Source organism: Clostridium aciditolerans (assembly GCF_016316925.1).
In the GTDB taxonomy this organism is placed as follows: domain Bacteria; phylum Bacillota; class Clostridia; order Clostridiales; family Clostridiaceae; genus Clostridium_AM; species Clostridium_AM aciditolerans.
The window spans coordinates 1-57,671 of record NZ_JAEEGB010000016.1 but is presented as its reverse complement, the minus strand read 5'-3'; the positions used below and the strand labels follow the sequence as shown (position 1 = coordinate 57,671).

Genomic DNA, 57,671 nt, shown 5'->3' with positions numbered 1-57,671 from the left:
TTCTTGCTATGCATAATCTCTGTTGTTGCCCACCGGAAAGACCTAATGCACTCCTATTTAGTCTATCTTTTACTTCATCCCAAAGAGCAGCACCTTTTAAGCTGCTTTCTACTAATTCATCTAACTTACTTTTATTCTTTACTCCATGAATTCTAGGTCCATATGCTATGTTGTCATATATTGACATTGGAAATGGATTAGGCTTTTGAAACACCATTCCAACTCTTTTTCTTAATTCTATAACATCAGTATCTTTGTATATGTCCTTAGCTTCAAATAAAACTTCTCCTTCTATTTTTACAGATTCAATTAAATCGTTCATTCTATTTAATGTTCTTAAGAATGTAGATTTTCCACATCCAGATGGTCCTATTAAAGCTGTAACAGCATTTTTTTCTATATCTAAATTAATCTTTTTTAAAGCTTGAGTATTCCCATAATACAAGTCAAGATTATTAGTTTGCATTATACCCATATAATTTCCTCCTTATTTCTTACCTGCATAAGATTGATATATTTTCTTACCAATTATTCTAGCAGATACGTTAAACAATAATACCATTATAATTAGAACTGCCGAAGCTCTATTTGCTATTTGAGCAGCATCTGGCACCATACCTTCTGAGTTCAATTTCCATATATAAACCGCTAAAGTTTCCGCTGGTCTCATAAGACTAAATGGAGATGTTTTTTCAATTAAACTAAAATTATTAAAATGAAGTATTGGTGCACTCATTCCCGCTGTATAAAGCAATGCTGCTGCTTCACCAAATATTCTTCCAGCTGCAAGTATTATTCCTGTTAAAATCTGTGGAATAGCTGAAGGAAGAATAACTCTTACTATAGTCTGCCACTGTGTTGCACCAAGTCCCAAACTTGCTTCTTTAACGGGCTTTCCTGCTTCTCTTATTGCATTTTCGCTAACTCTTGTTAGTGCTGGTAGATTTAATACTGTTATAGCAAGTGCACCTGAAAGCAATGTAAATCCCCAGTGAGTCATATTAACAAACACCAAGAGACCAAATAATCCAACTACTATAGAAGGAAGAGATGCCATAGTTTCAATACACAATCTTACAAAGTTAAGTACGAACCCCTCTTTAGCATACTCCGCTAAGTATATTCCTGCTCCAACACCAAAAGGTACTGTTATAATTAAAGATACAATCAACATATAAAAGGAGTTGAAGAGTTGAGGACCAATACCTCCGCCAGCTTCTCCTATCTTTGGATTCCCAAATAGAAAGGATGGCTTAAGACAATCTCCCCCTTTAAATAATATATATCCAATTAAGGCTACTAAAAGCACTACAACAAATATTGATATGCCATATAAAATTGTTGTCCATATCCTATCTTTTAATTTTGCATCCATTATCTGCTTTCACCTCTTTTTCCAATAGCTCTTATTACCAATATAAATACAAAAGATATAATTAGAAGTAAAAATGCAAGTGACCATAGTGCATCATTCCATGCAGTTCCTCCTACCGTATTTCCCATATCCATAGTAAGAATACTTGTTAAAGTAGCTGTAGGACTTAGTAAGTTCTTTGCAAATTTTACAGAATTACCTATAACCATTTGCACAGCCAAAGCCTCTCCAAATGCTCTTGCCAGTCCTAAAACTACACCTGTTAAGATTCCGTTTTTAGCTGCTGGTACTATTACCTTACTTATTGTTTGCCATCTCGTAGCTCCTAGTCCATAAGAAGCTTCTAGATAACTTTTAGGTATAGTTTTTACTGCATCAGAAGATATGCTAGCTATAGTTGGAAGAATCATAATACTTAGAACTAAAATACCTGCTATTAAGCTGAAACCTATTCCGCCAAAGTTATTTTTTATAAAAGGTAACAATACACTAAATCCAATCCAACCATATACAACTGATGGAATTCCAACGAATAATTCAAGTGCAGGCTGCAGTACCTTTTCTCCTACTCTTGGAGATATATAATTCATAAATACAGCTAATGCAATACCTATCGGAGCACTTATAATTACAGCACCTATAGAAACAAAAGTAGATCCTGTAATAAATATAAGAGCACCAAGTTTAGGAATATCACTTTCCGGACTCCACTCCGAGCTAAACAAAAAGTTTGTTAATGAATATCCATGCTTAGTAAAAGTGCTTAACCCTTTTGATGCCACAAAAATTATTATACTAATAGTTAAAGCTACTATTAGTAGGCCACAAAACAAAGCAAACCCTCTTCCTATATATTCACTTTTTAATTTTTGCCATAATGTCCTTTCCTTCATATTACCAACCTCTACTATTAATATTTTTTAAAATAACAGCTTAATAGATTTATCTATATTAAAATCTTTCAGCTTTTATGCAAAGCTAAGCCATTTAAATATTTAGGCTAGCTTAACTCTTAACTTTGCATAAAAGTTGAATTTATATATACTTTTTATATTTTTGCTTTAGGTTACAGTTTAAAAAGCTGGCCGCTTTAGCAGCCAGCTACTAAACTACTTTGTTTTAATATCACTTGCTGGAATGTATCCTAATTTTTCGATTAAAGGTTTATTTTCTTCACTTGTCATATATTCAATAAATGCTTTTGATAAATCTTTAGCTTCGCCTTTAGTATACATATGTTCATATGACCAAAATGGATATTTTCCTGATGTTATATTGTCTTTGTTTGCTTCTACTCCGTCTATTTTAACTATCTTTACGTTTTTCTTAACTTCATCCGTTAAATATGATAGTGCTAAATAGCTTATAGATCCTTTTGTTGATTCAATTGACTTTTCAACACTACCATTTGAGTCTTGAGTTATTCCTAAACTGTCTTTTTCATTTTTTCCACCCATTACTGTATCCTTAAATGTTGCTCTAGTCCCTGATGAGCTAGGTCTGTGTATTAAGTTTATTACCTCATCATCTCCACCAACTTCTTTCCAGTTAGTAATTTCACCAGTAAATATTTTCTGTATTTGATCCTTTGTTAAGCTATCTACCTTAACATCTTTGTTAATTACCATTGCAAATCCTATTGCACATACTTTATGATCAACTAGTTCTTTTGCCTTATCTGCACCTAGTTTTGTTTCTGCTGCTATATCAGAGTTTCCTATATCCGCTGTTCCCTCTGAAACTAATTTTAATCCAGTACCACTTCCGCCACCTTGAACATTAATTGTTGCACCTGAGTTCTTCTCTATGAATTTTTTTCCGGCTTGCTCAGCTAATGGTTGAAGTGCTGTTGAACCTGCAAGAGTTATAGAACCTGATGCTGTTTTACTACTTTCTGGCTTAGCTGCTTCCTGTTTGGATCCACATCCAACAAAAGCTCCTGCCACAACTGTTATCGCCATAGCAGCTATAATAACTTTTAAACTTCTTTTTTTCATTATAGTAAACCCTCCTCGAAATTTTGTGCACTGTTTTGTACATGTACTATAATATACCCTTAAAGTTAACCTATTATTATGCACAGGTTAAGTAAAATTAACAATTCATAATTTATATTTGTGTACATCTTAATATAAAAAGACCTTTGAAAACACTATTTCCAAAGGTCTTTTTACAAATATTCAATCAACGCTTATATTGTTAAACTTAACATTAACTTAACATATTAAGTTTGCTTATGAGCTTTACAAGGAATTTTAACAACAAACTTACTTCCTTTATTAACTTCACTTTCTACTTCGATTATACCATTAAAGGCCATTACTATATGTTTGACTATAGCTAACCCTAAACCAGTTCCCCCTTGTACCCTGGATCTGGCTTTATCCACTCTATAGAACCTCTCAAACAATCTTCCAATATGCTCTTTGGGTATTCCTACTCCTGTATCCTCAACCCATATAATACATTCCTTATTCTCATATTTTGTTCCAACTTTTACTGTACCATTATGATCTGTGTACTTTATAGCGTTATCTACCAAATTAATAATCATCTGCTTAAATCTATCACTATTACCCAATAAATTAGGAACATCTTCTACTGCAATAAACAACCTAATATTCTTCTTATCTGCAGTATTCTTCATTAAATAGTATACATCTTTAACAATATCATTTACTTTAATCTCTTCTACTTTTTCATCTATTTCATTTTCTATATTAGATAAAGTTAAAATATCATTAATTAGTCTTGTTAATCTATCTGCCTCATCATTTATTATATCTAAAAACTTTTCTCTATTTACTGGATCATCCACATATTTTAATGTTTCAGCAAAACCTTTTATGGAAGTAAGCGGAGTTTTAAGCTCATGTGAAACATTTGCAACAAATTGAGAGCGCATATTTTCAAGCCTCTTAATATCAGTAATATCATTAACTACTGCCACTGTACCTATTTTTTCTTTACCTCTTATAATATCTGCTGTTCTGACCCTCAGCTCTCTTTCTTTTGGCCATAATATCTTTAATTCTCTATACTCATCGTTGATATTATTAAATATATCTTCAAATTCAAAATCTCTTATATTATCCATAAGCTTTTCGCCTATAATGTCTTTATTTATAGCAAATATTCTTTTAGCATAAGGATTAATCATAATAACTTTGCTATTTTTATCTATTGCAATAACTCCACTATCCATGCTTCGTAGTATAGCTTCGAGCTTATTTTGCTTATCTAGAGAATCTTTTATTGTCTCTTGCAGCTTATCCGCCATATTATTAAAGGTTTTTCCTAACTGCCCAATTTCATTATTAGAATATATATTTACCCTTCTATACAACTCTCCCTGAGCTATCCTAGAAGTTGTAAACTCCAGATTTCTTATAGGTCTCACAATAGAATGAGATAATTTAGAAGCAAATATTATTGAAAGAATAATAGAAATAATAATAATCGCCAAATAATACTTTGAATATTTGCCTTCAATTCCTCTAATTGCCTGTATAGTTACAGAACTTCTTACTACATAACCATCTCCAAATACAGTTGCAAAATATACTGTATCCTGTCCTAATGTGAAGCTATGTCTTACACTATACCCATCTCCGTATTTCCTTGCATCTTGAACCTCTTTTCTGCTATTGTGATTATCCATATCTTCCGGATTTGCAATTGAATCACTTAATACCTTACCGTTTTTATCTATAAAAGTCTCCCTAACAGCTTCATTCTTAAAGTTTTCCTTAAAAAATGCTTGTTTATTTGATATATTTTCATTTTTTAAAACGTTTATTATTATATCATTGTTGGCTTTTAAGATTTCCTTAATGTTTTCCTTGTATTGGTAGTTCTCAATAAATATAAACAATGTAGTAATAATAAGCATACCAAAAATCAAAGTAGCCAGCATAGATAACATTAATTTCTTTTTCATTTATACCACCAATCAATCTCCTGAATTAAACCTATAACCAATTCCTCGAATAGTCTCAATATATTTAGGACTTTTATCATCTGCCTCTATTTTCTGTCTCAAATGTCTTATGTGCACATCCACGGTTCTAGTTTCTCCAATATACTCATATCCCCAAATTTTATCTAACAGGAAATCTCTCGTCATGACTCTTCCCTTATTTTTTATTAATATTTCAAGAAGCTCAAATTCCTTTAAAGTTAAATCTATTTTTTCTCCATCTTTTGTAACTTCATGCTTTTCAAAATCTATATTTACTTTTCCAAAATTATAGGAATTATCTATAGGTTTTATATTTGTTCTCCTTAAAATGGCCTTTACTCTTGCTAAAAGTTCTCTTATAGAAAAGGGTTTTGTCATATAGTCATCAGCTCCAAGCTCTAAGCCTAAAACCTTATCAAATTCCTCACCCTTAGCAGTTATCATTATTATTGGTGTAGTGGAAATATTAGTATCTCTTCTTATCTCCTTACAAACATCGTATCCATCCATACCTGGAAGCATTAAATCAAGAAGAATCAACTGTAAGTTTTCCTCCTTGGCTATTCTTAGTCCCTCTAAACCATTATCAGCACAAATAGTTTTATATCCATTATTCTCCAAGTTGAACTTAATCAACTCTCTTATATGTTCTTCATCATCAACAATAAGTATTTTTTCTTCTGCCATAACTTAACCTCCTAGACTCATATGATAGGGCTATTAACGTTTACTTTAATAGCACAAAAGAAAACATTCTTCCACCATTTTTATTTTTTCTATAAGAGTGCATTACAGGATCTTTACTACAAAAAGTACAGATATTTATATCATGAATATTACTATCTGCTACACCTTTTAATTTTAGTTGATGTTTTATACAATCTACCATACTTAAGTTTCTTCCGCTAAACAAATTTATATTTTTATATGCTTCACAGTTCTTAAATTTAGAAACAATTTCTTCTCCAACTTCATAGCAACATTGACGATTATGCGGTCCAATGGCTGCTATAATATCCTTGCCTTTAGTTCCAAACTTTTTTTCCATTTTCTCTATAGTTTTCAGTAGAATACATTCGAAAGTTCCCTTCCATCCACTATGAACTGCAGCTATTGCTTTATTTTTTCTGTCATATAATAAAATTGGAACACAATCTGCTGTAAAAACTCCTATTGCTATATGCTTTAAATCTGTTACCAGCGCATCCGCCTCATAAGTATTTTCATCATAAACTACAATAGAATCTCCATGTACTTGATCTGCAAATCCAATCTTATCTACATTAAACCAACTTTTAATATTTTCTAAATTTTTTCTTCCTTTTTCACTGCCTTTATTAAAATCTAGATCATTTTCAGCTGTTGAAAATATCATTTCAACTTCTTCTAAAGATATTTTTATAAATTTATAGTTTTCAATCAAAATTTCCTCCATTATAACCCTCCCTAAAACCTCTTTAACAATTTTTAATTATATTTTAACACTCTTTATTATTATTGCCACAAAAACTATTAACTTTTAACTATATTAACTTATATTTAACAGAATAATTAAGCAAAATTTTTAAGCCAAATTTGCTTTTAAGGGTTCTTCCAAGGTACTATGGCGCAAAATAAACTATAAAACTTGCTAATTATTTTTTTGAAGATACCTTAAATAAATAAATGATATGCAATTATTGCATATCATTTATTTTGAATTAAGTTCTTTATCTCTTCCATAAAAGTATTTATATCCTTGAACTGCCTATATACTGAAGCGAATCTTACATAGGCTACTTCATCTAGCTTTTTTAGATTTTCCATTATTAGTTCACCAATATACTCCGAACCTACCTCGGTAAACATTTTATTATTAATCTTCTTCTCTATTTCATCTGCTATGTTCTCTATTTGTTGCCTTGATACTGGTCTTTTCTGACAAGCCTTTATAAGCCCATTAATTATCTTAGTCCTATCAAAATATTCTCTATTCATATTTTTCTTTATTACTAATATTGGAATGTTATCAACCTTTTCATAAGTTGTATATCTCTTGCTGCAACTTAAACATTCTCTACGTCTTCTTGTAGACATATCATCTTCAGTGGACCTAGAATCAACAACTTTACTTTCTCCATAGCCACAGTAAGGGCACCTCAATTTTCTTCACGTCCTTCTAGTTTATTATAGTTATTACTATGCTTATGTAATGTTTATATATAATCATTATACACTTTTTTATATAAAATTCTACTATGTTTTTCTATTCTCTTAGTATATACTCTCCTCCATCAACTAGTACAACATCCACTCCTATTTTTTTTACATTCTGCCATGGAATTTCGATATCATCATTTTTCCCAAACCAAGATGCTCTATGGGATGGTAATATAATAGATATTATCTTGCTCTCATCACAATCTATTTTTAAATCTTTTATAAAGCCTAACTTTGCACCAGTATTAATATCTATGATTTCCATGGATCTTAAGTTTCCTAGAGAATGTAGTGACTTTTCATCCTGCATATTTATATCCTCCATTATTCTTTTATTATTAAATATATGAACATTACCTATTATTCAGTACCAAAACAAAAAAATAAAGCCAAGAATATGACTAAACCATATTCTCAGCTCATAATCAATAATTATAAATAAGTAAAATAATTGCTTAATTTATACATATTTTCTCATATGTCTTAGTGCAGTTTTTTCTAGTCTAGAAACCTGCGCTTGTGATATTCCTATTTCATCAGCTACTTCCATTTGAGTTCTTCCATCGAAAAATCTTAGATTAAGTATAAGTTTTTCTCTATCATTTAATTTTTTCATTGCTTCCTTAATAGCTATGTTTTCTAACCAGCTATCATCTAAGTTTTTATTGTCACTTATTTGATCCATTACATAAATTGCATCTCCTCCATCATGATATATTGGTTCAAAAAGTGACACTGGATCTTGAATAGCATCTAGGGCAAAGACTACCTCCTCTCTTGGTACTTTCAACTCCCTAGCTATTTGTGATATGGTAGGCTCCTTATTATTTTCTCCTATTAATTTATCTCTTATTTGTAAAGCTCTATAAGCAATATCTCTCAAGGATCTGCTTACCCTTATTGAATTATTGTCTCTCAAATATCTTCTTATTTCACCAATAATCATAGGAACAGCATAAGTGGAAAATTTAACATTTTGATTTAAATCAAAATTGTCTATTGCCTTAATTAGACCAATACATCCTACTTGAAATAAATCATCAACATTTTCTCCTCTGTTATTAAATCTTTGAATTACACTTAATACTAGTCTTAGGTTCCCTTTAATAAACTTTTCTCTTGATTCGTTATCTCCGTCCTTCATTCTGTATAGTAGTTTTCTCATCTCATCTTCTTTCAAAACTGGTAGTTTTGCTGTGTTTACACCGCAAATTTCAACTTTATTAATTATCATAAAGTTATCAGCCCCTTTAGAATATTCGCATTTTAATTATTTACTAAGAAGCTGAATTTTATACTAAAGACAACCTTATAACATTTTATTTATTTCTTTCTTTAGTCTTTTTATTATTCTTTTTTCTAATCTAGAAATATAAGATTGGGAAATACCAAGCATATCTGCTACTTCCTTTTGAGTCTTCTCACCTTGTCCATTTAATCCAAATCTTAAATTTACTATTTCTTTTTCTCTATCGCTTAATTTTTTCATCGCTACCATCAAAAGTTGTTTATCTACCTCATCTTCTATTAAGTTATATACAACATCATTATCAGTCCCTAAAATATCAGATAAAAGCAACTCATTTCCATCCCAGTCAATATTTAAAGGTTCATAGAAAGAAATTTCTGCCTTAACCTTACTATTTCTTCTTAAATACATAAGTATTTCATTTTCAATACATCTTGATGCATATGTAGCTAGTTTTATTTTTTTATCTGGATCAAAAGTATTAACAGCTTTTATAAGTCCTATTGTTCCTACTGATACTAAATCTTCAACATTCACCCCGGTATTTTCAAACTTTCTTGCAATATAGACTACTAACCTTAAATTTCTCTCTATAAGTATAGAACGTACACTTTCATCCCCATTTACAAGTCTTGCAACTAAATCATCTTCTTCTTTCTTGCTGAGAGGTGGAGGAAGGACATCATTCCCCCCTATATAGTAAACATTTTTTACAAACAGCTTAAATTTTGCAAGTATTCTATTTAATAATATTTTTAATTTTATCATAAATACCCTCCAAACTAATTAATTAACCTTACATAATAACCCCTCTAGATAAAAGTGCTTGATAATCATTAATATCACTTAGGTGCCCTTCACAAAAAGCAACTATAACTTCTTTATCTATGGAATTTTTCCCCTCACTTATCTTTACACATTCTGGCTTAAAACCTTGAAGACTTCCACCTTGTCCATTTACAACTTTATAAGGAATATAAAATCTATCGTAAGAACTTAAATTTACATCATAAAATATTGATTTTTCAACTATAATTACAGGCAGGTTAGTAGCTGGTTCTCTTAACTCATTACCAGTATCTAAAAAAGCTTTAACATTTTTCTTTGAATCCTTTAATATAATATCAACACTATAAATTAATGTACTTAGATTTTTTCTATCTTTAATGTAAACTATTATCCTTTCAATTAGCATATATATTATCATTAGAGAAACCATAAGTTTTTTATAGGAAAAATTTATAATAGCTGAATACCAGATATTATATCCTTGATTAAATTGGATAAAAACACATATGCCCGCAAGAAGCATAGAGTATAAAATAAAAATAGCTAATGCTTTTAAGTTAAATAAAACATTTATTTTTCTAAAAGTAACAAGTATTATTATCATTGCAACGACAATTTTAAATGGAACCGTGGAGAATACCCTTAATTTAGGATAAAGCAAAGTCATTACATACATACTACCAATTGTTGCTGCAAATAGCATGTATCTAAATTTTACTTTTATTCTTAATGTGCGAGCTGTTACATGAAGTAAAAATAAATTTACTATTAAATTTTCAAAAAGCAAGACATCTAAATATACAACCAAAAACCCCTTTCACCTCCACCATTCCTTTGTAATTATTTATTTTTATTATATAACTATTTATTTCAAAATTTTGTCATTTTATAATAAAAAAACTTTTTTTTATTTTCCATAATGTGTCAACTTATTTTCGTTTATGTCTTTATGAATCTTATAATTTATAAATTTTTTTAATCAGTAAGCAGACATCCAAAACCTTAATAAGTAAAAAATAAAAAACCACTTATAACATCATAGCTATAAGCGGTTTTATTGCATTTTTTAATATTATTTTCTTTGTCTTCTCAAAAATGCTGGTATTTCTAAATTATTTTCATCATAACTTTTATATTCTACTGTTGCAGCTGCTTCATCTTTATTATGTCCATATGTAACTTGTTGAGGTTGAGATTGAGGTTGTGGTTGAGCTACATGAGGCTTTACAACCGGTTCATTTTGATGCTGAATTCTTTCAGTTTCAAAACCAGTAGCAATTACAGTAATTCTTATTTCATCTTTAATATTTTCATCTATAACTGCACCAAATATGATATTTGCATCCGGGTCTGCAGCTTCTTGTACTATCTCAGCAGCTTCATTTATCTCTAAAAGTCCTAAATCTGATCCACCAGTTATATTTAAGAGAACCCCTGTTGCTCCTACTATTGAAGTTTCTAATAATGGACTGGATATAGCCTGTTTAGCAGCTTCCTGAGCTCTGTTATCTCCTGTACCTCTTCCTACACCCATATGTGCAAGACCTTTATCAATCATTATAGTTCTAACATCGGCAAAGTCAAGATTAACAAGACCTGGTATTGTTATTAAGTCTGATATACCTTGAACACCCTGCCTTAAAACATCGTCAGCATATTTAAATGATTCCATTAATGTTGTTTTCTTGTCAACTATGCTTAATAATCTTTCATTTGGAATAGTTACTAATGTATCCACTCTATCTTTTAAGTTCTTAATTCCCATTTCCGCATGCAACATTCTTTTTCTGCCTTCAAAAGGAAAAGGTTTAGTTACTACACCAACTGTTAATATGCCCATTGACTTAGCTATTTCGGCTATTACAGGAGCTGCGCCAGTACCAGTTCCTCCTCCCATTCCTGCAGTAATAAATACCATGTCTGCACCTTTTATTGCCTGAGAAATTTCATCTTTGCTTTCATCAGCAGCTTTTTGTCCAATTTCAGGATTAGCTCCTGCACCTAGCCCCTTAGTAAGCTTATCACCGATCTGTATTTTTTGTGATGCTTGCGAAAGCATTAAAGCTTGCTTATCTGTATTTACAGATATGAATTCCACATTCTTTAACCCTTCTTTTATCATTCTGTTAACAGCGTTATTACCGCCACCACCGCAGCCTATAACCTTTATATTAGCAAATTGTTGAACATCAACATCAAAATCTAGCACAATACTACCTCCTTATTTAGAAAAAATCTGTAAAAAACTCTTTTATTTTTGATACAAATCCATTATTATTATCTTTTTTATCTCGTTCTTCAGTCCACTCCCTATTACTGTCTTCGCTTTCTTTTTTCACCTCAGTCATAAACCCTTTATCTTTTATAGAATCTGCAACGTCTTTAACTATTCCCACTGCAGATGCATATAATGGGCTTGCTGCTCCAATATATTCAGGTGCTCCTACCCTAATCGGTTTTTCTAATATATGCTTACTAAACCCTTCTATACCCTTGATTAAGGCTAGTCCACCTCCAACTAATACTATACCAGAAATTTTTTCATAGAGCTCGCTGCATTTAATCTTCTGATCTATAAGGTAAAGTATTTCCTCTATTCTAGCTTCTATTATTTGCTTTAGCATAAAATAATCTACATGTACTTTGCCATTATAATCAACATTAACCTCTATCGGTGAGTCATAGCTAACTGATTCTTCTCCAACGCTTCCATATCTTATTTTTAATTTTTCAGCTTCTGAAAATGGTAGTTTTAAGCATAAAGCAATATCATTAGTTATTGTGTTTCCACCTAATGGTATTGTATCTATACTAACTAAATTACTACCTTCATAGATATAAATATCAGTAGATTGTGCACCTACATCAACAAGTGCAATTCCTCTTTGAATTTCTTCTTCTTTTAGCGCAACTTGAGATATTGCTAAAGGTTGAAGCACTATGCCTAAAACCTTAATCTCAGCTTTACTTATACTTTTCAAAAGATTGTTAACCACAGTACTTTGGGCTAAAATAATTTGAGCATCTACCTCCAACCTTAACCCGCTCATTCCAACTGGATCCTTTATCTTATCATACCCATCTATTATATACTGCTCTGGTATTACACCTACGATTTCTTTATCGGACGGAATTGTAATTATTTTAGATGCTTTTAAAACTCTTTTTATATCGTTCTCTTTTATTTCTCTATCTTCTGAAGCTACAGCTACCACACCTTTATTCCATACTAATTCACAGATTCCTCCTGGAAGGCATATATAAGCTTCTGTAATCTTAGTGTCAACCATTCTTTCCAGTGAGTCAATACACTGTTTTATTGATTCAGAAGTTTTATCTATATCAACAACAATTCCTTTTTTTACTCCATTACAATTTGCCGATGTTATTCCCATTATTTGCATTCTTCCATACTTATCTACTTTTCCGGCAGCGGCACATATTTTTGATGATCCGACGTCTATTCCAATTATATATTCATTCATTAAGCCTCTTTCCCCCCTTGTTAGAGAACCATCAAAGTATATATTCAACAGAAAATTTATTTTTCCTCTTATATTTTATCATATTTTAATAAAATCTCAAATATAGTTAAATATTTGCCCTTTTTGTTCCTTAAAATCAAAAAAGGAAGGATTTATTATCCTTCCTAACTAATTTGCCTTTTCTAAATCATTTATCGGTATACTTCTAGTATGTACCGTATGGCTCCATTCCTTATTATTCTTATCTATAATTCCCTGTACTGAAATTGGGAACCAAGTAATAGCATATATAGGATATATCAAATAATATAAAAACACTTTAAAATTAAGCTTTTTCTCTAGTATTAATATAAACGGGGTATATATAAATTGAAATACTATAAATAATATAGCAACTATTTTAGCCAAATTAAAATCAATATTATATATTCCTAAATTAAAACTAGATATTATATTAAGGGCTTTCATACTAGATTTAACAACTCCAGTTACAGCTGATATGCCAAGTAGAATTGTTATTATAGGTTGTATGCTATATAGCGCACAATCTAATGCAACAAAGCTACCTGTAGATATTGACCTTTTAATAAGCTTGAAAAAGTATCTACTTGATACATCTGCAAAACCCTGCATCCATCTTTTTCTCTGCCACCATGACTGTGCTAATGTCAAAGGTTTTTCGTCATATATTATTGCATTGTGTGCCCATCCTACCTTATGTCCATGCAGAACTAGCTTACAGGTAAACTCTAAATCTTCTGTTAAACAGGTAGCCCCCCAGCCTAGTTCCTTAAGTATATCCGTATCAATACAGAACCCTGTGCCACCTAATTGACTAGACAATCCCATATTGCTTCTTGACAATTGAAACATTCTATTGCAGGTCCAAAAGGCTATGGAATAACTTCCGGTAATCCATGTATCCTCTGGATTCTTACTATCAAGGTAACCTTGAACTACTTTATACCCTTCGCAGAGCTTTTTGTTCATCTCTTTCAGAAAATCTCTATGAGCTAAATTATCAGCATCAAATATTGCTACAGCATCATATTTTTTCTCCATATTGAATATTTTATCGAACATCCACTCTAACGCATAGCCCTTGCCTCTTTTTTCCTTATTTGTTCTTTCGTACACAATAGCGCCTTTTTCTCTAGCTTTTTGTGCAGTCTTATCTTTACAGTTGTCAGCAATTACAAATATATCATATAGTTCACTCGGATACTCAAGCCTTTTTAAACTTTCAACTATATCTCCAATAACAATTTCCTCATTGTGTGCAGCCACAATCAGTGCAAAGCTCTTCTTAGGTTCTACCTCTTCATGTTCATCTTTTTTATATATACCAAAGAAAGATACTAATAAGTAGTATATTGTTACAGCGTATACTATATGTGTTAGGATCCAAGAGGTATCATTGATTATTTCTTTAAATATGCTCACTATCAATCCCCCCTAATTCAAAGTTATTTTAGCATAAATACATATTAATTACTATAGAATTTATAATAAATTTATTAAATTTATTTATTCATTAACTGCAAATTTAAAATTTAGGCATCTGAAAGAAAATAGACTAGTATACTTACTAGTAATTTTTTTGAAGATGCCTTATATCCTTATTTAATAGTTTTCTAATATATAATTAAAAATATAATTAATTATGAGCTAAATATAGAAAAACATATTATAAATCAAGTTAATTTTTATTATTACAATTTTTTTCAATTTTAATTTACTTTAAGGCCCTATGGCTTGTTTGTGATTAGGCAACCTATGTGGTATCATATAATTAATATAACTATAAATTATTATAGTACAGTACTAGAAAAGGGGGTAGAGCCTTATGAGGCGCTACGAACTGATCTTTTATATTGATTTGAGAAGGCTTCATAAAAAAGATGAGTCATTTGGATAGATCCTCTAATATTAAATTTTAGTGATTTAATTTTGAGGAGGATTTATTATGAACACTACTATTGAAAAAGTTGAAAATGTTAATATGCCAAATACTGAAATAGAAGTTTCAAAGGAAGTTGATAAGGATAACCATAAAAAAGATCAATATTGCTTAAAAATGCTTGATTATTTCATATTTTAATAAAAACAGGACCTTAAAGGTCCTATTTTTATTTTATACCATAATTTTAACACTATTGAAAAACAAATTATTATTCACTAGAGTGAAATAATTCTGGAGAGCATATCTCTATCTGATGCATAACTCAGTGCAGATTCATATGATACTAGTCCCTTTTTATAGAGTTCGGATAAAGACATATCCATAGTCTTCATTCCATATTTTCCTCCAGTTTGTATTGATGATTGAAGCTGATGAGTTTTTCCTTCTCTAATCATATTCTGTATTGCAGCATTCGCAACCATTATTTCTACCGCTGCAACTCTTCCATCTCCATCAGCTTTAGGTAAAAGCTGCTGAGATATTATACCTTGAATAACTGCCGCTAGCTGTATCTTAATCTGTTGCTGCTGATATGGAGGAAACACATCTATTATTCTATCAATAGTTTTAGCTGCACCTATTGTATGCAGTGTTGATAACACTAGATGTCCTGTTTCTGCAGCAGTTAAGGCAATAGATATAGTCTCCAAGTCTCTCATTTCTCCTACAAGAATAACGTCAGGATCTTCTCTTAAGACAGATTTAAGGGCATTAGCATAGCTTAAGCTATCCTTTCCTATTTCTCTTTGATTTATTATAGATTTATTATGTTTATGCAAATACTCAATTGGATCCTCAAGAGTAATTATATGAGCTGCTCTACTAGAATTAATTTCATTTATCATTGCAGCCAAAGTCGTACTTTTACCAGAACCTGTTGGTCCAGTTACTAATACAAGTCCTCTTTGGTTAGATATAAGTTCCTTTATAACAGATGGAAATTGAAGTTCATTTAACGTAGGAATTTTTAATCCAACGACTCTTATTGCAATTGCCGAACTTCCTCTTTGCTTGAATAAGTTAACTCTAAACCTTCCAATTCCTGACACGGAAAAAGATGTGTCTAATTCTCCTACTTTTATGTAATGATCGTAGCACTCTCCTGAAATTTCTTTAGCATAAACCTCTGTATCCGCAGGTTGTAGTTTTTCAGTTCCTATATGCTTTAATTGTCCATTTACTCTTATAACCGGAGGTACCCCCACAGTTAAATGCAAATCTGAAGCATTCTGTTTTATTGTTATTGCTAATAATTCTTTTAGTGTTATCACTTTTAGTTCCCCTTTCACAGTCTTTGCTGTATATAAAAATTGTATGATATCTATAACAATATGACTATCCTCTTTAGTAACTTGCTGAAATCTAACCATTAAAGTACTATTATATTTAATTATCGTTTAATGTTGTTAAATTTAAATATGTTACTAATTAAACTTTAATAACATATAATTTATGTTATTCTACAATTTTTATCAAATTCCTCTTATTTATGTGTAAAATTTTAATAAATTACCTTTTTATTCATTGTCTTAACTAATAACAATAAATTTAGTTAACAAATTATAAACAGGATTCTTGGCTTCAGGTGGAGGTTAAATGTCTAAATGGCATTTAAACCTCCACCTGAAGCTTATTAACAGGCTTCTTAGTGTCTTTAGCACTTAGAAGGCGTTATCCTTTAGGGGAAGCTGTTATCCAGGGTCGTAGCGCCAATTATCCCAAACTTTAAGAAAAGCAGAGAGCTCAAATTTTGATTTGGTGCGAATCGCTTTTCTTAAAGTTAGGGTGTTAGTGGCGGTAGGCATCGGATAAATATTAAAAACTGAGAATCAGTAATAAAGAATTGATTCAATCCTTTCTACTAACTCTCAGTTATTTAAGTTACTTTTTCCCATAATTTAACTCTTTATATAGTTTTTTAAGCGCTCTCTTTTCTATTCTAGATACATAAGACCTGGATATCCCAAGAATTTTAGCTATCTCTCTTTGAGTTTTTGGCTGCCCCTCTAATAATCCATATCTCATTTCTACTACTTTTCTTTCTCTTTCTGATAAACATGAATTTATTTTCGAGTATAGTTTTTTAATTTGCATCTTATTTTCTACAATTTCGATTATAGAGTCTTCTTCACTGCTAAGTACATCCATTAGAGATATTTCATTTCCTTCCTTATCGATACCAATTGGATCCTGTAAATATACTTCACTTTTAGTTTTTTTATTATTTCTAATAAGCATAAGTATTTCATTTTCAATGCACTTTGCTGCATAGGTCGCAAGTCTCGTGCCTTTGGATGCATCAAAAGAATCGATGGCTTTTATTAAACCAACTGTTCCAATAGATATTAAATCATCTACTTCTTTTCCTGGATAGGAATATTTTTTCACTATATGAGCCACTAGCCTTAAATTTCTTTCTACAAGAATACTTTTGGCTAAAGTGTCTCCATCCTTAAGTTTTTTTAAATAATACTCCTCTTCCTTATCGTTTAGAGGTTGAGGAAAGGAACTTGTATTTGTTACGTAGGCAGTTAAGAAAAACATGCTGCCCATAATATCTAATAAGCAATTTGCTAAATACACGGGATGCTCCTCCTGATAGTGCTTATTAATATATTATGAAGCAAAACTAAAAAAAGTGCATGAACTATATAAATTTATTTTTCCAAGTACTGTGATACTCCATTTACAATATCTTTGAAAATCGGTGCTGCAGTACTTCCTCCGCTCTCTTTATCCTTATCAATATCCTGAACAAAAACAGTCATTGAATAATACTTACCTTTTATTTTGAAAAATCCCACAAACCATCCGTCTGAATGAGTTTCCGGTTGACCAGATTGTTTTGATAGTTCCACCCTTGTAGTACTTCCTGTCTTTCCTCCTATTTCTACATTGTCAACATATGCAGCCTGCGCAGTACCTTTTTTTACTACTTTTATCATTTGATTCTTCATAACATTTGCTGTAGACTTATCGATAACAGGGCGCTGCTGTGTTGATAAACTTTCAAGTTCTGTATTATTATCGTCAACATAGGCATCTATAATGTATGGTTTTACATAGGTACCATTATTCGCAACAGTATTAGCAATACTTATTGCTTCTATAGGCGTTATTCTAAGGTTCTGTCCTATAGAAGCGAGACCTAAACTGCCATCACTAATCTTCGGTTCTTTAACTTCAAAAGCCCCTTGCTTTTCACTGTCAAACCCTAACACCTTTTCGAATAACCCCTGTGACTTTGCATTATCATAAAAATTATTAAAGCCAACTTTTGCTCCAATTTGCGCAAATATATCATTGCATGAAACCACAAGCGCTTCCTCTGGAGTTAAGGTGCCATGCTTACTATGGCTTTCTAATTCAATTAACCCTCTGCAAGTAAAGTTATCCGTTGTACTTATGCTTTTCCTATCTAATCCAGCCTCTTCGACGATAATTTTAAATATAGATCCTGGGAAAAATCCATGATTGGTTGCAACGCCTAAATTAACATTGGGTTTAGTATCATCCTTCTGTACTAAAGCCTTTATTTTTCCAGTGTCAGCCTCCATTAAAGCTACTCCTATTTGTTGAAAGCCCTTATTTTTATCATTATTTAGAATTTCCTTTATCTTATCTTCTATGTTTTTATCGAAGGTTAATCTTACGTTTACATTATTTTTAGGTAATTCAGTTTTTTCTTCCACTATAGATCCATTTACATCTCTATCAAAAATAATTTGAGGTTTTTTATTTGATTTGATTTTATTATTAATCTGCATTTCTAAGGAATCCTGCGATTTTTGTTCGTTATTATCTGTTCTTTTAGTATTAATTAAAAGATTTTCTATTTTCCAAGCCTCACCTTTTTCTAATGCAGAGTAAGTATAAGCATAAAAACCTTTTATTCCCTTAATATCTTTTAACTTATTATAAGTGCTCTCATCTATTTCATAATAAATTTTTTTACTGCTGCTTAAAACCCCGGCTTTTGACAAATCATAGTCATTATTGTAATTTCGTAGTATATACATAAGCGTTAAAATTTTGTCCTGATCTGTGTCCATATTATTTTTCGAAAATATTTCTGGTGATATCACAGCATAATATTTTTTATTATAATTAAGCAATTGTTTTCCATTACAATCGAATAATTGATAATTTGCATCTGTTATATCTTCCTTATAAGAATACTGTGAGTCAGCCATTACGCTCAATTTATCCGATTTAAAGTACTGAAATTTAACTATTCTAAAATATAAGATACTAAGCAAAGTTATAAAGATTCCAAAAACTACATATTGCCTTTTTCTTATTATCAATCTACTGACTTTTATCATCATAATAAAAACACCTCATCTCAGACAAGATTTTGTCCAAAATAAGGTTTTTTATTCACCACTTTATTCTTCTTTTTGCAATATATGCTTTATATTTGCTACCATTATGTCTATAGCTACTTTATTATGACCGCCTTCTGGTATTATTATATCAGCATATCTTTTAGTAGGTTCAATAAATTGCATGTGCATTGGTCTTACAACATTTAAGTATTGATTTATAACAGAATCCACTGTTCTTCCTCTTTCGTTGATATCTCTTACTAGTCTTCTTATTATTCTAACATCTGCATCAGTATCTACGTATATTTTTATATCTAGAAGATCTCTTAACTCTTTTTCCTGAAGAACTAATATTCCTTCAACAATTATTATTTCTCTAGATTCTACCCTTATAGTCTCCTGATTTCTATTATGAATCTCAAAATCATATATTGGTTTATCAATAGCTTTACCATCTAACAATGATTTTAAATGTTCTACAAGCAATGGCGTATCAAATGCATTAGGATGATCATAATTTGTTTTTGTTCTATCTTCCATTGAAAGATGACTTTGATCTTTATAGTAAGAATCCTGTTGAATCATAGCAATGCATTCTTCATTAAATTTTGTATATATCTCTTTAGCAATTGTACTCTTACCTGAACCAGTTCCTCCAGTAATTCCTATAAGAATTGGACGTTTCATTAGTTATCCCCCTCTTAGTATATTTCTACCTGTTAATCTTACTTTTTATTAGCATATCATCTTTTTCTAGTTCTATATCTGTCTTAATTGTAAATATCATCTGAGCTGAAGGAGCTGATTCTATTTTTTCACCTTTACCATTTCTCATATCATCTAGCTTTATCTCAAAGTTGTCTCCTACTGGTCTTAAAATCTCTACTGTATCTCCTTCAAGCACCTTGTTTCTTTGTTCTATTGTAGCTAATCCTGTACTCTTATCGTACTCTCTTACCACACCTACTATATCATAATCTCTTATATATGATGATGTTTCATATGTTTGCTTATTTGAATCTCCAAAATAAAATCCAGTAAAATATGCTCTATGGCTTGCCTTTTCAAGATTATCTAACCATTTTTTCTGAAATACATATTCTTCTGGATTATCAAAATATGCATCTATAGCCTGTCTATAGGATTTTACTATACTTGCCACATAATATGCACTTTTCATTCTTCCTTCTATTTTTAGGGAATCTATACCTGACTGAATTAATTCTGGTATATGCTCAATCATACATAAATCCTTAGAGTTTAGTATATACGCACCTTTCTCGTCTTCAACAACAGGAAAATACTCACCAGGCCTTTTTTCCTCTACAAGATAGTATTTATATCTGCATGGTTGAGCACACTGCCCTCTATTTGAATCTCTTCCTGTCATATAGTTTGATATTACACACCTTCCTGAGTATGCCATACACATAGATCCATGAATAAAGGCTTCTAACTCACAGGATTCTGGAATATTTCTTTTAATACCCTTTATTTCTTCTAATGACAATTCTCTTGCAAGAACTATTCTTTTAACTCCTTGTTTATGCCAAAATATTGCTGATTTCCAGTTAACATTATTAGCCTGTGTGCTTAAATGTATTTCTAAGTCCGGAACCACTTCCCTTGCGGTCATTATTATTCCAGGGTCTGATACAATTATGGCATCTACATTTAAATTATATAAATCTTTTAAATACTCTTCTAATCCGATTAAATCTTCGTTATGTGGAAATACATTTATGGTAATAAATACCTTTTTACCTCTTGAATGAGCATACTCCACACCTTCTCTTAGTTCCTCATCTGTAAAATTATCTGCAAAAGCTCTTAAATTAAGTTTGCTTCCTCCAAGATATACAGCATCTGCACCAAAATTTATAGCTGTTTTTAGCTTTTCTAAATTGCCTGCTGGCGCCAATAGTTCTGGTTTTTTCATATTATTAATCCCTCCTTAAGGTAACTGCAATACCATCTCCCATAGGAATAATGGAAGTTATGAATTTATCATCTTGAGATACAGTGTCTAGATATTCTCTCATTCTCTTAACTATAGTTACCTTTCTTCTCTCTACTAATTCATCGGAAGCAATCATTCCTCTAAATAAAACATTATCAGCAATTATTACTCCATTTTCACTTAAAAGTCTCATACAATGTGGTAAAAAATGATTATAATGTCCTTTCCCAGCATCCATAAATATTAAATCATATTTATCATCTAACTTTTCTAAAACCTCTAAGCAGTCTCCCTGTATAATATTTATTTTATCCTTTAGTCCTGATTTTTCAATATTATTTTGGGCTAACTCTATCATTTTTAAGTCTCTTTCAACAGTTGTAATGGAACTTTCTCCCTTCGAACTTATACTCATAAGTATTGCTGAATATCCAATAGCAGTGCCTAGTTCTAGAATTTTTAGAGGTCTCTTCATTTTAATCATCACTTCTAAAAATTTAGCTACTTCTTTATGAATTATAGGGACAAAATTGCTATGTGCATAATCTTCTAGTTCTTTTAATATGCCACTGTGGTCCTTTATAAGCCCTCTTATATATTCTTCCATGTAATCATATGTAATTCCGCTCATTTAATCCTCCAACCTTACACTAAGTTAAATTTCTATGAGTTATTTTATATATTAATTCTTTATAATATGAGTAGTTGACAGCTATATTAAAATCAATCTGTCAACTACTCATATATTTTTATTAATTTATATTACTCACCTTGTGTTACCTTCTTTACCTCAAGAAACTTCTTCTCATTATCTGTAAAAAAGTGAGTTCCATCATTTTTTGAAACAAAGAATAAATAATTAGTATTATCAGGATTTATTGCTGCTTTAATACACTCTTTTCCTGGATTAGAAATAGGTCCTATAGGCAGCCCATTTACAATATACGTATTGTAAGGCGAATTTACCTTTAAATCGTTATAATATAACTTATCCTTGTGTACACCTAAGGCATATAAAACCGTTGCACAAGATTGAAGCTTCATGCCTTTTTTTAATCTATTATAGAATACAGATGCCGCCTTACCTCTTTCATCCTGCCTATCAACTTCTTTTTCTATAATTGATGCCATAGTTATTATCTTATCTAAGTCTTGGTTATTAATATTTTTACCAGTTTCTATTTGAATATTATTAATTACTTTAGAAAATCTTTTTAACATAACATCAATTATCTCTTTTCCTTCTGTTCCTTTTAAAAATTCATAGGTATCAGGAAAAAGATAGCCTTCTAAAGCGTACTTCCTTTTGGGGTCATTTTTTATAAAGTCTGGAATACTATACTCCTTACAACTTTTAATAAAATCCACTTTATTTATTATACCTTTTTTCTCTAATAAAGCGGCAATATGCTCTAAATCATATCCTTCTGGTATAACAACTTTTACAGGCTGGTCATCTTTAATTCCTTTGTTTAAATATCGAATAAATTGTTCTAAAGAAATATTTTCTGAAAAAGAATACTGCCCTGGCTTAACATCCTGTTTAATATTATTCTTTTTTATATAAGCCTTAACAAAATAAACATTTCGCATGCTATTTTGCTTCTTTAGGTTCTCTATAACATTATTTAAGTCTTCTCCACTATTTACTGTAAACTGAATCTTACTGTCTTGTGATTTTAAAGGATGTCTCGCTATACTAACCTTTAAATATAATGCTGAACCAGCTAATATAATTAGAATAACAAGGCAGAATAAAAAGATCTTCAGAAAACTTTTTCTCTTCATCGTAATATAGCCCCTTTTTTATTTTTTTCTCATGGCCTTTCTTCTCATGTCAGAATTTAAAATTTTCTTTCTCATTCTTATATTCTTAGGAGTTACTTCCACAAGTTCATCTGATGCTATAAACTCAAGACTTTGCTCTAGGGACATTTGAGTTACAGGTACTAATTTTAAAGCTTCATCTGATCCTGAAGATCTCGTATTTGATAACTGTTTCTTCTTACATACATTAACATCAATGTCTTCCGCTCTTGAACATTCTCCTGCTATCATTCCTTGATAAACATCTACACCTGCTGGTATAAACAATGTTCCTCTTTCTTGTGCATTAAATAATCCATAAGTAATTGATGTACCAGTTTCAAATACTACAAGGGATCCCCTAGTTCTTTCTGGAATTTCACCTCTATATTCTTCATAGTCATGAAGAACATGATTCATTATACCATTTCCCTTAGTATCAGTCATAAATTCGTTTCTAAAGCCTATAAGACCTCTAGCTGGAACTTTAAATTCAAGTCTTGTATATCCATTAACAGCTGATGTCATATTCACCATTTCAGCCTTTCTAGGTCCTAACTTTTCCATAACAGGTCCCATAAACTCTTCTGGCACGTCTATTGTAAGGTACTCTATTGGCTCTAGCTTCTTTCCATTTTCTTCTTTAAATATAACAGAAGGTTTAGAAACCTGGAACTCATATCCTTCTCTTCTCATTGTTTCAATTAAAACTGAAAGATGAAGTTCTCCTCTACCGCTTACCTTAAAGCAATCTGCAGATTCTGTTTCTTCAACTCTTAAAGATACATTTGTTTCTAATTCCTTCATCAATCTATCTCTAAGATGTCTTGATGTAACATAATCTCCATCTTGACCAGCAAAAGGTGAGTCATTAACCATGAAATTCATGCTTAATGTAGGCTCATCTATTTCTACAAAAGGAAGTGCTTCAGGGTTATTTATATCTGCTAATGTTTCTCCTATATTTATATCTGGAATACCAGCAACAGCTACTATATCTCCAAGTTTTGCTTCATCTGTTTCTTCTTTCTTAAGTCCATTGTAAACATATAAGTTTGAGACTTTAACATTATCTATCTTTCCATCTTTTCTTATAAGTGCTACTTGCTGATTCTTTTTAATGCTTCCTCTTTCTATTTTACCAATTCCTATTTTTCCTACATATTCATTGTAATCAATTGTAGTAACTAGCATTTGAAGTGGCATATCTAAATGTCCTTCTGGTGCTGGTACATTTTTTATAATAGCTTCAAATAGAGGATCCATGTTTGTTGACTCATCTTCTAATTCTTTTTTTGCAAATCCAGCTCTTGCAGAACAATATACTACTGGGAAATCTAATTGATCGTCATTTGCTCCAAGTTCTACAAATAAGTCAAATACTTCGTCTAGTACATCTGCTGCTCTTTCATCCGGTCTGTCTATTTTATTTATAACAACTATTGGATTTAAATTTAATTCTAAAGCTTTCTTTAAAACAAACTTAGTCTGAGGCATAGGTCCTTCATAGGCATCTACAACAAGTAAAACACTATCTACCATTTTAAGTACACGCTCAACCTCTCCACCAAAGTCTGCGTGACCTGGAGTGTCTACTATGTTTATTTTAACTCCATTGTGCATTACTGCAGTATTTTTAGAAAGTATAGTTATTCCTCTTTCTTTTTCAAGGTCATTTGAATCCATTACTCTTTCGTCAACTTTCTCATTTTCTCTAAAAACGTGACTTTGTCTTAAAAGAGCATCTACTAATGTAGTCTTACCATGGTCAACGTGGGCAATTATAGCCACATTTCTTATATCGTTTCTTACAAATAAATTCATTATTATTCCTCCAAATTAAATAAATAATTTTTATATATCTGTTGATTTATAAATAAAACATGAGTAAATAGGTTATGATCATACGGTAAATTTTTGCAAGTTTCAGTTCTATTAAACAAACAGAACAGTAAAGTGTTATTTTATTTATAAATCAACAGTAGATAATTCTTTTACCGTTAAACACTCAAAAAAATTGGATACTTTCTAGTACCCAATTTTTGCTCACTCTATCTATTTTATTATTTTAGTCTTAAAAAGTCAACTTATGTAGAATTTTATTTATTCATTCCAAAAGTAAAATCTATTCCTATAGCATCATTTAATATCTTAAGCACATCATCCCACATAATGCTGAATCTTTGTTCTGCTTGAAGATATTCACTAACTGAAGCATTCATTGAAATAACGGTACCTATGTTTCTAAGCTTTTCTTGAATCTCTTCAGATACTGATCCATTTTGCATATGCTGAGTATATGCTTCAATTTGAAGTTTTCTAAAATCATCAAGTATTTTTATGCTGGACTCATCACCTTCAATTTTCTTACTAGCTTCTTTAAGTTTTACAACTTCATCACATTTACCTAATTCTCTTGCAAATTCATGAGCTTTGTCATAGATATTCATAATATATTCTCCTTTAACATAATTGAAAATTGAGAATGATTAAATATATATTCATTCTCAATTTTATACATATTATATTTCCATAATTATAGGCAATATCATTGGTTTTCTCTTTGTCTTTTCATATAGGAACATTCTTAACACTTCTTTTATGTTAGATTTTATACTAGCCCATTCAGTTATACGTTTTTCCTCACACTCTCTTAAGGCATCTCTAACTAACTCTCTAGCCTCACCCATTAGGTCTTCAGATTCTCTAACATATACAAATCCTCTTGAAATGATATCTGGACCTGCAATTACACTACCAGATTCCTTTTCAATGGTAACTACTACAGTAAGTATTCCATCCTGTGAGAGATGTTTTCTATCTCTTAATACTATATTACCAACATCTCCAACTCCAAGCCCATCAACAAATACCTGACCAGATACTACTGTTCCATTCTTTCTTATAGCATCTCTGCTTACCTCTATAACTTCCCCATTGTCACCAATTATAATATTATTTGATGGCATACCGAGTTTAATCGCAAGCTCTGCATGTTGCTTTAGATGTCTATATTCGCCATGAACCGGTATAAAAAACTTAGGTTTTACAAGAGTATGCATAAGTTTTAATTCTTCCTGACAAGCATGGCCAGAAACATGTACATCTGCCAATGACTCATAAATAACTTCTGCACCCTTTTTAAATAATTGATTTATAACTCTTGATATAAGTTTTTCATTTCCTGGTATAGGATTTGCAGATATTACTACCATATCCCCTGGAAGAATACTGATTTTTTTGTGTTCTGAAGCCGCCATTCTCGAAAGCGCTGACATAGGTTCTCCTTGGCTACCAGTAGTTATAATAACAATTTTGCTTTCTGGATATTTATTTATGTTATCAACATTTATAAATATATCTTTATCAGCATCAATGTATCCAAGTTCCATACCTACTTCCATTATATTTTCCATGCTTCTTCCGGAAACAGCAACTTTTCTATCATACTTTATTGCAGCTCTAATGATTTGCTGTATTCTATGAACATGGGAAGCAAATGTAGCTACTATTATTCTTCCTCTTGCACTAGAAAAAATATCTTCAAAAGTCTCTCCTACTATACTTTCAGACATGGTATATCCTGGTCTTTCAACATTAGTACTATCCGCAAGCATCGCGAGTACACCTTTTTTGCCGAGTTCAGCAAATCTTGTTAGATCAGCTACACACCCATCAATTGGAGTATAGTCTATTTTAAAATCTCCTGTATGTAATACAATACCCACCGGGGTATGAATTGCAATTGCTACGGAATCTGCGATGCTATGGCTTGTTCTTATGAACTCCACTGATATACTTTCAAGCCTTACTATATCTCTTGGCTTTACACACTTTAAATCTACAACGCTAAGCAAGTTATGTTCTTTTAATTTAGTTTGAACAATTCCTAACGTTAATTTCGTGCCATATACAGGAACGTTCATCTCTTTCAGTACGTATGGTAACGCTCCTATATGGTCTTCATGACCATGAGTTAGAAATATTCCTTTTACCTTATCTATATTTTTTTGAAGATAGCTTATATCCGGTATTACCACGTCTATACCAAGCATTTCTTCATCAGGAAATTTCAGCCCACAATCTATTACAATTATGTCATTTTTATACTCTATGGCGGTTAAATTTTTTCCTATTTCATTTAATCCACCTAATGGAATAATTTTTACTTTATCTTTTTCTTTGCGCAAAAATCCTCCCCTCCTTCTTCATATATTAATTTAAATTCTTTTATTTATTTTTTAATGCAGTCATCACATATCCCATAAAACTTAACACTGTGGTTAGTAATTTTAAAGTTATACTTTTCAACTATTTCATTTTCTAAAACTTCTAGCAAGTCTCCCTCTACTTCAATTACTTTTCCACAGTTAGTGCATACAAGGTGATGATGCTGATGATTTTCTTCTTCGTGTACTAGCTCATATCTATTACAGCCATCGTTAAGGTCTAACTTACATATTACACCCAATTCCTCCAATAGTTGTACTGTTCTGTAAACTGTAGCGAGACCTATTTCTGGGCATTCTTTTTTTACAAGATCATATAACTCTTCAGTTGTTAAATGACTGCCTTCATTTCTTATTATTATGTCTACTATAGCTCTTCTTTGTGGTGTAAGCTTATATCCTTTTTCCTTTAAATTACTTTTTAATTTTTCTATTTCTTCAGACGAAAGCTTTGCCATTATAATAACCCCGCTTCAAAATTTATTTTTAGTATTAGTTTCAAATTTTAGTTTAATACTAAAATTTTTCATTGTCAATTGAAAATCAATTAATACTAAAATTAAACTCCTCTTACTAACGCCAGAGGAGTAAATAAAGCCTAATTAAGTTCATCCTCACTAAACAATGTTTCATATGCTTCAGAAACAATTGCAAATTCGTCATCATCTTCTACAGTAACTAATATTTCATTTCCCTCTTCATCTTTGTCAATTCTAAGTACAATTGCCTCATCAGTGCTCTCTTCATCACTGTCTTTTGGTACAACTACTACGTACTCTTTATCCTCAATATCCATCTTTGTTATTACTTCAAATTCGATCTCATTTCCGTCTTCATCATTTAGAACTATGCTTGTTACATCATTTTCCATAAAATTTCACCTCTTAAAATTTAATATTTTATTCTCAAATAATAATTCACCCATATAATCCCATGACATAATATGTAATTATAATATCTATTTTATTTTTTTGCAATGCTATCTAAGTATCCCTGAAGTATGTATATAGCTGCCATTTTATCTACAATTTTCTTTCGCTTTGCACGAGATAAATCCGCCTCCAACATAGCTCTATGAGCAGCTACTGTAGTTAGTCTTTCATCCCACATATTAATCGGTAAATTAATATCTTCCTTTATTAGGTCACAAAAACTTATTACCTTTTCACTCTGAGGTCCTAAAGTTCCATTCATATTTTTAGGAAGTCCAGCTACAATAGATTCTACACTATATTCCTCACAAATTTTTTTAATCTCTTCTAGGTCTTTTTCAATGCTTTTTCTCCTAATTGTTGTAATTCCCTGGGCTGTAAGTCCAAGGGGATCACTTACTGCAACACCTATAGTTCTATCTCCTATATCTAATCCTAGTATTCTCATGTTATTCTCCTAATTATTATGTTCAAATTTAAAATAAAAATGCCCATAAGGGCATTTTTATTTTACCCGACACTCAAACTTCATTAATTCACTACTAGCTTATCACTTACACATCAAAACTGTAACCTCTGTATGAGTGACGTTAAATTGCATATAAAGTAAAAGGAAGCCCCTCTTCTTTCAATCAGAGGAGCAATGGACCATCATAAAATCTTACTTTATCCCTAAATACGCTTTTAAAACCTCTTCTAATATTTCGTCTCTTTCAAGCTTTCTTACTAATGATCTTGCACCATTATAATTTGTTATATAGGTTGGATCACCAGATATTAAGTATCCTACAAGTTGATTCACGGGATTATAACCTTTTTTAATTAGTGAATCGTAAATTTCAGTTAATATCTCCTTAGTCAAATCTTTTTTATTTTTAGGAATATCAAACTGAATAGTGTTATCGTTTCCCATTTTCTCACCCCGCTAACAATATCTATTAACTATATTATAGCCCATATTTATAAAAATGTATACTATTTAACCAGTTTTTCCACAATTCCAGCGCAGCTTCCTATAGCTTCATCTAACTTTTCTGGCAGCTTTCCACCTGCCTGCGCCATATCTGGTCTTCCACCACCGCCACCTCCAGCGATAGATGCAACTTCTTTTATAATTTTCCCACAATGAACACCCTTTTCAATTGCAGCTTTAGATGCCATCGCTACAAATTGAGCTTTTCCCTCAGCTACACTTCCAAGAACCACAACACACTCTCCAGCCTTGCTTCTAATTTTATCTGCAAGTTCTCTAAGAGCATTGCCATCAATATCTCTAAGCGTTCCAGTAAGAAGCTTAACTCCACTTATTTCCTTAAAATTATTTAATATTTCATCTTCCGAACCGCTTGCAAGTTTAGCCTTTAACTCTTCAATTTCTCTTTCTTTTTCTTTTAGCTCAGCAAATTGTACATCTAATCTATGCAGAACTTCCTTTTCTCCACACTTTAATCTATTTGCAATTTCTTTCAAAAGATTATTTTTTTCTTCAACAAGTGCAAGAGCTGTAGGACCTGTAACTGCTTCAATTCTTCTTATTCCAGCCGCAACACCAGCTTCTGATACTATTTTAAAGAGACCGATTTCTCCTGAGTTTCCTACGTGAGTTCCTCCACACAATTCCTTACTAAAGTTTCCCACTACAACTACTCTTACTTCATCTTTATATTTTCCATCAAATAATGCAATTGCTCCACTTTCTCTAGCTTCTTCTAAAGTCATAACTTGAGTTTCAACATTTAGGACTTTCATAATATTTTCATTTACTAGATTTTCTATCTTTTTAAGTTCCTCAGCGCTTGCAGCCTCAAAGTGATTAAAATCAAATCTTAGTCTCTCATCATCAACATATGAACCTGATTGATGTACGTGCTCTCCTAAGACTTTTCTTAATGCTTCATTTAGAATATGAGTAGCTGTATGATTTCTTCTTATATTGTTTCTTCTCTCCGCATTTACACTTAGTGTAGTTTCTTCATCTACACTAATATTTCCTGAAACTACTTTAACAAAATGCAATACTTTTCCAGCAACATTCTTTTTACAGTCTAAAACTTCTGCTTTAAAGGATCCTGCAAACATTATTCCCTTATCACCTACTTGACCTCCCATTTCTGCATAAAAAGGAGTTTCTTCAGTGATTATAATTCCCTTTTCACCTTCGCAAAGCTGATTTACAAATTCCTCTCCTTTTATTAAAACTTTTACCTTTGAATTTAATTCTAGAGTATTATAGCCATTAAATTCAGTTTCTATTTCTAAAGGAATTTTGTTTAATATTGTGTCTTTAGCACCCATGTAGTTAGTCTCTTCTCTAGCTGCTCTTGCTCTTTCTCTTTGGTTTTGCATTTCTCTATCAAAACCATCTAAATCTACTGTCATACCTTTTTCTTCAAGTATTTCTTGAGTAAGCTCTATTGGGAAACCATAAGTGTCATATAATTTAAAAGCTCTTTCTCCAGATAGTACAAATGCACTATTGTTTTGAAGATCTTCTATATATTCATTTACTATGTGCATTCCACTATCTATAGTTTCATCAAATCTCTCTTCTTCTAATTTAATGACCTTCTTTATATAGTCTCTTTTTTCTTTAAGTTCTGGATAGTTTCCACTTGAACTATCTATAACTACATCTGTTAGCTTATACAAAAATCCTTCATTTATTCCTAAGGATTTTCCGTGTTTTGCAGCTCTTCTTAAAAGCCTTCTAAGAACATATCCTCTTCCTTCATTAGATGGTAAAATTCCATCACTAGTCATAAAGGTTACACTTCTAATATGGTCAGTTATAACTCTCATGGAAATATCAGTTTTTTCATCTTTACCATATTCCACATCTGCCATTTTACTTATTTTATCAAGTATTACTGTCAAAGTGTCAACTTCAAATAAGTTATTTTTACCCTGCATTATTACAGAAATTCTCTCAAGTCCCATTCCTGTGTCTATATTAGGGTTTGCAAGTCTATTATAATTTCCTGCTTCATCCTTATCAAATTGTGTAAATACAAGATTCCAGAACTCCATTACCCTATCTTCATCTGAGGCTTTAACAAATTCCTCTGCACTATTTATTTTTCCTTCACCTCTATCAAAGTGAATTTCCGAACAAGGTCCACAAGGTCCTATTCCAAGCTCCCAGAAATTATCATCTTTTCCTAATCTGAATATTCTTGAAGGATCAATATCTGTTTTACTAGTCCATATGTCAAAAGACTCGTCATCATCTAAGTAAATAGTTACATATAATTTATCCTTTGGAAGCTTTAAAACTTCTGTTGAAAACTCCCATGCCCATTGAATAGCCTCTTCCTTAAAATAATCTCCAAATGAGAAGTTGCCAAGCATCTCAAAGAAGGTTCCGTGTCTAGAAGTTTTTCCTACATTTTCTATGTCTCCAGTTCTTATACATTTTTGAGAAGTAGTAATTCTAGTATTTGGTGGAGTCTGCATACCTGTAAAATATGGCTTTAAAGGTGCCATACCTGCATTTATTAAGAGTAAGCTCTTATCATTTTTAGGTATAAGTGAATAACTTGGTAGTCTCAAATGACCTTTACTTTCAAAAAAACTTAAATACATCTCTCTGATTTGATTTAAGCCTAACTTTTCCATTGTCATCTCTCCTTTGTAATTTAAATTTATTTAATAAAAAAAACCCTCATCCCGTAAGGGACGAAAGTTCATTCCGTGGTACCACCCTAATTCTCAGCTTTCATAGTATTTATGATTTATTCTAATAAATACTTATTTCCCGTATAAGCTGATCTCTTTAAGTAATATGACTCCTGGACTGCTTCAATATATGTTACAAGAAGTTTTCACCAAGCACTTCCTCTCTTTGTGTAACAGAGTATATTTACTCCTTCCAATCATTGTCTTAATATCTAATTATGATACAAATTATAAATAAAAATATAATCCGTGTCAATATTTTTATTAGAGGACAGAGGACATTTGACATAGGACAGTGAAGGAGGATTTTTCTCCGCTACACTACGAAAAATCTTTAATTTAATTTTACCTTCGGTAATAAGGTTTAATTAAGCTATGCTTAATTAAACCGATGATGTTTCACTTTAGCAAAACGAATCCACAAGAAATAAATTAGTTTTCTGACGTAAGGAAGAAAACTCACCTTCACTGTCCTCTGTCAATTGTCCTCTAAAAAGTGCGTCGCATAATTTTTAGTTTACTAATTAAAATAAGTAGTAGTTTAGATCTTCGTATACTATTTTTATTATAACTCCAATTGGAATTGCCAGTATCATCCCTAAAAAACCTGCAGCCTTTCCCCCTATTATCAGTAGTAATATTACTACTAAAGGATGCATACTAATACTATCACCAGTTATTTTCGGAGAAATTATATTTCCTTCAATCTGCTGCAGAAGATATAACCATATACATGTATATATCGCTTTTTCCGGAGAATCTACTAATGCTATAAATATTGCAGGAATTGCTCCAAATATTGGTCCAAAATATGGAACTATATTAAAAAATGCGTTTAATATGGATAAAATTACTGGGAAATCTACTTTTAAAAAAATAAGAATTATGAAGGTTGCTATTCCAATAAGTAAACATAAAAATAACTGACTTACAATATATCTTCCAAGTATTTTGTCTATATCACAGCCTACCTTTCTTACCATAGTCCTACTTTTAATCGGAAAAAAATTTAATATCTTATTTCCTATACTATGCCCATCTGATAAAAAATAGTATGATATTATAGGTACTACAGCTATAGTAACAATATTTTGACCGATGTTTAGTGCAGATTCAAATATGTTTGTAAAAAATCCTATTGTTTGGTTGTTTATCCTATTATGTAACTTATCAATTACAATATACATCGTTTTATTGTTACTTAAGGGTTTTAGTTTAGAATAGAATTTATCTACGAGTCTTTGAATATTATCAAAGGTTGTATTTATATTTAAACTTTCCTTAAATATTGATGGTATTAATAATGTAACTGCAGCTATAACTATTAGTATTAGTACGCATATCAATACCAATGCTGCTGTTCTCCTGCTCATTCCATATTGCTGCATCTTTTTTTGCAATGGCCTTACAGTATATGCAATTACAAAGGATATAAATAGTAAATATAGAACCTCCCTAATGACGGAGTTTTTAAGACATAAAAATATTATCAGCAGTATACCTACAATGAGTATTATGTATTTAAAGAGTATCTTTCTTTCTATTTTTTTCATTTACATCATCTTCCATAAACAATTTATGCGGTAAACTTGTAAAATTGAGGTTTGCGTTTCTTTCATTATAAAGCATATTTTTTTCTCCTAGCACTAAATTATTTATTAATATTATTTTTTTGCCTGATATAAAATTTGTAATAAAACCTGTAGATATTATCACTGCTCCTATGATAAAAGAATCTTCATCAAATAAAATATCTTCAATCATTCCTATTATATTGCCTCTTCTGTCTTTAACATCCATTCCTTTAATATCTTTAAATTCTAGAAATTTCCCTTTAAATGTTTCAGTAGTAACCATAACTGAATTAAAACCTACTATGCATTCAGTCATAACATTTAAATTTTTTCTTAACAAACTAGTAGATGATATACTAAATCCAACTACTTTTTTTTTATTAAAATCTATTAATATATCATTGATAAATCCGAGTTTCTTGCCATTTACACTTATCACATCCATAAGCATAAAATCTCTTGTTCTATACATACTATCACCTCATGATATATAAATAAAGTAAGTTTCACTTTATCTTTTAGTATGTTTTCCAATAAGACTAAGAAATATAACTATGAAAAAATAAAGCCATTAGCAATAGCTAATGACTTTATTTTTATTCTCCGTGTACGTGGTCATGAATATGTTCTGAATGAGTTTTCATTTCCCAAGGTTCTAATCCTACTGACTCTCTATAATTGTTTATTGCTTTGTGTATAGCTTCCTCTGCTAAAACTGAACAGTGCATCTTAACAGGTGGAAGTCCGTCTAATGCTTCTGCAACAGCCTTATTAGTTAAATTCCATGCATCTTCTACAGTTTTCCCCTTTATAAGCTCTGTAGCCATACTTGATGAAGCTATAGCTGATCCACAACCAAAAGTCTTAAATTTTACATCTTTTATTATGTTATCTTCTACTTTTATATAAATTTTCATTATATCTCCACATTGTGGGTTTCCAACTTCGCCTACTCCGTTAGCATCTTCAATTTCGCCAACATTTCTAGGATTTCTAAAATGTTCCATAACTTTTTCACTATACATCATAATTATTTACCTCCGAATTATTATTTTTGATTTTTTATATAATCTTCCCAGAACGGTGACATCTCTCTTCTTCTCTTAACTATTCTCGGAATTACCTCTAATGCATAATCAACTTCTTCCTCAGTAGTTCCTGATCCAAGGCTCAATCTTAATGAACCATGCGCTACGCCATGAGATAAACCTATAGATAAAAGTACATGTGAAGGATCTAGTGATCCTGATGCACAGGCGCTTCCTGTTGAAGCAAATATTCCTTCATCATTTAAGTCTAGTAGTAAAGTTTCTCCCTCTATTCCTATAAAGCTTAAGTTAACGTTTCCAGGCATTCTATTTTCGCCTATAGGTCCATTTATTTTAACATGAGGTATTCTTTCAACTAATCCATTTAGAAGTCTATCTCTAAGAGCTCTTAATCTATTTGATTCTGTTTCTAATTCTTCTACCGCAAGTTCAATAGCTTTTCCAAGACCAACTATTCCTGGAACATTTTCTGTAGAAGCTCTCTTACCTTTTTCTTGTCCGCCGCCATGAATTAGATTTTCAATTTTTATTCCTTTTCTTAAATACATTGCTCCTATTCCTTTTGGGCCATAGAATTTATGTCCAGCCATTGAAAGCGCATCTATATTCATTTCTTTTACATCTATTGCAACATGGCCTATAGCTTGAACTGCATCTGTATGGAAGAAAACCTTCTTCTCTTTGCATATCTTTCCTATTTCAGCTATTGGCTGAATAGAACCTATTTCATTATTTGCAAACATTATTGATACAAGTATTGTTTTATCTGTAATAGCATTTTTTAAATCCTCTAAGCTTATTATTCCGTATTCATCTACTGGAAGATATGTTACTTCAAATCCGTTCTTTTCAAGAAACTTACAAGCATGTAATATAGCATGATGTTCGATTTTAGTTGTTATGATGTGATTGCCTTTGCTTTTATGCGCAAGTGCTATACCTTTCAATATCCAGTTATCGCTTTCTGATCCACCTGCTGTAAAGAATATTTCATCCTTTTCTGCATTTATAGCTTTAGCTACTTTTTCTCTTGCAGTGTTAACTGCTTTTCTAGGTACATCTGACATTGAGTATAATGAGGATGGATTTCCGAAGTGTTCTGTGAAATAAGGAAGCATTTCCTCTAACACTTCTGGTTTTGTATAAGTAGTAGCTGAATAGTCCATATAAACTTTTTTGTTACTCATTGATATTATCCCCTTTCACTCTGTTTGATTTCATTTTATTATAATCATCTACCATGTCCTGAAGCGTTGTAGACTCCATAACGGTATCTATACTTTCCTTTATTCTTGACCATAAAAGTCTAGTAGCACAACATTCTATGTTGCTGCAGGAATTCTCACTATTCCCATATATACAGTCTGATATTTCAATAGGACCTTCTAGTACTCTCATGATATCAGATATTTTTATATCTTTTGGAGCTCTGCTCAATATGTATCCACCTTGAGCACCTCTTATACTTTTTATTAAATTTGCCTTTCTCAGTGGAGAGAACAACTGCTCAAGATAATATTCCGAAATTTTTTGTCTTTCCGATATACTTTTTATGGATGACGGCTCTTCACCAAAATGGATAGCCAAGTCAACCATAGCTTTTACACCATATCTACCTTTAGTTGATAGCTTCACTTAACCACTCCCTTCAATGTTGAGTGTTTTACTATGCTTTCATTTTTATAATAACAAAGCCGAGTAAAATTGTCAACAATAAATATAGAAAAACTTGTAATATCCAATGTTATTTTGCCCATTCCATCAACATTTCTTTCATGGTGTCTTTAGCATAGCCAGGATCTGCCTTTTCTGCTTTAGCTCCTGAGAGCTTTTTAACCACGCCATAACTTTTTTCTAGCGAAAGACTTTCTTCTTTTCCTGTAAGTACCCATAAAATTTTATAGTTTGCTGGGATGCAACTTAATTTTACTTCACCTAACCCATCGGTAAAATAAATTAGAAAATAATTTGCCATATTGTGCTTATTCATATATTCAATTACAGGTGAAAATGCAGTGCCTCCTTTAGTATCTGGCTTCTTCTTTACATCCTTTTTGTTTTTTACTTTATATATTCTTCTTATTTGATTATCACATTCTATTATAGTTATTTCAGAAGTATGAATTTTTATTATTTCAAAAATTTCTTTTATAATTTGATCTATTTCTTTATCTGTTATACTTCCACTTATATCAATAGCAACAACAATTTGGGCAGTATATTTTGAAAGCTTTCCCCGTAACTCAAGCCTTTCAGGTTGTCGTCTATCTTTTCTTGTAATAGTCTTTTTATACCCTGACGGATTTATTCCTATAGTTCTTTTCAAATAATTCTGCCATGAAATTTCTGGCTTAGCATTAAGCTCTTCCATAATTTTTTGAAATGCAGAGGGAACCTTTCCCTTTGCTGCATTATCTGCAGTCTTTTTTATGAGCTCTTTCATCTGTTCAAAATTAAAGGACTCTTCCGAACTCTCCCATAAGTCATGGGCATGTGCGGAATCATGAGACTTTTTTATAAAATCCAGCTCTTCACTGTCCTTGTTTTCTAAAACTTTTAATCCTTCAGATGATTTAAGTTTATCAATCCCTTCTTGAATGAGTCTTGCATATTCCTCGAAAGGTAGATCTCTTGGTAAATCTATATTATAACTTAGAGCTATATTTCTAATATTGTCTGACCAAGCAGGCATATGACTTATATATTGATTAATTGAAATATCCATTGCACTATTTATTGCAGTCGAACAATATTTGTCTTTTAAATTTTTTGCTCTTTTTAAATGATTATACATAATATGGTAAACCTCGTGTTTTAGCAAGGCTTTCATCTCTTTTAAAGAACATTGCAGAAAAATATAAGGATTAAAATATATTTTAAAATGAGACATAGATGCCACATTACCTACCGCTGTAGGCAAATCCAATTTAATTTCCCTTTTCATCTGCATAGTAAATTGTGCAAAAAAGTTATCTTCTCCTTCCATCATAGAGAATGTACATATTTCTATTAACTTTAAAAAATTTCTCCTGAATTCATCTGTTATGCTTTCATCCTTTTCCCATTGCATCATTTCATTAAATAAATCTATTCTTAATTCATCAAATTTATTGTTTTCACTCATTTTTCTCCTTCCTCTCTGGAATTAAATCTGATCATATACTGAAAAATAACCCTCTACAAAAGATTTTTCATTTAAAAATTCAACATAAAGGCTATTCTCATAATTCCACTTTATTTCTTTCATAATCCCCATTTTTAAATCCACTGGGTACAGTTGAAGGAACTCTGAAAATAATTTAATTTCTCTTTCTCTGCCATCTAAATTATTTAAATATGCTAAAGCATTTTTAGCTGCTAAGTATAACCTAGAGTGACTTTCTTTATTAACCTTTTCCACTAATTCCTCCTTTATTTCTTCTTCTGAAAATATTTCTTCTGGTGTAATTAGCGGGTTAGTATAATTCTCTAAATAATTGTAAAAATCTTGTGCAATGCTTGGACCTACATTACCTTTAACCACGTTATATAAAATTTTTGAAGGTACTTTTCCTTCACTTCTTAAATAAACTCTATATGCATTTGATATTCTCTCCCAGCTTCTTGGAGTGGCTTTAATACTCTCTTGAGAATATGGAGTATGTAAATACTCTGGAAAGCTAGCAATAAACTCAACTATACGTTGATGAATATTCTCTTCCTTACTTACGTTATTTTTTTCCAATCCCCATCTTAACCATTCCTTAACATCTGCATCTAACTCAATCCATACAAATCTATCTTCCTGAGCAGGGTCCATATCAACTACTTGATAACTGCTTTCTGCAAAAGTATCATATTTGCTAGATGGATTCATAGCTGCTATAACTTTTACATTGTCTGGCAATAGATATCCATTTATCTCTCTATTTAGAATTATATTCATAAGCTCTTGCTGTACACTATGCTCACATCTATTAATTTCATCAATGAACAATATTATATTTTTACTTGGCTCTTTTTTTAAAATTTCATCTATTTCTAGCAATTTTGTATGAATTGCATATACAGTTTTTCTTCTTGTAACTTCTCTTCCATTAATCTCTACAGTATATTCCTGAACCGTTGGCAATCCTCCAATCTCACCTTCTTTAAGTATGTTGGCATCTATAGTAATGCAATGATAACCTTCCTTTTGTGCTAGCCTTTTTATAAGTGCAGTTTTCCCTATACCACTCTCCCCTATAACAAGAGGTACTGCTCCACTTTTTATTACTAAATCTGTAGTCAATATAGCATCTGTAAAATTCATCTACATCATCTCCTTACTTCATTTTTACGCAAATCAATATTTAATAATTCTGTTTATATAATTATGATAATTTACATAGAAAGTTTATAATCTAATATAATTTTTTTAGTACTCATACTACCGTATTTATATGCAAATTTAATTTTATCAATATTCAAAGCATCCTCTTTTATAAAGTCTAAAACATATTCTTTATCTACATTTTCGTCAGAAAGTTTTTCTTTTAAGATCTTCTTAATTTTCTCTGCATTCACACTACTATCTACGTACTTTATTACTTTTATATTATGACTGATAAAATGAAGCCACATATCCTCTGTAATATTGTCAATATATCTTACTGCTTCTTCATTTTGAGTAATAGCTTCAATTTGAACATTCATAGATGGGTTTTTAATATATTTTATAGCATTCCATTCCTTTTTTATTGCCAATAGATTAACTTCTTCTGCTGGATTATCTATATACTTTATTGAGTCCCAATCCTTATCAACAGCTAAAAGTTGAAGTTCTTTAGACGGATTCTTGTAAAATTGAATTGCCCATCCCTTTTGCTCTATAGCCTTTCTTATAAGCTTTTCGCTTGGATTTTTAATATGTTTAAGTGAATTCCATGCCTGTTCTACAGTATATAAACACATATCCTCTGTTGGATTCTCAATATGCTCAATTGCCCATTTATTAGACTTTAATGCTTCCCATTGTACCTTTTCTGTAGGATTTTTTATATATCCAAGAAGCATGCCATTTTCCTTAACTGCCAGAAGCTGCATTTCTTCTGTAGGTTCCTGAATCGATTTAATATAATATGGGTTCTTAGAGAGAATATCTAATATATTTTTTTCATTACTATCCATAAAGCTCACCTCTATTTGTTTACATCTCTTATAAAGCTCATGTATGCTTTAGCTGAGTTTTCCATCTTGTTATCACCTGGTATGTAGTACACAGCATTTTTTATGTTATTCGGCAAATACTGCTGTTTCACATAATGATTTTTATAATTGTGCGGATATTTATATCCTGTACCTCTATTTAATTTTTGTGCACCTTCGTAATGTGCATCTTTTAAATATTCTGGTACCTCCCCTACATTTATATTATCTAAGTCCTTTAATGCATTATCTATAGCATTTATTGCTGAATTAGATTTAGGTGATGTAGCAAGTAGTATTACAGCCTCTGCTAGCGGAATTCTAGCTTCTGGAAATCCCAGCTGCATGGCTGAATCAACACAGGATTTAACTATAGATATAGCACTTGGATATGCTAACCCTATATCTTCAGAAGCAATTACCATGAGCCTCCTACATATTGATATTAAATCCCCTGCTTTCACAAGCCTTGCCAAATAATGAATAGCTCCATCTGGATCACTTCCTCTAATGGATTTCTGAAAGGCGCTTAATACATCATAATGATTATCACCTAATTTATCATAATTTAAGGCCTTTTTCCCAGAACACTCCTTTGCAATTTCCAATGTGATTTCAATGTTGCCATCAATATTTCTAGATGCAGTGTAAAGCGTTAATTGTAAATTGTTAATGGATTTTCTTAAATCCCCTCCACTGTTTTCAGCAAGAAATTCTAATATACTTTCGTCACAAATAACTTTTGTATCTTTTAATTCATTTTCAACAGCTTTAACGGCTCTGAGTAAGGATTTAACAATATCCTCTTTACTTAAGGGTTTAAATTCAAATACAGAGGATCTGCTTAGTAAAGCATTATATACATAAAAATATGGATTTTCTGTAGTACTAGCTATAAGAGTTATCTGCCCATTTTCTGTATACTCCAATAAAGATTGTTGTTGCTTTTTATTGAAATTCTGTATTTCATCTAAATATAGTAGTACTCCATTTATTGACATCAAATTATCTAACTCGTCAATAATTTTTTTTATATCGCTAACAGAAGCATTAGTTGCATTAAGCTTATAAAATCTTTTATTAGTTGCCCCTGCAATAATATTAGCAATGGTGGTTTTTCCGACTCCAGGCGGGCCATAAAAAATCATATTTGGTATCTGCTTTGTTTCAATAATTCTATTAAGTATTTTTCCTTTTCCTATTAAATGCTGCTGCCCAACTACTTCCTCCATACAACTAGGTCTTATTTTATCCGCTAACGGTTTCATACAACTGCTCCTTTATTAATAATTATTATTAAATAATATTTTACATTATTTTTTCAAAAAAGTAAAACCTCTCACATCAAGCGAGAGGTACAATATTTATTCTTCATCTAAGTAACAATTCACTATTTCTCCATAATATACAGTATGGTAATCTTTTGCTCCATAAGAAGCTTTATCAATACTCTCATCTAAAAGATTAGGACACATGTCTTGTTTAAATACAACTTTGCACTCATAGTGAATTCCGCATCCTTTTATTACTGGAATAGAAATATTTTTCCCATCCTTTAATTCTAAGTTACATTCTTTAATTTTATTTATTTCTCTTCCTGATTTTGATCCACAGATTGCTAATGCATTTTTCATTTTATCATCAAAAGGTACGCTTACAGTAAATTCTCCACACTTTTCAATAAGCTCATGTGTATGTCTTGACTTTCTTACAAGCACTGTAAACATTGGCTTATGCCAAACAAATCCAATACTTCCCCAGCTTATAGTCATGGTATTTACTTCATTATCTGCCTTACATGTTAAAAATGCCCCCTTTTTATGTAAGTTCTCCATAGATTTTTCTAAATTTGATGTAAAATTCATTTGTGTGACCCTCCTAATTTATATTAACTATATAATAACCGCTCGTGGCATTCCGCAAGCGTTGATTCACCTAACTTTTAAGCCGTTGGGCTTTTATATTTTTCCCCACTATGAATTAATAAATGTAACCACACAAAATATTAGCCCACAGAGGAGGAGAATAAACATGTTTTGTATTAATAAAATAAAACAATTTAATAGTTTGTGTCAAGTTCTAGTAGGTAATTTTATTTTTTAAATTTCTCATTATAAATTCAGTTAAAAATTTTCTTTACAAAGAGCCCTATCCGTAGCCCGAAAAAGGCCTCATTAATCCTTTTAACTTCCTATCTCGAATTTTTAAATTATCAATAAGTATGTTCACTAATAATTTCTTTCCTTAAAAAAGCTTTGTATAGCAATTATTTCCCTTATCTTAAGCTTGAATCCTTCAAAAGCCTTGAAGAAATTACTTAAAATAAACAAAACACTTCACATTTATCCTATGAAATAGAAGTTAAACAGCTAAATATAACAAAACCATATGCTAAACAACATAAATTACATACAAAAAATTAATATAAATGCAAAAAATATTTTACAATCCATATGGAGTCGCTATATATCAAAATTATACACACAAATTACACACAAATTACACATAAACTTCAACACAAATGCAAGAAAAAACCTTTACAATCCATGTGGACTTGCTATATACTAAAAACAAGAACTAATAAAATACTATTCGACAAAATTAAAAGGAGGTTTTTGATTTGGACAAATCAAATAACAGTTCTAAAAAATGGTTTACGCTAATTACTCTTATCATTGGAGGTGGAACGGTATTTAAGCTACCCTTTCTAAAAGATGCATTCTATGTCCCAATGCAAGAACAATTCCATCTTTCGCACACACAAATAGGTGCATTGCTATCTGTCTATGCTGTAGTGCAAACCTTTGGATATTTGCTATCAGTTTATCTAACAGATAGATTCTCTAAAAAGAAATTATTACCAGTAGGACTTATAGGTGTTGGAGCTTTAGGATTTTTCATGTTAACGTCTCCAGGTTACTATGGAATGTTAATACTATGGTGTTTATTTGCATTATTTGCAGAATTATTATTCTGGCCAACATTAGTTAAAGCAGTTAGATTGTTAGGAGACAAAGATGAACAAGGAAGAATGTTCGGTTTCCTTGAAGCAGGTAGAGGTGTAGTTGATACAGTTGTTGCTTTCAGTGCTCTTGGAATATTTAAAATGTTAGGAGAAGGAACAACTGGTTTAATGAGTGCTATAGTATTTTATGCTGTAATAGTTATTGTAGTAGGTATTGTTTCATTCTTCTTACTTGAAGATGATGTAATTGTAGATACAGATGAAAACGGTAATAAAATAAATAAGAATAAGGCAGCTTTAGAAGGCGCAATACGTGCAATGAAAATGCCAGAGGTATGGCTAGTATCATTTACAATATTCTCAGTGTATATAGTATATTGTGGTTTAACTTATTTTATTCCATTCTTAAAGGACATATATGGTTTACCTGTAGCCTTGGTTGGAGCTTACGGTATTATAAATCAATATGGATTAAAAATGGTTGGAGGTCCAGTAGGAGGATTCTTAGCTGATAAAACATTTAAATCATCAGCAAAATATTTAAGAATTACCTTTATACTTGCAATTATTGCTATGATCGGATTTTTATTCCTACCACATGGAAAAATGAACGTATATGTAGGAATGTTCTTCACACTTGCTTATGGTGCTATTATATTCTCAATGAGAGCAGTATTCTTTGCTCCTATGGAAGAAGTGGACATACCAAGAGAAATAAGCGGAGCATCAATTTCATTAGCTTGTTTTGTAGGATATAGTCCTTCAATGTTTGCATTTACTATGTATGGTTCATTATTAGATAAAAATCCAGGATTAGCAGGATATAAACTAGTATTTATGGTTATGATTGCATTTTCAGTTTTAGGACTTATAATAAGTAGCTCACTAGTTCGTATGGTTAATAAGAAAAAACAAGCACAGCAAGCAGCATAGAGTTTTTAGGTAAAACTGTTTGTTGATATATCTACAGTGTATTCTATCAAATATCACTACAGATAATTTATAAAATATGAAACAAATAAACTTTTATATAAGAAAAGAGGGATTCTTGTGAAAATAGGATTAGAAACAGAAAGCTATCATTTACTCTTTCAAAATGGCCGTATGGACATCTTTGATTTCATAAAAAAAACCGCAGAATTAGGATTAGATTGTGTAATGATAAACATAATTCAGGATAAGAATTTGGACCCTAATTGGGGAACTCTTGGCAGTGATAATCCAGAGCATCTTGAAAAAGTAAGAAAAGAAATAGAGAAATATGGATTATGTGCTGAAATTGATACAAAGGGAACAGATCCAGAGCATTTAGCCAAGATAATAAAAGTTGCACATAAAATTGGTGCAGATGTTATCCGCACATACTGCTGCTTTGGTGTATATGATCCTGAAAGATTGGAAAGAGCACCAGAAGATATTAAGAAAATAGTACCATTGCTTAAGAAATATAGAATAAAACTTGCTGTTGAAAATCATGAAGAAGAAACTACAGATGATGTAATAAAAATAATTAAGGAAGTTAACAGCATTTGGGTTGGAGCACATTGTGATATAGGAAATTCAATGATGGCATGGGAAGACCCAGTTGAAGCGGTAAGAAAATTAGCTCCATATGCATATACAACACATTTTAAGGATCATATCATTATTAAGGATGGAGATGAATACAAGGTTTGTGGAGTTCCAGCTGGAGAAGGTAATATAGACTTGGAAGAATGCTTTAAAATACTAGTAGAGGAATCACCATTAACTAGAATAAATATAGAAATGTGCAATCCATATGTTGCACCATTTAAAAGAGACCCTGGAGCAGGTGGAGTATTTGAAGTAGGAGAAGGTGCATTCAAGGTTGAATCTCAACCCTTCGAAAAATATGGTATAAAACCTACAGAATATTATTATCCACCAGAAGAACTACTAGAAACAATGATTAAAGAACAAATTGATGGCGTAGAGAAAACAGTTAAATATGTTTTAGCTTTACGAGATAAATACTGTAGATAATTCATAACCACCCCTAAACAAGGCGGCTTTCACTAGCCCTATAAGTACTTAATACTGCCAGCGTCTAAATGACGCTGGCTTAAGTTTTGTCCAAGCTTTATGGACTGATTACTTAACATTCTTATAATTTTTCATATTCCTTTTTTCTTTCTCTAAAATATACCGCTTTTAAACCACATAGCTGAACTATTTCCCTGGCAACATTAAAATTATTTCCTATATCTGTAGGGACATGCGCATCAGATCCTATTGTTACATTTTCTCCCCCCAGTTCTCTAAATCTTTTATAAATAGTAATAATATTCTGTATCGCCTTTTCATCCTTAAGCCTTCTAGTACTAAGTTCTAAACACTTGTCCTTTTCTACCAAAACCTTAAGTATTTCATCTATAATCTGTGCATAATCTTTATAATATATTTCTTTATCATCATATTTAGCATATCTTGCTATATAGTCTATATGTCCTATACTATCAATAAAATCAAAAGCTTGTACAGCTCTGTGCAAGGTTCTAAGATACTTCTCATATGCTTCTTGTTTACTTTTACCCTCATAGTACTTATTATAATATATATCCAAGTTATCTATCAGATGTACAGATCCTATAATATAGTCAAAAGGATTGCTTTTTACAAGTTCTCTACTTTCTTCAATACAATCCTCCTTCATTCCAAGTTCAATTCCTAGCAAAACATTGTCCTTTCTATACTTAGAATATTTTTCAAAGTAATCTTGTACATCAAAACAAAAAAGCCCTTCTTCTGGAAACTTTAAATCCATGTGTTCAGTTATTATCATCGATATATTTTTGTTTTCTGCAGATTTTATAGCATCTTCTATTTCCATTTTGCAATCTGAGGAAAACCTTGTATGTACATGAGTGTCAAACATTTTAAAGCCCTCCTTTACTATAAAAAACATAACCAATATGTTATTTTAATTACTTATACCCAACACTATCAACCATATTTTACCATAAATTCAAAACCAATGAAACCACTATTTTTAAAATATAACCTTAGAGAAGTTACTTGAAATAATTAGCAACCAAAAATATATTACTACATAATTATAAAAAACTCTAGTAAAATTGTTGGTTTATAATACAATAATATCCATGATATTTCAAGTATTCTATTTTTGTGTGTTTGATCAAATTTTCACATCAATTCCACAGCCATTCTATATGAATTCCACACATATATAAAAACCACTATTTAAAATTTTCTTTTTGCCTAGTATAGTCCAAGCTACTACTAAAACAGAGACACATAAAACCACAATTAAACCCTATTCATAGCTGAAAATAATTCTATGAATAGGGTTCATGTATGAATTTTATATTTATCTTAAAAATATCGTATTATCCCACGCTGTGCCATCAAAAGCATCAACACATTCAATATATTTATTCTTTTTATATAAATCTACTAATTGTTCAAGTGTTAATTCTCTATCTAATATAGTTAAATTACAATGTAAGCTTGTTTCCTCTATTCCACTTTTATTCTCCTTAAAGCAAATGTATACTATCCATATATAATCCTATCTACACTTTAAGCAGTGCATTCTTGTTCACTTGTCAGCTTCCGATTTTTATTTTTAATCATTCGTACTAAAATACTACTAATAACTAACCCTAATACTGAGAAAAAAATCATTGTCATAAATACATTTCTATAGCCTTGCATACCAGGTGATCTATCTAACATGCTGCCATATAATGTGAAAGCAAATACAGCAGGGAAATATCCTATTAATGATCCTATTGACATAGCAGCTCCACTTATCTCTCTTGGAACATTTATTTCTTCAACTGGCACAAAGAACACCGACATCATAGAAAATACAATAACTCCAAACCCAAGTGTTAACGCCATTCCAGCATATATACTCATGGATTTATGAGGCAAAATTATAAATATAAGCATAGCTATTGTAGATACGGCGAATGCTCCTCTTAAATACCTTGCTGCAGATTTAACTTTTTTATCAACTAATAGTCCACCTATAGGACCACCTATCATTTTTAAACCATATTGATTCATAATACCGTATGCTCCAACTAGCGTCACAGGCATTGCATAAATATCTTTTAAAAATGGTATAAAATAAGTTAATCCACAGTATACAGAATAAACAGAAAATGCAGTAAAAGATAAAACCCATATTTCCGGCATTTTTAATGCACGCATCATACCATGCAGCGTAGCCTTATTTTTGCCTATTTTATTACCATTTTCATCTACATCAAGTATCTTATCATCTTCAAGTAAAAAGTAAGAGATTACTCCTACAATAATTGTAATAACTGAGTAGAAGATAATTGCTCCCCGTAAACCTCGAGCTCCCTGCCCTAAGAATGAAAATAATGCAAGTGCACTAAAAGCTACAATTGTATCCACAACCCCTCTGCCTGCTGTAAGGAATCCAAACATCGTTCCTTGCTCATCTTTATTTCCTAATAATCTTACTGCCTTTAGCAAGACAGGCCAATATGCAACTTCACCAAACAGAGCCAATATTGCGAAAGTTACTAGTATACCATAAAATCCAGGAAATGTTGCAAAATAGAAGCCTGTTACTCCTACTCCTATTAGAGATAATGGTATTAATATTTTCTTTGAAAATCTATCTGATATATACATTGAAAATATATAACCAAAGGTCTGTATAATTCCATAAACACTCATGGCTAAACCGATTTCAGTATGTGTTAAATGTAGATATTGCTGCATTGGAATATAAAAAGCATCTTTTAAAGAAGAAAGTTTATATATTGTTCCTCCACCTAAAATTAAAACGATAAGTGTAAACCATTTTTTAGAATTATTATTTTCCATTACTTGTTCACCTCTTCTACTTTCAAAATTAATTTGAATTAAAACTAAAATCAAATTCACCTTTTGAAATCTGCATAATTATTAATTTACTTTAATCACATCCTTAAATCTACCTTAATTATACATAGCACTCCACATAATTTCAATTATTTATCATATCTTTTTTGTTTTTTTTACAATATTTTTTTGTATTTATGTGTTGTTGCATATATTTTATATATGGTATATGTATTTATATAGATGGTATAAATATTTACAAGTTACTAACATTATCTCTTTTACAACAATTTGTTAACAAAAAAATCTGATGTGATTTAATAAATCACATCAGATTTCTTTTTGATCTTTTTATTAGCAATTGTCCTACCAGTTACAGTCAAACAACTCTAATTACATATTATTGATTTATCACTTCAATTCCATTTTTTAAATACTTTTCTAAAATACTATCCTTTAACTTAGAATCTGTAATAATCATATTTATTTTATCTAGATTAGCAATTTTTTGCAAGCAAACAACATCAAATTTGCTGCTATCAGCTAATACAATTACATTCTGAGCAATCTCTACCATTTTTTTCTGTATCATAAGTTCATCCAAATATTTATCTGTAAGTCCTGCATGTAATGATACTCCACTTACACTAATAAATGCAATATCTACGTTGAAATCACCAATGTTGCTCTCTGCAATATTTCCAACTAGCGAAAGTTGATCACCTTTTAAAATTCCACCGGTAAGAATAACAGTGTATTTATCCATATCCGATAACTCACTAGCTATTGCTAGTGAGTTCGTTATAATTGTTAGCCTTTCAAATTTTTTCTTTATCACCTTAGCAATTTCTAAATTTGTCGTACTTACATCCATGGCAATTGATTGACCTTCAGTAATAAAACGTACTGCAATATTTACAATTTCTTTTTTCTCATCTATATACTCTTTTTCTCTTGTTTGAAATGCAACCTTTTCTTCACTCACTTTTTCCAGAACTGCTCCACCATAAATCCTTTTAAGATGTCCTTCTTTTTCAAGATATTCTAAATCTCTTCTAACAGTTTCAATTGATACATTAAACAGCTTCACAAGCATAGAAACCTTTACAGATCCGTTTTTTTCTATTAAATCTAAAATTTGTTCATATCTTTCTTGCACTAACAAATTTTATCCTCCTTGTACAATTATGATATATTTTATATGATATTATTAAATTCTCATATAAAATACACATTTAGTTAACTAAATGTGTATTTTTGTGTATTTATTAGTATTATACTCTATCCTTTATGTAGTTTCAACATCAATTACAAAAGTAATTCTAAATATAAAAAATTATTACAAAAACATAACTATAAAAGGTATAGTAATCATTGATATTATTGTGGATATAAATACGCTTCTAGAAGCTAGAGCGGTATCTGCGCCATATTTTTCAGCTAAAACAGATGCTAATACTGCCGCTGGCATAGCTTCAATTATTACAGCTATTTGCATTAATAATTTATCTGCATTTAACAATTTTAAAATACCTAAAGTAAGAAATGGTACTGCTATAAGTCTTAAAAAAGATACATAATAAACTAAAGTACCTGAAAAAATATCCTTTACCCTAATTTCTGATAACATAGCTCCTACAATAATCATCGATAAAGGTGTTGTCATAGAACCTACAATACTCATTGCTGTAAACAATGGATAAGGCAGCTTAATGGAAAAACTAAAAATTATAAGTCCTAAAATAGTAGCAATTATGGCTGAATTAACAAGTACTTCCTTTAGCGTTTTTAAATCCTTCTTTCCTGTATAAATCATAATCCCAATACTAAACATAAAAATGTTAAAAGGTATATTAAAAATTGCACCATAAAAAATTCCTATTTTCCCAAATAAGCTTTCTAAAACAGGGTAACCCATAAATCCACAGTTAGAGAATATAGTTGCAAATCTTAAAACCTTTTTTGAGTTTTCAGGATATTTAAAAGTTAAAACTCTACTTACAAGAATCAATACTATATGAATAATTATTGAATAAGCAAACATTATTCTCGCCTTTTCGATCATATCTTGAGAATAACTATAGTTAAAAGAGGAAATAAGTAAACAGGGTAGAGTTACATTAGTAAGAAAGTTGGAAAAACTCTTGCTAGCTTCCTTAGATAAAATATCTTTTTTTCTTGCATATACTCCTACTATCATAATAAGTGACAAAATTATTACTTGATTAATTATATTATTTTTCAAATCTTATCCTCCAAAATTATACTCCATTAAAATTTTACACTTTTATATAGAAAAAATAAAGAACTTCTTTCTCAATTTTGCATACTAAGACATGATTATGTAAATATATATAAATAGTGAAACTAGTTTATTTTGGGGGTATAATAAATGAAGAAAAACAACTTAAAAGATGTTAAAGATGCTGTATTCAACGATTTAAAAAATGCAAAAATAGAAAGCGGAAAAGAAAGTACTCAAAGAATTGCAGGAAGTATACTAAAAAAATATAATGTAGATTTTGATGAGATTTTACAAAATGCCAATTACCTATCCATATATAAAAACTCTGATACTATTGGCAATATATCTATTTCTAACGAAACCTCAGTAATAACAAATGATTTTGGAGAAGATACAAAAATTGAATATGATACCTTTAATGAATTAGAAATACTATAATAAATAAAAATTCTGCTCAAAAACTGAGCAGAATTTTTATTTAAAGTTTAAAAGCTTTATTTTAACTAAAACCTAATATTTTTTATTCATTTTCTATATTATTATACATACACATATCAGCATAGTTAGAAGCCAAGTCTGCAATTCTCTGTGTAGTTTCCTTAGGGCTATTTCTAAATAATCCTTCAGCAATATTTTTATTCTCTGAAAGAAATTGATATATATTTAACGTTATATAGTCTCTAATCTTAAGATATATGTAATCCTCATGCAGAGCACTTGCTCTTCCATTTAAATCTTGAATAGCATTATACCTTTCAATAAATTCTAAATCAACTTTATCTAAATTTTTACCATTTTTGAATACAATTCTCCCATCTTTAACTTCTGTTTCAGAGTCATTTTCTATTTGTAGAATAATTTCATTAATTTTATCTGATTCAGGTATCTTACCATCTTGACCCCATTGAAATATTACATCTAGTTCTTTATTCCACAATTTTTTAAGATAAATAATATCAGCCTTTAATAAAGTTATATAATCAATATCACTTTCTATATTTTCCTTTTTACTTCTTAAGATATTATAAATACTTTGGTACCAATAACTTTTAGCTTCTAATATCGGTCTTGCTGCCGCCTCAACCATTCCCGAAATAAGTTCCTGTTTATTACTCTCATTTATTTCCATATTCAATCCCCCTAGCATTAGTTTGTTTAATTTATATCATTATATTTCAATTATAACATATTTTTTACATTAAAATCTTATTAATTCATGAATTGGCTATACAGTATTTTGAATTCATAAATATAAAGGCTAAAGCATTAGCTTTAGCCTTTATAAATCTTAAGCTTCACGTCAAAGCTTATATTTTTATCATTGTATTTAGCTTCAATGGTTCCCCCTTGGAGTTCAACTATACTTCTAGCAATAGCCAATCCTAAACCACTTCCACCTGTTTCCGAAGCCCTAGATTTTTCCAGTCTATAAAACCTATCAAATATTTTTTCTAATTCTTCTTTACTCATTTCTTCGCATTTATTTTGAATAGACACAACTACATAATCATTATCTTTTGTCAATACAACTTTTATAGTTCCAGGTTTTATTGAGTATCTTGCAGCATTTATAAACAAATTTTCAAATATTCTAGCGGTTTTCCCAGGATCTACTTCCACTATAACCTTTTCCAACAAAAATGCTTTAGATACTACTACTTTATTTTCTTCAAATATAGGCACTAGTTCCTCTACTAGTTGATCAAGCAGTCCATCAAGCACTATAGTTTGCTTATCCAATTTCACACCATTATTAGTTAGCTTGGTATATTCAAATAAATCATTAATTAATACTTCAAGCTTCTCTGACTTATTGTATGCTATATTTACATACTGTTCTAACTGATCTTCATTATATTTTTTTTCTTTTATAAGTCCTAAGTATCCCTTAATAGATGTTAATGGAGTTCTTAAATCATGAGAAACATTGGTTATTAACTCACTTTTCATTCTTTCTGATTTTCTTTCATCTTCTATCTTATTTTTTAGCTCTTCTGCCATAAAATTTATATTGTCGGCCAATAGTGCAATTTCATCTGAACCCAGCTTTTCTATTCTATAATTCAGATTACCTTTAGATATTTCAAAAAGACCAGAAGAAACTAACTCTATATATTTCATTTTTTTCTTAGTTAAAAAATAAAACATAAAAAAGAAGACTGCAAGAGAAACTATAACTGTTGGTAATGGGGTATTATCTCCATAATGATATACAATATCTCCTTTGGGTATACCACTTACCATCAGATATCCTTTTCCATCAAAAAATTTAATTGGATAGAAATTCACATATTCTCTCCCTGTATCTATTATTTCATTATTATTTCTAACTGATATTTCTCTATTTCCCATTGTTTCCATCGCATTTTTTATAGTAGCATAAATATCTATCTGCGTCTCATTAGCATTGTCTGATTTGTACAAAACTTTTCCATCTAAATCAGAAATTAATATTTTGTAATTTTCTCCATTCCTCGATTGTTGTAATATTTGATTTATACTCTCTTTATCATTAATACTTATATTTCTATTTTTAATAGTATCTGCAATATTCAATGCCTTATCTGATATTCTTTGAACACCTTTAGTATAATCTATCCTGGCACTCATACTGCCTTTTTTAAAAGTGTCATTTGAGATACTTCCTACAATAATTGATGCTACTAAGCATACTGCAAATATTACTATTAATTCTAGCCTTATGCTTTTGCTTATTTTATCTAAAGCCAAATTATATATTCTTGTAAATGGATTAAATAACTTTTTTATAAATTTAGGACACCTAACCTTCAATTTTATACCCTACCCCCCAAACTGTTTTTATAAACCTAGGCTTTCGGGGTTCTTCCTCTATTTTTTCTCTTATCTTTCTTATATGAACCATCACAGTGTTATCTGATTCAAAGAACTCTTCATTCCAAACTGACTCATAAATTTTTTCTATACTAAAAACTATTCCTTTATTTTTAGCTAAAAGACAGAGTATGTCAAATTCTCTTGGAGTTAATCTTATTTCCTTATCTGATATCTTAACTTCATGAGTATTCATATTTATTAATAAATCATCTACCTCAATTATGCCTTCATTTTTCTCTTGTATAGCATTTAATTTTTTATATCGACGAAGTTGCGATTTTACTCTGGCTATCAACTCTAGCGGATTAAAAGGTTTTGTTATATAGTCATCTGCTCCAGTAGTAAGACCTAAAATTTTGTCCATATCCTCACTTTTAGCAGAAAGCATTATTATTGGCATGTTTTTATTTTCTCTTATTTTTATACAGGCTTCAATTCCATCCATACTTGGCATCATAATATCTAGTATTATTAGGTCTGTCTCCTCTTTTTCTAGATGATTTAATGCCTCTAGTCCATTAGCAGCCTTTATTACTTTATAGCCCTCATTAGCTAAATATATGCCTATTAAATCTCTAATTTCTTTTTCATCATCCACAACTAATATAGTTTCTATTTCCATAATGAACTCCTTTCCAGACTTATCCTACAGCAATAAAGAAGGAACACCTCTATAAATACTGTTAAGCTTGAAGTTTCTATTTCCAATATATATTAACACTCTTAATCATAACATAGTAATTGAAAAGATGTATACCTAGAAAAATTCTCCTAAACAATATAATTATAATTATAAAGCCTATATCTTAATTATTTATTATGTCAATTCTTAACCTTTTCTTAAATTTGTGCATTAAAAGCCCATTTATTTTTACAAATTAAAGAAATATTATTGATATAAGTTCTGCCATTAGCTAATAATATTTATAGCATATTAACTATTTATATTTCCTTTCACGGAGGGATTAATCTTGAAGAAAAGAAGCAACCTTACAAGTCGATATATTAAATCTAAAGCAAAGTATTTTGGCTTTTTAAATAAAGATTCACTAGAACTCCATTATTGGGTTTATGAGTTATTTTATCATATACAAAAAAGGACTAACAGCAGATGTATTTTAAAAGGAGGTGCTGCCAGTCAACTGTACTTGCCAATGGGCTGGCAGAGATGTACCAATGATATAGATTGTGCTACAGATTTATCGCCTAAAGAATTACAAAAAGTTATGAAGTCAATAAAAGATGACTTTACTCGAAATGGTCTTAACAGTAGTTATAGGGAGTATATACCTAGAAATATAAAACCTCACCATAGAATAATACCTATGATGACCTTCATTTTTGATATACCTTTTGTTTTCAAAACAAAAAAAAGATTTAAATATCCAGGAATAAAGGTGGATTTTCTATTTTTAAATATAAGTAAACTTCATAAAACCAAATTAATAAGTAATGAAACTTTAGGACTAAAACTTAATTATGTTCCTATTGCTATAGATAAGTATTCAACAATCAGTGACAAACTAATTACCCTAGCATCTAATTCTCTTGGATTGGAAAGCTTTAAATTAGAAGCATTATATAAGAACATTTATGATCTTTATTGTTTAATAAATACCTACAATGATTTAGAGAGCTTTAAAATAATATCTGATAGAATAAAGGATAGTTTAAATATAGAGATTGAAATGAAAAAAGGTGAATACATAACTATCGATTCACTTTTAACGGATATACTATTTACTTTATATGATATTGCAACTTTTAGCTTAAGAGTAAAGAATTCAGAACTACCTTTGCAAATTATAAAATTTCAAGATAACACAATGCAAAAGGAGGTTAGAGAGAGGCTTAATGTAGATATGTGGAGTATAATGTGTCTTTATCTTTATATATGGGTATTTTCAATAAGAACTTATATTAAGGATAAAGATTATTCTAGATTACAGGGAATAAATTCTGTTATAGACCAATATGAATATTTTGCATCCTTAATGAAAAAAGAAAGACGTGCATTTAAGAGGGAACTAAATGATCAAATAAAAATAAAGGATCCCAACCTTATTTTAGAAGGCACTGGGAATCCCCTAAGACTTATTTATTTAAATTATATTTTAGATAACTTAAAACCAAATTGGATATAAGCAAAAAATATAAATCCTAATGAATAAAAATATATTAACGATAATGTAAATATAACCTATTAATAACATTTAATATATGTGAAAAATAATATTTTAAATTTAATAAGATAAGCTTAAGGAGATGACAAAATGTCCTATACTGTAATAGATTTGTTGGATAAAGCTATTGTTATAGCTGAAAAAAGAAAAGAGCTATATAATGAATTAGCAGTTAAAACAATGCGAAACTCTTCTTTATATATTTTTGTAAATGTCTTTATAAAAAATACGGATAGGACTATTGAATACTACAAGCAATTAAAATCAGAAGCAAATAATACTAATTGTGAAGAAATAGCTTTTGTTGTATATGATAAAATATCATTTTTAATAAATGAGTTTAATCAGAAAATATTTTTCCTTAATAACTTAAGTATTAAGAGTCTTTTAAAATCTTCTTTAGATATTGAAAAAGATGTGTTAGCACTTTTTATAGATATCCAAGGAAGGTTAGTAAAGAGTAAGGAAGATACTAATACTGCTGCTTATAAAATTCTTTCTAAAGTAATAATCCAAAAGGAAAGAAACATAAAAGAACTCCAAAGCTTTATTAAAACTTATTCATTTCAATAACATAAAAGTATAGTTTACAATTATTTTTAATAAATAATTATAAACTATACTTTTTTCATTTTTATTCTAATTTAAGCTTTGATAGCTTTTGTATTAACTCTTCAGAAATACTATTTAAATTTTTAGTCATATCAATTAAAGTATTAACTGAGCCAACTTGTTTTTCTATACCTGCTGCAATTTCTTCAGTAGAAGCGCTATTTTCTTCGGATATAGCTGCAAGGTTTTCAATCTGACTAGTTATCATAGTAATATTTGATGCCATTTCCTCTGCTGCTGACGAAACCTCTTCTACCATATTAGAAACATTAGTAATGGATTTTACTATTTCATTAAACTTACAAGCAGCATCTTCTACAAAAGTGTTTTGCTCTAAAGTTTTTTGTGACACATGTTTCATAGATACTGCTGCATCATCTATACCTTTTCTTACCTCTTGAATTAATGTAAAAATTTCCTGTGAGGACTTAGAGGATTCTTCAGCCAACTTTCTAACTTCCTCTGCAACAACAACAAACCCTTTCCCTTGTTCACCAGCACGGGCTGCCTCTATAGAAGCATTAAGAGCTAATAGATTAGTTTGTGAGGCTATTGCTGCTATAGTATCTGCTATACCATTAATTTGCTCAGATTTACCTCCTAATCCCATAACTAAATTTGATGTTTTATCTACTACTTGGGAAATATCTTTAGAATGATGTTCAAGCTGTATTATTACTTGATTTCCTTCTTTAGCATTTTGACTAGTATTTATAGCCTGCTCTGTTACCAACTGTGAATTTTCTGCTACTTGCGTTACTGCATCATTTATCTGACGTATAGCATTAGAAGTCTCTGATAAATTATCAGTTTGATTTTTAATTCTCTCAGATATATTTTCTGTTGAATTACTCATACCTTCAAAATGTTCTGCAGCGCTAATAAATTCCTGTGTAAATTCTTCATTAGTAGAATTCAAATGGTTAGATACCATCTTTACCTGTTTTAACATATCCTGTATAGTATCCAGCATTTTATTAGTATAGGAAGCTAAATCCCCTATCTCATCATTACTTTCTATATCAATTCTTTTCGTTAAATCTCCCTCTAAGTTTGCCATATCTCTCATTTTATTAACTAGAATATTTATAGAACGTGTTTGTCTTTTTGTCATTCTTCCTACTATAAATCTAACGATTAGTAAAGCTAAAACCATTAATACTATTATAAAACCACTCAAAACAACTTTTGCTTTATTAATAGGCTTAGCATTAATATCTATACATATGACTGCATTAGTATTTTGTTCAGCTTTTACAGGAACATATATCGATAAATGATCCGTACTATCCTGTACCTCTGGTTGATTAGATTCTACAGCTTTTTTAATTTTATCTAAATTTACAGAATCTGAAAATTCATCTCCTAAAGCTGCATTGTGCTCTTTTGACTTGTCAATGACATATGACCACTTTCCATTTAAACCATCACTAACTATATATACATTATCAACTAAATCTTTACCTTTGTCTGCAAATGCAGTTAATGATTTATCTAGTTTTATATAAATTTCACTTTTTTCCTTTTTAGTAACAAGACTATGTAAATCTTTGCCTTCTAATTCATAAGATATAATCGTTGATAATTCTGGACCTATGCTTGTAGCTGCTTTTTTTATAATGGTACTAATAAGTAAAAAATTACTTATTCCTATTACAATGAAGATAGCTGCCACTAAAAGCATTATGCTCTTAATCCATTGTTTTCTAATAGTTGTTCTCTTTTTGCTATTTTTCATACTTCGCAAGTCCTCCTTGTATATAAATAATTCCTATTATTCCATAACTATTAATAATATAATAATATCACCAATTACGTAATCAGTCACTAAGCGTTACAAATTGTTATCATATTAAAAATAATATATATCTTATTACTATTCTTTCCTATGCTAAATATATTGAATTGTTAAAATAAAAAAGAAGTTAATCGAGCTACTAATAACACCATAGCTTTGTTAACTTCTTCTTGTATTCAAAAAATAAAAATGGCTCCGTGGAGAGGATTCGAACCTCCAACCCTTCGGTTAACAGCCGAATGCTCCACCATTGAGCTACCACGGAACAATAAATTAATTTTTAAGAGTTTTGTTCTCTGAAAATTGCACAGTGCTGATTTGTCAAAATCTTCGATTTTGGTAACAAATCAGTACTCCTCAGCTTTAGCTGTGGAGTGTCATATAATATTTGGTCAAGCCCTCGACCTATTAGTATCAGTCAGCTGAA

The 57,671-nt window shown here is 30.5% G+C and carries 54 protein-coding genes, 1 tRNA gene and 1 other annotated feature (1 of these 56 running past the window's edge); of the genes, 6 read left to right on the top strand and 49 right to left on the bottom strand.

The features are described 5' to 3' along the window. From pstB to I6U51_RS14815, 15 genes are all read right to left on the bottom strand, one after another. Window positions 1-475, bottom strand: the 5' portion of a protein-coding gene (gene pstB, locus I6U51_RS14885) for a phosphate ABC transporter ATP-binding protein PstB (RefSeq protein ID WP_211143382.1). 275 nt of this gene lie to the left of the window's left edge; the window shows 475 of its 750 coding nt (coding positions 1-475); its start codon is at window positions 473-475; its stop codon lies beyond the left edge, outside the window. A gap of 12 nt (window positions 476-487) precedes the next feature. Beyond that, window positions 488-1,375, bottom strand: a complete 888-nt coding sequence (pstA, locus tag I6U51_RS14880) for a phosphate ABC transporter permease PstA (RefSeq protein ID WP_211143381.1) — start codon at window positions 1,373-1,375, stop codon at window positions 488-490. Then, window positions 1,375-2,268 (bottom strand): phosphate ABC transporter permease subunit PstC, encoded by an 894-nt coding sequence (gene pstC, locus I6U51_RS14875; protein ID WP_211143380.1) that lies wholly within the window; start codon window positions 2,266-2,268, stop codon window positions 1,375-1,377. The genes pstA and pstC overlap by 1 nt, the downstream gene beginning before the upstream one ends. 216 nt (window positions 2,269-2,484) lie before the next feature. Further along, complete coding sequence (locus tag I6U51_RS14870) at window positions 2,485-3,372, bottom strand: phosphate ABC transporter substrate-binding protein (RefSeq protein ID WP_211143379.1); 888 nt, start codon at window positions 3,370-3,372, stop codon at window positions 2,485-2,487. Window positions 3,373-3,599: 227 nt separating this feature from the next. Next, window positions 3,600-5,315, bottom strand: a complete 1,716-nt coding sequence (gene pnpS / locus I6U51_RS14865) for a two-component system histidine kinase PnpS (protein ID WP_211143378.1) — start codon at window positions 5,313-5,315, stop codon at window positions 3,600-3,602. A gap of 12 nt (window positions 5,316-5,327) precedes the next feature. Beyond that, window positions 5,328-6,023: a response regulator transcription factor gene (locus I6U51_RS14860; protein WP_178908414.1), complete on the bottom strand. Its 696-nt coding sequence runs from the start codon at window positions 6,021-6,023 to the stop codon at window positions 5,328-5,330. Between the two features lie 40 nt (window positions 6,024-6,063). Continuing rightward, a complete protein-coding gene (pgeF, locus tag I6U51_RS14855) occupies window positions 6,064-6,771 on the bottom strand; it encodes a peptidoglycan editing factor PgeF (protein WP_211143377.1) in 708 nt (235 codons plus the stop codon). Between the two features lie 251 nt (window positions 6,772-7,022). Continuing rightward, window positions 7,023-7,478: a transcriptional regulator NrdR gene (gene nrdR / locus I6U51_RS14850; protein WP_211143376.1), complete on the bottom strand. Its 456-nt coding sequence runs from the start codon at window positions 7,476-7,478 to the stop codon at window positions 7,023-7,025. A gap of 103 nt (window positions 7,479-7,581) precedes the next feature. After that, complete coding sequence (locus I6U51_RS14845) at window positions 7,582-7,845, bottom strand: YlmC/YmxH family sporulation protein (RefSeq protein WP_178907932.1); 264 nt, start codon at window positions 7,843-7,845, stop codon at window positions 7,582-7,584. A gap of 150 nt (window positions 7,846-7,995) precedes the next feature. Next, window positions 7,996-8,769, bottom strand: coding sequence for an RNA polymerase sporulation sigma factor SigG (gene sigG / locus I6U51_RS14840; protein ID WP_211143375.1), 774 nt, complete (start codon window positions 8,767-8,769; stop codon window positions 7,996-7,998). A 75-nt stretch (window positions 8,770-8,844) separates the two neighbouring features. Next, the gene (sigE, locus tag I6U51_RS14835) at window positions 8,845-9,552 is read right to left on the bottom strand and encodes an RNA polymerase sporulation sigma factor SigE (protein ID WP_178907930.1); all 708 of its coding nucleotides are present in this window, start codon (window positions 9,550-9,552) and stop codon (window positions 8,845-8,847) included. Window positions 9,553-9,580: 28 nt separating this feature from the next. Next, window positions 9,581-10,381 carry a sigma-E processing peptidase SpoIIGA gene (gene spoIIGA, locus I6U51_RS14830; RefSeq protein ID WP_211143374.1) on the bottom strand — a complete coding sequence of 267 codons (801 nt, stop codon included), beginning with the start codon at window positions 10,379-10,381 and terminating at the stop codon, window positions 9,581-9,583. Between the two features lie 264 nt (window positions 10,382-10,645). Next, window positions 10,646-11,782, bottom strand: a complete 1,137-nt coding sequence (ftsZ, locus tag I6U51_RS14825) for a cell division protein FtsZ (protein ID WP_211143373.1) — start codon at window positions 11,780-11,782, stop codon at window positions 10,646-10,648. A 16-nt stretch (window positions 11,783-11,798) separates the two neighbouring features. After that, window positions 11,799-13,058, bottom strand: a complete 1,260-nt coding sequence (gene ftsA / locus I6U51_RS14820; RefSeq protein WP_211143372.1) for a cell division protein FtsA — start codon at window positions 13,056-13,058, stop codon at window positions 11,799-11,801. A gap of 168 nt (window positions 13,059-13,226) precedes the next feature. Continuing rightward, complete coding sequence (locus tag I6U51_RS14815; protein ID WP_211143371.1) at window positions 13,227-14,501, bottom strand: glycosyltransferase; 1,275 nt, start codon at window positions 14,499-14,501, stop codon at window positions 13,227-13,229. Window positions 14,502-15,024: 523 nt separating this feature from the next. Between I6U51_RS14815 and I6U51_RS25135 the strand changes: the two genes are divergently transcribed. Then, window positions 15,025-15,159: a hypothetical protein gene (locus I6U51_RS25135; RefSeq protein WP_281395979.1), complete on the top strand. Its 135-nt coding sequence runs from the start codon at window positions 15,025-15,027 to the stop codon at window positions 15,157-15,159. 77 nt (window positions 15,160-15,236) lie between these two features. Here the strand turns inward: I6U51_RS25135 and I6U51_RS14810 are convergent, their stop codons facing one another. From I6U51_RS14810 to I6U51_RS14690, 25 genes are all read right to left on the bottom strand, one after another. Next, the gene (locus tag I6U51_RS14810; RefSeq protein WP_343069669.1) at window positions 15,237-16,292 is read right to left on the bottom strand and encodes a type IV pilus twitching motility protein PilT; all 1,056 of its coding nucleotides are present in this window, start codon (window positions 16,290-16,292) and stop codon (window positions 15,237-15,239) included. A gap of 610 nt (window positions 16,293-16,902) precedes the next feature. Then, window positions 16,903-17,604, bottom strand: coding sequence for an RNA polymerase sporulation sigma factor SigK (sigK, locus tag I6U51_RS14805; RefSeq protein WP_178907924.1), 702 nt, complete (start codon window positions 17,602-17,604; stop codon window positions 16,903-16,905). A gap of 74 nt (window positions 17,605-17,678) precedes the next feature. Then, the gene (locus I6U51_RS14800; protein ID WP_343069668.1) at window positions 17,679-19,349 is read right to left on the bottom strand and encodes a penicillin-binding transpeptidase domain-containing protein; all 1,671 of its coding nucleotides are present in this window, start codon (window positions 19,347-19,349) and stop codon (window positions 17,679-17,681) included. Window positions 19,350-19,409: 60 nt separating this feature from the next. Further along, the gene (gene udk, locus I6U51_RS14795) at window positions 19,410-20,036 is read right to left on the bottom strand and encodes a uridine kinase (protein ID WP_211143370.1); all 627 of its coding nucleotides are present in this window, start codon (window positions 20,034-20,036) and stop codon (window positions 19,410-19,412) included. A 25-nt stretch (window positions 20,037-20,061) separates the two neighbouring features. Beyond that, window positions 20,062-21,288, bottom strand: coding sequence for a peptidase U32 family protein (locus I6U51_RS14790; protein WP_211143369.1), 1,227 nt, complete (start codon window positions 21,286-21,288; stop codon window positions 20,062-20,064). A gap of 4 nt (window positions 21,289-21,292) precedes the next feature. After that, complete coding sequence (locus I6U51_RS14785) at window positions 21,293-21,940, bottom strand: O-methyltransferase (protein WP_211143368.1); 648 nt, start codon at window positions 21,938-21,940, stop codon at window positions 21,293-21,295. 131 nt (window positions 21,941-22,071) lie between these two features. After that, window positions 22,072-23,097: an endolytic transglycosylase MltG gene (gene mltG / locus I6U51_RS14780; RefSeq protein WP_211143367.1), complete on the bottom strand. Its 1,026-nt coding sequence runs from the start codon at window positions 23,095-23,097 to the stop codon at window positions 22,072-22,074. An 18-nt stretch (window positions 23,098-23,115) separates the two neighbouring features. After that, on the bottom strand, window positions 23,116-24,939 hold the full coding sequence (typA, locus tag I6U51_RS14775; RefSeq protein WP_211143366.1) for a translational GTPase TypA: 1,824 nt from the start codon (window positions 24,937-24,939) through the stop codon (window positions 23,116-23,118). Window positions 24,940-25,214: 275 nt separating this feature from the next. After that, a complete protein-coding gene (locus tag I6U51_RS14770; RefSeq protein ID WP_211143365.1) occupies window positions 25,215-25,565 on the bottom strand; it encodes a YlbF/YmcA family competence regulator in 351 nt (116 codons plus the stop codon). A gap of 72 nt (window positions 25,566-25,637) precedes the next feature. Then, window positions 25,638-27,305, bottom strand: coding sequence for a ribonuclease J (locus I6U51_RS14765; protein ID WP_211143364.1), 1,668 nt, complete (start codon window positions 27,303-27,305; stop codon window positions 25,638-25,640). A 44-nt stretch (window positions 27,306-27,349) separates the two neighbouring features. Further along, window positions 27,350-27,802: a Fur family transcriptional regulator gene (locus I6U51_RS14760; RefSeq protein WP_178907934.1), complete on the bottom strand. Its 453-nt coding sequence runs from the start codon at window positions 27,800-27,802 to the stop codon at window positions 27,350-27,352. 140 nt (window positions 27,803-27,942) lie between these two features. Next, window positions 27,943-28,215, bottom strand: a complete 273-nt coding sequence (locus tag I6U51_RS14755; protein WP_211143363.1) for a DUF1292 domain-containing protein — start codon at window positions 28,213-28,215, stop codon at window positions 27,943-27,945. 92 nt (window positions 28,216-28,307) lie between these two features. Next, window positions 28,308-28,724: a Holliday junction resolvase RuvX gene (ruvX, locus tag I6U51_RS14750; protein ID WP_211143362.1), complete on the bottom strand. Its 417-nt coding sequence runs from the start codon at window positions 28,722-28,724 to the stop codon at window positions 28,308-28,310. Between the two features lie 213 nt (window positions 28,725-28,937). Next, window positions 28,938-29,189 (bottom strand): IreB family regulatory phosphoprotein, encoded by a 252-nt coding sequence (locus I6U51_RS14745; RefSeq protein ID WP_211143361.1) that lies wholly within the window; start codon window positions 29,187-29,189, stop codon window positions 28,938-28,940. Between the two features lie 62 nt (window positions 29,190-29,251). Next, window positions 29,252-31,891, bottom strand: coding sequence for an alanine--tRNA ligase (alaS, locus tag I6U51_RS14740; RefSeq protein WP_211143360.1), 2,640 nt, complete (start codon window positions 31,889-31,891; stop codon window positions 29,252-29,254). Window positions 31,892-31,944: 53 nt separating this feature from the next. Beyond that, window positions 31,945-32,161: a binding site (T-box leader), on the bottom strand. A 314-nt stretch (window positions 32,162-32,475) separates the two neighbouring features. Beyond that, entirely contained in the window at window positions 32,476-33,504 is a 1,029-nt protein-coding gene (locus tag I6U51_RS14735; RefSeq protein WP_211143359.1) for an AI-2E family transporter, read from the bottom strand. Continuing rightward, window positions 33,473-33,997, bottom strand: a complete 525-nt coding sequence (locus I6U51_RS14730) for a PRC-barrel domain-containing protein (RefSeq protein ID WP_211143358.1) — start codon at window positions 33,995-33,997, stop codon at window positions 33,473-33,475. The genes I6U51_RS14735 and I6U51_RS14730 overlap by 32 nt, the downstream gene beginning before the upstream one ends. A gap of 124 nt (window positions 33,998-34,121) precedes the next feature. Next, window positions 34,122-34,550 carry a Fe-S cluster assembly scaffold protein NifU gene (nifU, locus tag I6U51_RS14725; RefSeq protein WP_211143385.1) on the bottom strand — a complete coding sequence of 143 codons (429 nt, stop codon included), beginning with the start codon at window positions 34,548-34,550 and terminating at the stop codon, window positions 34,122-34,124. A 23-nt stretch (window positions 34,551-34,573) separates the two neighbouring features. Further along, complete coding sequence (nifS, locus tag I6U51_RS14720) at window positions 34,574-35,761, bottom strand: cysteine desulfurase NifS (RefSeq protein ID WP_211143357.1); 1,188 nt, start codon at window positions 35,759-35,761, stop codon at window positions 34,574-34,576. Continuing rightward, window positions 35,754-36,209: an Rrf2 family transcriptional regulator gene (locus tag I6U51_RS14715; protein ID WP_211143356.1), complete on the bottom strand. Its 456-nt coding sequence runs from the start codon at window positions 36,207-36,209 to the stop codon at window positions 35,754-35,756. Before I6U51_RS14715 ends, nifS begins: the two co-directional genes overlap by 8 nt. Before the next feature lie 109 nt (window positions 36,210-36,318). Further along, the gene (locus I6U51_RS14710; RefSeq protein WP_211143355.1) at window positions 36,319-37,698 is read right to left on the bottom strand and encodes a vWA domain-containing protein; all 1,380 of its coding nucleotides are present in this window, start codon (window positions 37,696-37,698) and stop codon (window positions 36,319-36,321) included. A 21-nt stretch (window positions 37,699-37,719) separates the two neighbouring features. Continuing rightward, window positions 37,720-38,865, bottom strand: coding sequence for an AAA family ATPase (locus I6U51_RS14705; RefSeq protein ID WP_211143354.1), 1,146 nt, complete (start codon window positions 38,863-38,865; stop codon window positions 37,720-37,722). 71 nt (window positions 38,866-38,936) lie between these two features. Then, window positions 38,937-39,722 carry a hypothetical protein gene (locus I6U51_RS14700; RefSeq protein WP_211143353.1) on the bottom strand — a complete coding sequence of 262 codons (786 nt, stop codon included), beginning with the start codon at window positions 39,720-39,722 and terminating at the stop codon, window positions 38,937-38,939. Window positions 39,723-39,733: 11 nt separating this feature from the next. Next, window positions 39,734-41,008, bottom strand: a complete 1,275-nt coding sequence (locus I6U51_RS14695) for a replication-associated recombination protein A (RefSeq protein ID WP_211143352.1) — start codon at window positions 41,006-41,008, stop codon at window positions 39,734-39,736. A 96-nt stretch (window positions 41,009-41,104) separates the two neighbouring features. Continuing rightward, complete coding sequence (locus I6U51_RS14690; RefSeq protein ID WP_211143351.1) at window positions 41,105-41,605, bottom strand: flavin reductase family protein; 501 nt, start codon at window positions 41,603-41,605, stop codon at window positions 41,105-41,107. A gap of 755 nt (window positions 41,606-42,360) precedes the next feature. On the opposite strand from I6U51_RS14690, the gene I6U51_RS14685 reads away from it, so the two are divergent. Beyond that, a complete protein-coding gene (locus tag I6U51_RS14685) occupies window positions 42,361-43,638 on the top strand; it encodes an MFS transporter (protein ID WP_246517361.1) in 1,278 nt (425 codons plus the stop codon). 117 nt (window positions 43,639-43,755) lie between these two features. After that, on the top strand, window positions 43,756-44,709 hold the full coding sequence (locus I6U51_RS14680; RefSeq protein WP_211143350.1) for a TIM barrel protein: 954 nt from the start codon (window positions 43,756-43,758) through the stop codon (window positions 44,707-44,709). Between the two features lie 121 nt (window positions 44,710-44,830). Here I6U51_RS14680 and I6U51_RS14675 read toward each other — a convergent pair whose 3' ends face one another. The 4 genes from I6U51_RS14675 to I6U51_RS14660 form a co-directional block, all read right to left on the bottom strand. Beyond that, window positions 44,831-45,601, bottom strand: a complete 771-nt coding sequence (locus I6U51_RS14675) for a histidinol phosphate phosphatase (RefSeq protein WP_211143349.1) — start codon at window positions 45,599-45,601, stop codon at window positions 44,831-44,833. A gap of 665 nt (window positions 45,602-46,266) precedes the next feature. Continuing rightward, entirely contained in the window at window positions 46,267-47,553 is a 1,287-nt protein-coding gene (locus I6U51_RS14670; RefSeq protein WP_211143348.1) for an MFS transporter, read from the bottom strand. A gap of 397 nt (window positions 47,554-47,950) precedes the next feature. After that, window positions 47,951-48,709, bottom strand: coding sequence for a DeoR/GlpR family DNA-binding transcription regulator (locus tag I6U51_RS14665; protein WP_343069671.1), 759 nt, complete (start codon window positions 48,707-48,709; stop codon window positions 47,951-47,953). Between the two features lie 180 nt (window positions 48,710-48,889). Beyond that, window positions 48,890-49,795: an AEC family transporter gene (locus I6U51_RS14660; protein ID WP_211143346.1), complete on the bottom strand. Its 906-nt coding sequence runs from the start codon at window positions 49,793-49,795 to the stop codon at window positions 48,890-48,892. 147 nt (window positions 49,796-49,942) lie between these two features. Between I6U51_RS14660 and I6U51_RS14655 the strand changes: the two genes are divergently transcribed. After that, entirely contained in the window at window positions 49,943-50,233 is a 291-nt protein-coding gene (locus I6U51_RS14655; protein ID WP_211143345.1) for a hypothetical protein, read from the top strand. Window positions 50,234-50,315: 82 nt separating this feature from the next. Here the strand turns inward: I6U51_RS14655 and I6U51_RS14650 are convergent, their stop codons facing one another. From I6U51_RS14650 to I6U51_RS14640, 3 genes are all read right to left on the bottom strand, one after another. Next, window positions 50,316-50,924 (bottom strand): hypothetical protein, encoded by a 609-nt coding sequence (locus I6U51_RS14650; protein WP_211143344.1) that lies wholly within the window; start codon window positions 50,922-50,924, stop codon window positions 50,316-50,318. Between the two features lie 143 nt (window positions 50,925-51,067). Further along, the gene (locus I6U51_RS14645; protein ID WP_211143343.1) at window positions 51,068-52,588 is read right to left on the bottom strand and encodes a sensor histidine kinase; all 1,521 of its coding nucleotides are present in this window, start codon (window positions 52,586-52,588) and stop codon (window positions 51,068-51,070) included. After that, complete coding sequence (locus I6U51_RS14640; RefSeq protein WP_211143342.1) at window positions 52,578-53,273, bottom strand: response regulator transcription factor; 696 nt, start codon at window positions 53,271-53,273, stop codon at window positions 52,578-52,580. Before I6U51_RS14640 ends, I6U51_RS14645 begins: the two co-directional genes overlap by 11 nt. 349 nt (window positions 53,274-53,622) lie before the next feature. On the opposite strand from I6U51_RS14640, the gene I6U51_RS14635 reads away from it, so the two are divergent. Together I6U51_RS14635 and I6U51_RS14630 are read left to right on the top strand one after the other, a co-directional pair. After that, window positions 53,623-54,795: a nucleotidyl transferase AbiEii/AbiGii toxin family protein gene (locus I6U51_RS14635; protein ID WP_211143341.1), complete on the top strand. Its 1,173-nt coding sequence runs from the start codon at window positions 53,623-53,625 to the stop codon at window positions 54,793-54,795. A 129-nt stretch (window positions 54,796-54,924) separates the two neighbouring features. Next, window positions 54,925-55,407 (top strand): hypothetical protein, encoded by a 483-nt coding sequence (locus I6U51_RS14630; RefSeq protein ID WP_211143340.1) that lies wholly within the window; start codon window positions 54,925-54,927, stop codon window positions 55,405-55,407. 61 nt (window positions 55,408-55,468) lie between these two features. Here the strand turns inward: I6U51_RS14630 and I6U51_RS14625 are convergent, their stop codons facing one another. Both I6U51_RS14625 and I6U51_RS14620 read right to left on the bottom strand, forming a co-directional pair. After that, window positions 55,469-57,184, bottom strand: a complete 1,716-nt coding sequence (locus I6U51_RS14625) for a methyl-accepting chemotaxis protein (protein ID WP_211143339.1) — start codon at window positions 57,182-57,184, stop codon at window positions 55,469-55,471. 250 nt (window positions 57,185-57,434) lie between these two features. Continuing rightward, window positions 57,435-57,509 (bottom strand) — tRNA-Asn (locus tag I6U51_RS14620). Between the last annotated feature and the right edge of the window lie 162 nt (window positions 57,510-57,671).

What these genes read in the sequence shown, in the direction of transcription:
- pstA (WP_211143381.1), bottom strand. Translation starts at nt 1,375, where the DNA reads ATGGATGCAAAATTAAAAGATAGGATATGGACAACAATTTTATATGGC.
- pstC (WP_211143380.1), bottom strand. Translation starts at nt 2,268, where the DNA reads ATGAAGGAAAGGACATTATGGCAAAAATTAAAAAGTGAATATATAGGA.
- I6U51_RS14870 (WP_211143379.1), bottom strand. Translation starts at nt 3,372, where the DNA reads ATGAAAAAAAGAAGTTTAAAAGTTATTATAGCTGCTATGGCGATAACA.
- pnpS (WP_211143378.1), bottom strand. Translation starts at nt 5,315, where the DNA reads ATGAAAAAGAAATTAATGTTATCTATGCTGGCTACTTTGATTTTTGGT.
- I6U51_RS14860 (WP_178908414.1), bottom strand. Translation starts at nt 6,023, where the DNA reads ATGGCAGAAGAAAAAATACTTATTGTTGATGATGAAGAACATATAAGA.
- pgeF (WP_211143377.1), bottom strand. Translation starts at nt 6,771, where the DNA reads ATGGAGGAAATTTTGATTGAAAACTATAAATTTATAAAAATATCTTTA.
- I6U51_RS14845 (WP_178907932.1), bottom strand. Translation starts at nt 7,845, where the DNA reads ATGCAGGATGAAAAGTCACTACATTCTCTAGGAAACTTAAGATCCATG.
- sigG (WP_211143375.1), bottom strand. Translation starts at nt 8,769, where the DNA reads ATGATAATTAATAAAGTTGAAATTTGCGGTGTAAACACAGCAAAACTA.
- sigE (WP_178907930.1), bottom strand. Translation starts at nt 9,552, where the DNA reads ATGATAAAATTAAAAATATTATTAAATAGAATACTTGCAAAATTTAAG.
- ftsA (WP_211143372.1), bottom strand. Translation starts at nt 13,058, where the DNA reads ATGAATGAATATATAATTGGAATAGACGTCGGATCATCAAAAATATGT.
- I6U51_RS25135 (WP_281395979.1), top strand. Translation starts at nt 15,025, where the DNA reads ATGAACACTACTATTGAAAAAGTTGAAAATGTTAATATGCCAAATACT.
- I6U51_RS14800 (WP_343069668.1), bottom strand. Translation starts at nt 19,349, where the DNA reads ATGATGATAAAAGTCAGTAGATTGATAATAAGAAAAAGGCAATATGTA.
- udk (WP_211143370.1), bottom strand. Translation starts at nt 20,036, where the DNA reads ATGAAACGTCCAATTCTTATAGGAATTACTGGAGGAACTGGTTCAGGT.
- I6U51_RS14790 (WP_211143369.1), bottom strand. Translation starts at nt 21,288, where the DNA reads ATGAAAAAACCAGAACTATTGGCGCCAGCAGGCAATTTAGAAAAGCTA.
- I6U51_RS14785 (WP_211143368.1), bottom strand. Translation starts at nt 21,940, where the DNA reads ATGAGCGGAATTACATATGATTACATGGAAGAATATATAAGAGGGCTT.
- mltG (WP_211143367.1), bottom strand. Translation starts at nt 23,097, where the DNA reads ATGAAGAGAAAAAGTTTTCTGAAGATCTTTTTATTCTGCCTTGTTATT.
- typA (WP_211143366.1), bottom strand. Translation starts at nt 24,939, where the DNA reads ATGAATTTATTTGTAAGAAACGATATAAGAAATGTGGCTATAATTGCC.
- I6U51_RS14770 (WP_211143365.1), bottom strand. Translation starts at nt 25,565, where the DNA reads ATGAATATCTATGACAAAGCTCATGAATTTGCAAGAGAATTAGGTAAA.
- I6U51_RS14760 (WP_178907934.1), bottom strand. Translation starts at nt 27,802, where the DNA reads ATGGCAAAGCTTTCGTCTGAAGAAATAGAAAAATTAAAAAGTAATTTA.
- I6U51_RS14755 (WP_211143363.1), bottom strand. Translation starts at nt 28,215, where the DNA reads ATGGAAAATGATGTAACAAGCATAGTTCTAAATGATGAAGACGGAAAT.
- ruvX (WP_211143362.1), bottom strand. Translation starts at nt 28,724, where the DNA reads ATGAGAATACTAGGATTAGATATAGGAGATAGAACTATAGGTGTTGCA.
- I6U51_RS14745 (WP_211143361.1), bottom strand. Translation starts at nt 29,189, where the DNA reads ATGGGAAACGATAACACTATTCAGTTTGATATTCCTAAAAATAAAAAA.
- alaS (WP_211143360.1), bottom strand. Translation starts at nt 31,891, where the DNA reads ATGGAAAAGTTAGGCTTAAATCAAATCAGAGAGATGTATTTAAGTTTT.
- I6U51_RS14735 (WP_211143359.1), bottom strand. Translation starts at nt 33,504, where the DNA reads ATGAAAAAAATAGAAAGAAAGATACTCTTTAAATACATAATACTCATT.
- I6U51_RS14730 (WP_211143358.1), bottom strand. Translation starts at nt 33,997, where the DNA reads ATGTATAGAACAAGAGATTTTATGCTTATGGATGTGATAAGTGTAAAT.
- nifU (WP_211143385.1), bottom strand. Translation starts at nt 34,550, where the DNA reads ATGTATAGTGAAAAAGTTATGGAACATTTTAGAAATCCTAGAAATGTT.
- nifS (WP_211143357.1), bottom strand. Translation starts at nt 35,761, where the DNA reads ATGAGTAACAAAAAAGTTTATATGGACTATTCAGCTACTACTTATACA.
- I6U51_RS14710 (WP_211143355.1), bottom strand. Translation starts at nt 37,698, where the DNA reads ATGAGTGAAAACAATAAATTTGATGAATTAAGAATAGATTTATTTAAT.
- I6U51_RS14705 (WP_211143354.1), bottom strand. Translation starts at nt 38,865, where the DNA reads ATGAATTTTACAGATGCTATATTGACTACAGATTTAGTAATAAAAAGT.
- I6U51_RS14700 (WP_211143353.1), bottom strand. Translation starts at nt 39,722, where the DNA reads ATGGATAGTAATGAAAAAAATATATTAGATATTCTCTCTAAGAACCCA.
- I6U51_RS14695 (WP_211143352.1), bottom strand. Translation starts at nt 41,008, where the DNA reads ATGAAACCGTTAGCGGATAAAATAAGACCTAGTTGTATGGAGGAAGTA.
- I6U51_RS14690 (WP_211143351.1), bottom strand. Translation starts at nt 41,605, where the DNA reads ATGAATTTTACATCAAATTTAGAAAAATCTATGGAGAACTTACATAAA.
- I6U51_RS14675 (WP_211143349.1), bottom strand. Translation starts at nt 45,601, where the DNA reads ATGTTTGACACTCATGTACATACAAGGTTTTCCTCAGATTGCAAAATG.
- I6U51_RS14670 (WP_211143348.1), bottom strand. Translation starts at nt 47,553, where the DNA reads ATGGAAAATAATAATTCTAAAAAATGGTTTACACTTATCGTTTTAATT.
- I6U51_RS14655 (WP_211143345.1), top strand. Translation starts at nt 49,943, where the DNA reads ATGAAGAAAAACAACTTAAAAGATGTTAAAGATGCTGTATTCAACGAT.
- I6U51_RS14650 (WP_211143344.1), bottom strand. Translation starts at nt 50,924, where the DNA reads ATGGAAATAAATGAGAGTAATAAACAGGAACTTATTTCGGGAATGGTT.
- I6U51_RS14640 (WP_211143342.1), bottom strand. Translation starts at nt 53,273, where the DNA reads ATGGAAATAGAAACTATATTAGTTGTGGATGATGAAAAAGAAATTAGA.
- I6U51_RS14630 (WP_211143340.1), top strand. Translation starts at nt 54,925, where the DNA reads ATGTCCTATACTGTAATAGATTTGTTGGATAAAGCTATTGTTATAGCT.
- I6U51_RS14625 (WP_211143339.1), bottom strand. Translation starts at nt 57,184, where the DNA reads ATGAAAAATAGCAAAAAGAGAACAACTATTAGAAAACAATGGATTAAG.